The 57,671-nt window shown below is 68.8% G+C and carries 51 protein-coding genes, 2 tRNA genes and 4 pseudogenes (1 of these 57 running past the window's edge); 27 read left to right on the top strand and 30 right to left on the bottom strand.

The annotated features are described in order from the left end of the window. Positions 1 to 452 carry the 5' portion of a dienelactone hydrolase family protein gene (locus AL2_RS00990; RefSeq protein WP_067628162.1) on the bottom strand. The gene continues 121 nt to the left of window position 1, outside the view, so only the first 452 of its 573 coding nucleotides appear in the window; its start codon is at positions 450 to 452; its stop codon lies off the left edge, out of view. Between the two features lie 140 nt (positions 453 to 592). Between AL2_RS00990 and trxB the strand changes: the two genes are divergently transcribed. Together trxB and trxA are read left to right on the top strand one after the other, a co-directional pair. Beyond that, on the top strand, positions 593 to 1,546 hold the full coding sequence (gene trxB / locus AL2_RS00985) for a thioredoxin-disulfide reductase (RefSeq protein ID WP_067628159.1): 954 nt from the start codon (positions 593 to 595) through the stop codon (positions 1,544 to 1,546). Positions 1,547 to 2,352: 806 nt separating this feature from the next. After that, entirely contained in the window at positions 2,353 to 2,667 is a 315-nt protein-coding gene (gene trxA, locus AL2_RS00980; protein ID WP_067628157.1) for a thioredoxin, read from the top strand. A 93-nt stretch (positions 2,668 to 2,760) separates the two neighbouring features. On the opposite strand, the gene AL2_RS00975 is transcribed toward trxA, so the two are convergent. Continuing rightward, positions 2,761 to 3,378 (bottom strand): GCN5 family acetyltransferase, encoded by a 618-nt coding sequence (locus AL2_RS00975; protein ID WP_067628154.1) that lies wholly within the window; start codon positions 3,376 to 3,378, stop codon positions 2,761 to 2,763. A gap of 261 nt (positions 3,379 to 3,639) precedes the next feature. Between AL2_RS00975 and AL2_RS00970 the strand changes: the two genes are divergently transcribed. Then, positions 3,640 to 4,872 (top strand): aminotransferase-like domain-containing protein, encoded by a 1,233-nt coding sequence (locus AL2_RS00970; protein ID WP_083945969.1) that lies wholly within the window; start codon positions 3,640 to 3,642, stop codon positions 4,870 to 4,872. Between the two features lie 75 nt (positions 4,873 to 4,947). Next, the gene (locus AL2_RS00965; RefSeq protein WP_067628148.1) at positions 4,948 to 5,889 is read left to right on the top strand and encodes a D-alanine--D-alanine ligase family protein; all 942 of its coding nucleotides are present in this window, start codon (positions 4,948 to 4,950) and stop codon (positions 5,887 to 5,889) included. 486 nt (positions 5,890 to 6,375) lie between these two features. Here the strand turns inward: AL2_RS00965 and AL2_RS40230 are convergent. Beyond that, positions 6,376 to 6,632: pseudogene (locus AL2_RS40230) on the bottom strand (IS982 family transposase); the annotation flags it as partial. Positions 6,633 to 7,133: 501 nt separating this feature from the next. Here AL2_RS40230 and AL2_RS40225 point away from each other — a divergent pair. Further along, complete coding sequence (locus AL2_RS40225; protein ID WP_376741319.1) at positions 7,134 to 7,469, top strand: ATP-binding cassette domain-containing protein; 336 nt, start codon at positions 7,134 to 7,136, stop codon at positions 7,467 to 7,469. A 596-nt stretch (positions 7,470 to 8,065) separates the two neighbouring features. Here the strand turns inward: AL2_RS40225 and AL2_RS00955 are convergent. The 3 genes from AL2_RS00955 to rsmG form a co-directional block, all read right to left on the bottom strand. Then, the gene (locus AL2_RS00955) at positions 8,066 to 9,055 is read right to left on the bottom strand and encodes a ParB/RepB/Spo0J family partition protein (RefSeq protein ID WP_067628142.1); all 990 of its coding nucleotides are present in this window, start codon (positions 9,053 to 9,055) and stop codon (positions 8,066 to 8,068) included. Next, the gene (locus AL2_RS00950; protein WP_083945814.1) at positions 9,052 to 9,930 is read right to left on the bottom strand and encodes a ParA family protein; all 879 of its coding nucleotides are present in this window, start codon (positions 9,928 to 9,930) and stop codon (positions 9,052 to 9,054) included. The genes AL2_RS00955 and AL2_RS00950 overlap by 4 nt, the downstream gene beginning before the upstream one ends. Before the next feature lie 275 nt (positions 9,931 to 10,205). After that, positions 10,206 to 10,883, bottom strand: a complete 678-nt coding sequence (gene rsmG / locus AL2_RS00945; RefSeq protein ID WP_067628139.1) for a 16S rRNA (guanine(527)-N(7))-methyltransferase RsmG — start codon at positions 10,881 to 10,883, stop codon at positions 10,206 to 10,208. Positions 10,884 to 11,068: 185 nt separating this feature from the next. On the opposite strand from rsmG, the gene AL2_RS38285 reads away from it, so the two are divergent. Beyond that, positions 11,069 to 11,533: a DUF6458 family protein gene (locus AL2_RS38285; RefSeq protein ID WP_067628136.1), complete on the top strand. Its 465-nt coding sequence runs from the start codon at positions 11,069 to 11,071 to the stop codon at positions 11,531 to 11,533. Positions 11,534 to 12,553: 1,020 nt separating this feature from the next. Here AL2_RS38285 and AL2_RS00935 read toward each other — a convergent pair. The 5 genes and pseudogenes from AL2_RS00935 to rpmH form a co-directional block, all read right to left on the bottom strand. Next, on the bottom strand, positions 12,554 to 13,039 hold the full coding sequence (locus tag AL2_RS00935; protein ID WP_067628133.1) for a Jag family protein: 486 nt from the start codon (positions 13,037 to 13,039) through the stop codon (positions 12,554 to 12,556). A gap of 37 nt (positions 13,040 to 13,076) precedes the next feature. Then, positions 13,077 to 14,129: a membrane protein insertase YidC gene (gene yidC / locus AL2_RS00930; protein WP_067628131.1), complete on the bottom strand. Its 1,053-nt coding sequence runs from the start codon at positions 14,127 to 14,129 to the stop codon at positions 13,077 to 13,079. 169 nt (positions 14,130 to 14,298) lie between these two features. Beyond that, positions 14,299 to 14,586: pseudogene (gene yidD / locus AL2_RS38930) on the bottom strand (membrane protein insertion efficiency factor YidD); the annotation flags it as partial. Continuing rightward, positions 14,583 to 14,951 carry a ribonuclease P protein component gene (gene rnpA / locus AL2_RS00925; protein ID WP_067628128.1) on the bottom strand — a complete coding sequence of 123 codons (369 nt, stop codon included), beginning with the start codon at positions 14,949 to 14,951 and terminating at the stop codon, positions 14,583 to 14,585. The pseudogene yidD and the gene rnpA, both read right to left, overlap by 4 nt. A 12-nt stretch (positions 14,952 to 14,963) precedes the next feature. Continuing rightward, complete coding sequence (gene rpmH / locus AL2_RS00920; RefSeq protein WP_067628126.1) at positions 14,964 to 15,101, bottom strand: 50S ribosomal protein L34; 138 nt, start codon at positions 15,099 to 15,101, stop codon at positions 14,964 to 14,966. 665 nt (positions 15,102 to 15,766) lie between these two features. On the opposite strand from rpmH, the gene dnaA reads away from it, so the two are divergent. From dnaA to AL2_RS00870, 10 genes are all read left to right on the top strand, one after another. Then, positions 15,767 to 17,761 (top strand): chromosomal replication initiator protein DnaA, encoded by a 1,995-nt coding sequence (gene dnaA, locus AL2_RS00915; RefSeq protein ID WP_067628123.1) that lies wholly within the window; start codon positions 15,767 to 15,769, stop codon positions 17,759 to 17,761. Positions 17,762 to 18,424: 663 nt separating this feature from the next. Then, the gene (gene dnaN / locus AL2_RS00910) at positions 18,425 to 19,567 is read left to right on the top strand and encodes a DNA polymerase III subunit beta (protein ID WP_067628120.1); all 1,143 of its coding nucleotides are present in this window, start codon (positions 18,425 to 18,427) and stop codon (positions 19,565 to 19,567) included. Between the two features lie 159 nt (positions 19,568 to 19,726). Beyond that, complete coding sequence (gene gnd / locus AL2_RS00905) at positions 19,727 to 20,647, top strand: phosphogluconate dehydrogenase (NAD(+)-dependent, decarboxylating) (protein WP_067628118.1); 921 nt, start codon at positions 19,727 to 19,729, stop codon at positions 20,645 to 20,647. Between the two features lie 46 nt (positions 20,648 to 20,693). Further along, positions 20,694 to 21,818 (top strand): DNA replication/repair protein RecF, encoded by a 1,125-nt coding sequence (gene recF / locus AL2_RS00900; RefSeq protein ID WP_067628115.1) that lies wholly within the window; start codon positions 20,694 to 20,696, stop codon positions 21,816 to 21,818. 142 nt (positions 21,819 to 21,960) lie between these two features. After that, complete coding sequence (locus AL2_RS00895) at positions 21,961 to 22,515, top strand: DciA family protein (RefSeq protein ID WP_067628112.1); 555 nt, start codon at positions 21,961 to 21,963, stop codon at positions 22,513 to 22,515. A 368-nt stretch (positions 22,516 to 22,883) separates the two neighbouring features. After that, positions 22,884 to 24,821 carry a DNA topoisomerase (ATP-hydrolyzing) subunit B gene (gene gyrB, locus AL2_RS00890; protein WP_083945812.1) on the top strand — a complete coding sequence of 646 codons (1,938 nt, stop codon included), beginning with the start codon at positions 22,884 to 22,886 and terminating at the stop codon, positions 24,819 to 24,821. Between the two features lie 109 nt (positions 24,822 to 24,930). Beyond that, complete coding sequence (gene gyrA, locus AL2_RS00885) at positions 24,931 to 27,453, top strand: DNA gyrase subunit A (protein WP_067628106.1); 2,523 nt, start codon at positions 24,931 to 24,933, stop codon at positions 27,451 to 27,453. Between the two features lie 42 nt (positions 27,454 to 27,495). Beyond that, complete coding sequence (locus AL2_RS38925) at positions 27,496 to 28,527, top strand: DUF3566 domain-containing protein (RefSeq protein ID WP_245666242.1); 1,032 nt, start codon at positions 27,496 to 27,498, stop codon at positions 28,525 to 28,527. A 92-nt stretch (positions 28,528 to 28,619) separates the two neighbouring features. Further along, positions 28,620 to 28,693: transfer RNA gene (locus AL2_RS00875), tRNA-Ile, on the top strand. 454 nt (positions 28,694 to 29,147) lie between these two features. Further along, positions 29,148 to 29,480 carry a hypothetical protein gene (locus AL2_RS00870; protein WP_067628103.1) on the top strand — a complete coding sequence of 111 codons (333 nt, stop codon included), beginning with the start codon at positions 29,148 to 29,150 and terminating at the stop codon, positions 29,478 to 29,480. Positions 29,481 to 29,517: 37 nt separating this feature from the next. Here the strand turns inward: AL2_RS00870 and AL2_RS00865 are convergent, their stop codons facing one another. From AL2_RS00865 to AL2_RS00850, 3 genes are all read right to left on the bottom strand, one after another. Continuing rightward, the gene (locus tag AL2_RS00865; protein ID WP_067628100.1) at positions 29,518 to 30,165 is read right to left on the bottom strand and encodes an NYN domain-containing protein; all 648 of its coding nucleotides are present in this window, start codon (positions 30,163 to 30,165) and stop codon (positions 29,518 to 29,520) included. 156 nt (positions 30,166 to 30,321) lie between these two features. Then, positions 30,322 to 30,900, bottom strand: coding sequence for a tyrosine-type recombinase/integrase (locus tag AL2_RS40220; RefSeq protein WP_067628097.1), 579 nt, complete (start codon positions 30,898 to 30,900; stop codon positions 30,322 to 30,324). 1,032 nt (positions 30,901 to 31,932) lie between these two features. Continuing rightward, positions 31,933 to 32,811, bottom strand: coding sequence for a dioxygenase family protein (locus AL2_RS00850; protein WP_174550799.1), 879 nt, complete (start codon positions 32,809 to 32,811; stop codon positions 31,933 to 31,935). Positions 32,812 to 32,982: 171 nt separating this feature from the next. Between AL2_RS00850 and AL2_RS37110 the strand changes: the two genes are divergently transcribed. From AL2_RS37110 to AL2_RS00830, 5 genes are all read left to right on the top strand, one after another. Further along, entirely contained in the window at positions 32,983 to 33,141 is a 159-nt protein-coding gene (locus tag AL2_RS37110; protein ID WP_157437942.1) for a DUF8817 family protein, read from the top strand. Next, positions 33,072 to 33,479, top strand: coding sequence for a DUF8817 family protein (locus AL2_RS00845; protein ID WP_501162027.1), 408 nt, complete (start codon positions 33,072 to 33,074; stop codon positions 33,477 to 33,479). Before AL2_RS37110 ends, AL2_RS00845 begins: the two co-directional genes overlap by 70 nt. Before the next feature lie 814 nt (positions 33,480 to 34,293). Beyond that, a complete protein-coding gene (locus AL2_RS00840; protein ID WP_067628086.1) occupies positions 34,294 to 34,527 on the top strand; it encodes a hypothetical protein in 234 nt (77 codons plus the stop codon). Beyond that, a complete protein-coding gene (locus tag AL2_RS00835; RefSeq protein ID WP_083945809.1) occupies positions 34,484 to 35,416 on the top strand; it encodes a helix-turn-helix transcriptional regulator in 933 nt (310 codons plus the stop codon). Before AL2_RS00840 ends, AL2_RS00835 begins: the two co-directional genes overlap by 44 nt. A gap of 302 nt (positions 35,417 to 35,718) precedes the next feature. Beyond that, complete coding sequence (locus AL2_RS00830) at positions 35,719 to 36,648, top strand: DMT family transporter (RefSeq protein ID WP_067628084.1); 930 nt, start codon at positions 35,719 to 35,721, stop codon at positions 36,646 to 36,648. Between the two features lie 41 nt (positions 36,649 to 36,689). Here the strand turns inward: AL2_RS00830 and AL2_RS00825 are convergent, their stop codons facing one another. The 3 genes from AL2_RS00825 to AL2_RS00815 all read right to left on the bottom strand — a co-directional run bounded on the left by AL2_RS00825 (position 36,690) and on the right by AL2_RS00815 (position 39,625). Continuing rightward, entirely contained in the window at positions 36,690 to 38,483 is a 1,794-nt protein-coding gene (locus tag AL2_RS00825) for a M64 family metallopeptidase (protein WP_067628081.1), read from the bottom strand. Between the two features lie 123 nt (positions 38,484 to 38,606). Continuing rightward, the gene (locus AL2_RS00820) at positions 38,607 to 39,398 is read right to left on the bottom strand and encodes an SDR family NAD(P)-dependent oxidoreductase (protein WP_067629988.1); all 792 of its coding nucleotides are present in this window, start codon (positions 39,396 to 39,398) and stop codon (positions 38,607 to 38,609) included. Positions 39,399 to 39,415: 17 nt separating this feature from the next. Beyond that, entirely contained in the window at positions 39,416 to 39,625 is a 210-nt protein-coding gene (locus AL2_RS00815) for a hypothetical protein (protein ID WP_067628078.1), read from the bottom strand. Positions 39,626 to 39,832: 207 nt separating this feature from the next. Here AL2_RS00815 and AL2_RS38400 point away from each other — a divergent pair, with 207 nt between their 5' ends. Further along, on the top strand, positions 39,833 to 39,952 hold the full coding sequence (locus AL2_RS38400; RefSeq protein WP_217999819.1) for a DLW-39 family protein: 120 nt from the start codon (positions 39,833 to 39,835) through the stop codon (positions 39,950 to 39,952). Between the two features lie 468 nt (positions 39,953 to 40,420). Continuing rightward, positions 40,421 to 40,493 (top strand) — tRNA-Ala (locus AL2_RS00810). A gap of 276 nt (positions 40,494 to 40,769) precedes the next feature. Here AL2_RS00810 and AL2_RS00800 read toward each other — a convergent pair. Further along, on the bottom strand, positions 40,770 to 41,072 hold the full coding sequence (locus tag AL2_RS00800; RefSeq protein ID WP_157437940.1) for a hypothetical protein: 303 nt from the start codon (positions 41,070 to 41,072) through the stop codon (positions 40,770 to 40,772). Positions 41,073 to 41,249: 177 nt separating this feature from the next. Beyond that, a complete protein-coding gene (locus AL2_RS00795) occupies positions 41,250 to 41,543 on the bottom strand; it encodes a hypothetical protein (protein ID WP_067628069.1) in 294 nt (97 codons plus the stop codon). Between the two features lie 349 nt (positions 41,544 to 41,892). On the opposite strand from AL2_RS00795, the gene AL2_RS00790 reads away from it, so the two are divergent. Beyond that, a complete protein-coding gene (locus AL2_RS00790) occupies positions 41,893 to 42,747 on the top strand; it encodes a DUF5919 domain-containing protein (RefSeq protein WP_157437939.1) in 855 nt (284 codons plus the stop codon). Further along, on the top strand, positions 42,744 to 43,556 hold the full coding sequence (locus tag AL2_RS00785) for an inositol monophosphatase family protein (protein WP_067628063.1): 813 nt from the start codon (positions 42,744 to 42,746) through the stop codon (positions 43,554 to 43,556). Before AL2_RS00790 ends, AL2_RS00785 begins: the two co-directional genes overlap by 4 nt. A gap of 460 nt (positions 43,557 to 44,016) precedes the next feature. Here the strand turns inward: AL2_RS00785 and AL2_RS37105 are convergent, their stop codons facing one another. Next, on the bottom strand, positions 44,017 to 44,739 hold the full coding sequence (locus tag AL2_RS37105) for a site-specific integrase (RefSeq protein ID WP_157437938.1): 723 nt from the start codon (positions 44,737 to 44,739) through the stop codon (positions 44,017 to 44,019). Positions 44,740 to 45,001: 262 nt separating this feature from the next. On the opposite strand from AL2_RS37105, the gene AL2_RS00770 reads away from it, so the two are divergent. After that, positions 45,002 to 45,400, top strand: coding sequence for an HflX-like GTP-binding protein (locus AL2_RS00770; protein WP_245666240.1), 399 nt, complete (start codon positions 45,002 to 45,004; stop codon positions 45,398 to 45,400). 1,128 nt (positions 45,401 to 46,528) lie between these two features. Here the strand turns inward: AL2_RS00770 and AL2_RS00765 are convergent. After that, positions 46,529 to 46,885, bottom strand: coding sequence for a hypothetical protein (locus AL2_RS00765; RefSeq protein WP_067628057.1), 357 nt, complete (start codon positions 46,883 to 46,885; stop codon positions 46,529 to 46,531). Positions 46,886 to 47,508: 623 nt separating this feature from the next. Between AL2_RS00765 and AL2_RS35900 the strand changes: the two are divergent. Continuing rightward, positions 47,509 to 47,891: pseudogene (locus tag AL2_RS35900) on the top strand (transposase); the annotation flags it as partial. Positions 47,892 to 47,907: 16 nt separating this feature from the next. Here the strand turns inward: AL2_RS35900 and AL2_RS38915 are convergent. The 9 genes and pseudogenes from AL2_RS38915 to AL2_RS00735 form a co-directional block, all read right to left on the bottom strand. Beyond that, a pseudogene (locus AL2_RS38915) lies at positions 47,908 to 48,156 on the bottom strand (replication initiator); the annotation flags it as partial. Between the two features lie 38 nt (positions 48,157 to 48,194). Next, positions 48,195 to 48,617 carry a GNAT family N-acetyltransferase gene (locus tag AL2_RS00760; RefSeq protein WP_067629984.1) on the bottom strand — a complete coding sequence of 141 codons (423 nt, stop codon included), beginning with the start codon at positions 48,615 to 48,617 and terminating at the stop codon, positions 48,195 to 48,197. 92 nt (positions 48,618 to 48,709) lie between these two features. Further along, entirely contained in the window at positions 48,710 to 49,048 is a 339-nt protein-coding gene (locus AL2_RS35890; RefSeq protein ID WP_210748098.1) for a hypothetical protein, read from the bottom strand. Positions 49,049 to 49,097: 49 nt separating this feature from the next. Then, positions 49,098 to 50,453, bottom strand: coding sequence for a cellulase family glycosylhydrolase (locus AL2_RS00755; RefSeq protein WP_083945808.1), 1,356 nt, complete (start codon positions 50,451 to 50,453; stop codon positions 49,098 to 49,100). An 80-nt stretch (positions 50,454 to 50,533) separates the two neighbouring features. Further along, entirely contained in the window at positions 50,534 to 52,375 is a 1,842-nt protein-coding gene (gene cydC / locus AL2_RS38395; RefSeq protein WP_210748099.1) for a thiol reductant ABC exporter subunit CydC, read from the bottom strand. Positions 52,376 to 52,474: 99 nt separating this feature from the next. Continuing rightward, positions 52,475 to 54,124 (bottom strand): thiol reductant ABC exporter subunit CydD, encoded by a 1,650-nt coding sequence (gene cydD / locus AL2_RS38390; protein WP_218003623.1) that lies wholly within the window; start codon positions 54,122 to 54,124, stop codon positions 52,475 to 52,477. Further along, positions 54,121 to 55,140 carry a cytochrome d ubiquinol oxidase subunit II gene (cydB, locus tag AL2_RS00745; RefSeq protein ID WP_067628054.1) on the bottom strand — a complete coding sequence of 340 codons (1,020 nt, stop codon included), beginning with the start codon at positions 55,138 to 55,140 and terminating at the stop codon, positions 54,121 to 54,123. Before cydB ends, cydD begins: the two co-directional genes overlap by 4 nt. Before the next feature lie 11 nt (positions 55,141 to 55,151). Then, positions 55,152 to 56,567: a cytochrome ubiquinol oxidase subunit I gene (locus tag AL2_RS00740; protein WP_067628051.1), complete on the bottom strand. Its 1,416-nt coding sequence runs from the start codon at positions 56,565 to 56,567 to the stop codon at positions 55,152 to 55,154. 178 nt (positions 56,568 to 56,745) lie between these two features. Continuing rightward, complete coding sequence (locus AL2_RS00735) at positions 56,746 to 57,594, bottom strand: trypsin-like peptidase domain-containing protein (RefSeq protein WP_067628048.1); 849 nt, start codon at positions 57,592 to 57,594, stop codon at positions 56,746 to 56,748. Positions 57,595 to 57,671: the final 77 nt, after the last annotated feature.

Genomic DNA, 57,671 nt, shown 5'->3' with positions numbered 1-57,671 from the left:
ACGTCCGCGCCCGCTTTGCGCATCTGCAGGTACCAGGTGTTCAGCCAGTCGACGGGCTCCCAGGTGTCGGGGTCGGCGACGTGCAGTTGCACCGGGACCTCGGTGGACGCGTCCTCCGCGATGTCGGACGTACCGTGCATCAGCAGCAGGCCGCCGGCCTTGTCGTCCGCGAAGGCGAGGTTCTGCGCGATGGAACCGCCGAGCGAGAAGCCTGCGTAGACGAGGCCGCCGTCGCCCATAAGAGGCGCGGCCGCCCGGACGGCGCGCCGCAGCAACTCGTCCCGGCCGATCTCCTCCTTGATCTCGATGCCGGCCTCGGGGTCGTCGACGACCCGCCCGTCGTACAGGTCGGGAACGTGGACGTCATGCCCCGCCGCACGGAGCCGGTCCGCCGCCTGATGCACCGCCGGACGCAGCCCGTACATCGAGTGGAGAAGCAGAATGCGTGCCATGCACAACACCCTAGAGGGGATAGAGCCTGGTGGACGGCTGGTCGAGGGGTCCCGGGAATCCTCGGGGCCTAGGATCGGTTGATGCGACTGGCAGGCCGGGCCGTGCGGCACCGACGGCCAACGAGGAGAGGCGCAGAACAGTGAGCGACGTCCGTAACGTCATCGTCATCGGGTCCGGCCCCGCGGGCTACACGGCCGCCGTCTACGCGGCGCGCGGTGACCTGAAGCCGCTGGTGTTCGAGGGGTCTGTGACGGCGGGTGGTGCGCTGATGAACACCACTGACGTCGAGAACTTCCCTGGCTTCCCCGACGGCATTATGGGCCCGGACCTCATGGACAACCTGCGCAAGCAGGCCGAGCGGTTCGGCGCCGAGCTGATCACCGACGACGTCACCGAGGTCGACCTGACCGCGGACCCCAAGGTCGTGAAGGTCGGGGACGAGACCTACCTGGCCAAGTCGGTCATCGTGGCGACCGGGTCGGGCTACCGGGAACTGGGCCTGCCGGACGAGAAGCGGCTGTCGGGCCGGGGCGTGTCGTGGTGCGCGACCTGTGACGGGTTCTTCTTCCGCGAGCAGGACATCGCCGTCGTGGGCGGCGGCGACACCGCGATGGAGGAGGCGATCTTCCTGACCAAGTTCGCCAGGTCGGTCACCGTGATCCACCGGCGGGACGAGCTGCGCGCGTCCAAGATCATGCAGGATCGGGCGTTCGCCAACGACAAGATCCGGTTCCTCTGGGACAGCGAGGTCGCCTCCATTCAGGGCGACGACCGGGTGACCGGTGTGACCGTGCGGAACATCAAGACGGGAGCCGAGTCTTCGCTGGAGATCACCGGGCTCTTCATTGCGATCGGCCACGATCCGCGCAGTGAGCTGTTCGCCGGTCAGCTGGAGACCGACACCGACGGCTACCTGCTGGTGGACGCCCCGACGACGCGGACGAAGATCCCGGGGGTGTTCGCGTGCGGTGACGTGGTGGACCACATCTACCGGCAGGCGATCACCGCGGCGGGCAGCGGCTGCTCGGCCGCCATCGACGCCGAACGCTGGCTCCAGGACCAGGACGCCGCCGAAACCGTCCCGCAGGCCTGATCCGATCCATCGCCTCTTCGCCTAACCGGCTCTCCTGCTTGTCCGCGTTGATTGGGCCGGTCGGCGCTTTCGATGGGCTGGACGATCTCGGCGAGGCGGACGTTTCGCCCGGCCGGCCGGGCGAATCTGCTGACGCACCGGTCGGACCGGTCCGGTCCGACCGGACGAGTGCACCACCAACCGTCTGTCCCTTTAAGGCAATGGATCAGCGCGACCCGCTCGCTCGACCGGCAGACCGACCAGGCCATGGTTCCCTCGTCCGGCATTGATCGGGTCGGCCGGCGGTATCGACGGACCGGGAGGCGAAAGGGTGACGCTGCCGACCAGCCGACCTACGCGCTCGGCCGTTCGAGAGCGACCGGCAAGCTGGTATCGACCCCAGCGAACAAGCCATGACGACGAACCAGCCAATACGGCGGCTCAGCCGGGCAGCGGGTCAGCGGCGCGGTCCGGCAGCGGGCCGCGCAGTGCTCGACCGTGCGAAGGCTCGGCCCGATGGCGGACTGACCGTGGGCGCAGAGTCTCAGCCGCGCGACGGTTGGGCCGCGACGGTTGGGCCGGACAAAGGCTCGGCCGGTGGTGGAGTGATCCAGAGATCTGGAGTAGCCCGGGGGTGCGGAGTAGTGGGGTGCGGAGTGGGCCCGGGGCGCGAAGTGGCCCGGAGACGCCGGATGACTGCGGGCACGGGGGCGGGCCGGGCGAGGATTGGGCCGTGATCAGTCACGGTCGGCCGGTGGGAACGTACGAATGAACGGCGGGCGTCACCGGGTGAGGGCCCGCCGCGTGAGAGCAGCAGAAGGAGAACCATGAAAGCCGTGACGGACGCCGACTTCGCGACCGAGGTGCTCGACAGCGACAAGCCCGTCCTCGTCGACTTCTGGGCCGAGTGGTGCGGCCCGTGCCGGATGGTGGCGCCGATCCTGGAGGAGATCTCCAAGGAGCACGGCGACAAGATCGACATCGTGAAGATGAACATCGATGAGAACCCGCAGGTGCCGCAGAAGTACGACATCATGCGGATCCCGACGATGAACATCTACAAGGACGGCGAGGTCGTGAAGCAGATCATGGGCGCCAAGCCGAAGGCCGCCCTGCTGCGGGATCTGGCCGAGTTCATCTGAGCCGCCTCCCGCCTTCCGCGCCGAGCGCGAAATCGTGCGGCCCGCACTCCGCCTGGAGTGCGGGCCGCACGCGTCAAAGCCCCTCAGATCCCCTCAGACCGGTCGTAGCGCCCCCTCCGGGGTCATGGAGCCCAGCAGCCGCTCTAGGGCCACCTCGACGTCCTCACGCCACGACAGGGCAGACTTCAACTCCAGCCGCAGTCGCGGATACCGGTGGTGCGGCCGGACGGTCTTGAACCCGACCGACAGCAGATAGTCGGCGGGCACCATGCACCCGCCGTCCTCGCCCTTCAGGTCCCCGAAGGCCTCGATCGCCTTCACTGCGCGCCGGGTGAGGTCCTTGGCGACGCCCTGGACGAGCATCCGGCCGAGGCCGCCGCCCGCGAACTCCGGCAGGATGTGCGCGGTCATCAGCAGCACCGCGTCCGCGCTGACCGGACTCGTCGGAAACGCCACCGAGCGCGGCACGTACAGCGGCGGCGCGTACATCACGAAGCCCGCCGGAACGTTGTCCACGTACGCGATCTTGCCGCAGCTGCCCCACTCCAGCAGCGTCGAGGAGATCCACGCCTCCTTCTCCAACCCCGAGTCGCCGCTCTCCAGGGCGCGGTCCCGGCTGACCGGGTCCAGTTCCCAGAACACGCAGCCGCGGCAGCGGCGCGGCAGATCATCGAGATTGTCCAGCGTGATGTTGACGAGACGACGCGACACCGGGTCGGCACCCCCTGTTGCGATCCTCGCCCGCCGGCCTGGAACCCGTGGCGGCGGAACTTCCCGGCAACCAACCGGGACCCGCGGGCATCGTATCGGACAGGAGTCTCCCCAACTGGGCGCCGCGCCACACCCGAAACAGTCCTGCGCGGCGGCCATGCCGTAGTTTGCAGGGAAGCCATCACACCTCGGAGGTGCCTCGTGGAACAGCATTCGCGTACGGACGTCTACGCCGATCGCTACGCCGCCCGCGCCGCCGGCATGGTGCCGTCCGAGATCCGGGCTCTGTTCGCGATGGTCGCCCGCCCGGAGATCGTCTCGCTCGCGGGCGGTGCGCCGTACGTTTCGGCGCTTCCCCTCGACGCCGTCGGGCAGATGATCGGCGACCTGGTCGCCGGCAAGGGCGCCGAGGTGCTGCAGTACGGTTCCGCGCAGGGGGACGAACTGCTCCGCGAGCACATCTGCGAGGTCATGTCCCTGGAAGGCGTTCACGCGTCGCCGGACGACGTGGTCGTCACAGTCGGCGCGCAGCAGGCCCTCGACCTCATCACCAAGATCTTCGTGGACCCAGGCGACGTCGTCCTCGCCGAGGCCCCGTCCTACGTCGGCGCGCTCGGCACGTTCGCGTCCTACCAGGCCGACGTCGTGCACGTGCCGCTGGACGAGGGCGGGCTCATCCCGTCCGCGCTCCGCGAGACCCTCTCGTCGCTCCGCGCGCAGGGGCGCAGCGTCAAGTTCCTCTACACGGTGCCGACGTTCCAGAACCCAGCGGGCGTCACGCTCACCACGGCACGCCGCGCCCAGATCCTCGAAATCTGCGCCGAGTATGACGTCCTGATCGTCGAGGACAATCCGTACGGGCTGCTCGGCTTCGACGGCGAGCCCATGCGTGCCCTGCGCGCGGACGACTCGGAACGCGTCCTCTACCTCGGCTCGTTCTCCAAGACGATCGCGTCCGGCCTCCGCGTCGGCTGGGTGCTCGCGCCGCACGCGGTGCGGGCCAAGCTCGTCCTGGCCGCCGAGTCCGCGATCCTGTGCCCGTCGAACTTCTCGCAACTCGCCGTCCGTGAATACCTCGCCACTCAGCCGTGGCGGGAGCAGATCAAGGGTTTCCGCGAGCTGTACCGGGCGCGCCGTGACGCGATGCTGGAGTCCCTTGACCAGCTCATGCCGGAAGGTTGTACGTGGACGCGTCCCGCCGGCGGTTTCTTCGTCTGGCTGACACTTCCCGAGGGCCTCGACGCCAAAGCGATGGCTCCGCGCGCGATCGCCGAACGGGTCGCCTACGTCCCCGGCACGGGCTTCTACGCGGACGGCACCGGGCATCGACACATGCGGCTGTCGTACTGCTTCCCCGAACCGCACCGGATCCGGGAGGGCATCCGGCGGCTCGCGACGGTGGTCGAGAAGGAGATCGGCCTCCGCGACATGTTCGGCGGCTCCGTCGGCGGCGGGTCCACCGGTATCCAGGCGCCGGGGCCGGACGTCGTCTGAAGGTTTCACGTGAAACGCGCGCCCGCCGGTGCTCGTTGGCGGGCGCGCACGACATCATCCAAGGGGGGCAGCGCGGTGGAACTCGGACATGTCGTCGTCCTTGCCGGGGGGCTGTCGTATGAGCGCGAGGTGTCGCTCCGGTCCGGCCGACGCGTCACCGACGCGCTGCGCGCCCGCGACATCCCGGTCGAACTACGCGACGCCGACGCGACGCTCCTGGACTCGCTGACGGACGACCCGCCGGACATCGTCTTCCCCGTCCTGCACGGCGCCGCGGGTGAGGACGGCTCGATCCGCGACGTCCTTGAACTCCTCGACGTGCCCTATCTCGGCGCCCGCCCGGACGCCTGTCGTGTCGCGTGGGACAAGCCGACCGCGAAGTCCGTCATCCGCCGCGCAGGCCTTCACACGCCCGAGTCGGTCGCCCTCCCGAAGGAGGTCTTCCACGATCTCGGCGCCGCTTCCGTCCTCGACCGCATCGTGAGCGCCCTGGGCCTCCCTCTGTTCGTCAAGCCGACCCGGGGCGGCTCAGCCCTCGGTGCCTCTGTCGTTCGCGAACCGTCCGAACTTTCGGCCGCCATGGTCGGCTGCTTCGCCTATGGCGACGCGGCCCTCATCGAGCGCTACATCTCCGGCACCGAAGTCTCCGTCAGCGTCATCGACCGGGACGGCACTCCCACCGCCCTTCCTGCCGTCGAGATCGTCGCCCCCGGCGGCCTCTACGACTACACGGCCCGCTACGACGCCGGCGACACGGAGTTCGTCACCCCGGCACGACTCACCCCTGACGCCGCCGCCCGCGCCACGTCCGCCGCCGTGACCGCCCACCGCGCCCTGGGCCTCCGCGACATCTCCCGGACCGACCTCATCGTCTCCCCCGACGGCGACGTCCACTTCCTGGAAGTCAACGTCGCGCCCGGCATGACGGAGACGAGTCTCCTCCCCCGCGCCATCAGCGTCGCCGGCCTGGACCTCGGCGAAGTCTGCGAGTCCCTGCTCCTCGCCCGCCTAGCCTGAAGCGGCCCTCGCAACACAAAGCCACCGATGGCCCGCCTCAGCGACGTTCACCTGTCGTCTAATGACGATGAGCCGGCGAATCACGCCATCTGGCAGAGGCGCTCGCGCTCGAGTGGCGCGCGCGGCCCCCGCGTGGGAACGAGTTGCACGCCTGAGGCTCTGAGCACAGGTGGAACCGCCCGCCATCTACCGAACACTGACGCCAGAGATCTGCGACGGCTCCTCGGCCAACCTGTCAGCGAGGAGATGCTCCCCTGGGTTGGCTACCGGACGCCCATCCGGCACTCGAGGACCGCAGCGTGGCAACCGACATCCATTGACGGCCTCATGAGTCTGGGAGAACCCCCGGCGCCGCGCCCCAGCCGCATCGCCAAAGTGTTCGCGGCGGCCCACGAGCAACTGGGATCCAACTGTCAACAACGGACCGGTCTACTGCAAGTGGCCTCCGGCCCCTAGATCGTTGAAGGGGGTTGTTGAGTGCTCTGGTTAGTGGTCGTAGGCGACCAGTGACCGTTTGAGCGGGTCGTAGATGAGCCAGTTGTGCCAGATAGCGGGCGTTGAGCGCGCAGATGCGCTGGCACAGGCGTGTCCCAGGCCCTCGGTGGTGCGTGCGGCGTGGCGTTCCAGCCCGAGCTGGTTCTTCAAGGTCCAGATCACCGCTTCGATGCGCTGGCGCAGCCAGCCAGGGAAGGTCTCACGACGGGTTCGGGCTCGTCCTCGCGGACGGGGCGGACCAGCAGATGCAATGTTGCCTGCCTGACTCGGTCTGGCCCTGCCTGCGTGGTGTGTCTCTAGCGGATGAGCACGGCCCCGTGCCGCAACCACCGACCCTTCGCTGTGCAGGAAGCCCGTTGCCCAGCAACCGGTCTCCGGTGCCCCGGCCGCGGACGAACACGTGCGGGGTGCCGGGCGATTCGTCGACCGAGGCGCCTACGCAGGGCTCCTTAGTGAGGGGTGCTGCACGCGGTCGCCCACGCTCGGGCCGGGCTGGTCGGGCCGACTTGAGGTAGTCGCACCCCGGGACGAGGCAGGGCGGGAAGCAATCCCGGCAACTCACCTGGGCGCTGCGGATGTGGTGCGGATCGCTTGCAGAGGCGATGCTCCCAACGTCGCGGCGATGAGACTATGAGGACTGCCTGCATGCAATGCAGGCTGAGATCCTGCCTTGTGAGTCGCCCAACGGCCCATCGCCCTCGGCGACGGGGCCCGAACTGCGGATCGCCCAGCACCGGCTCGCATAAGGCGTGGGTCCGTCCGTACGTGTTCCTCAGCCGACGGCCAGGGGGTGCCGGTCCGATGGCGCCGGGAAGTCGACGTCGATGAAGATGCTGACTGCGCAGACGATCGCGGACGAGGCAAGCATCCGCACGCTCGGCGCTTCGACGTCACATGAGTCCAAGCGCGCGCCGGCCGTGATGGGTGTCGTCCCGCAACACGACAATCTCGACGAGGAGTTGACCGCGCGGGAGAACCTGGAGGTGTTCGCGCACCTGTACCGGGTGCCGCGTGAGTGTGTGCAGCACCTCTGGCGGAGGACAGTGACGTTTCACGTGAAACAGCACCGCTTCAGGACTCCCTAGGGAAACAGCCCGTGGCCGGTGCCGGCGGATACGTGGTAGTTGGCGGCGAGGGTGTTTGGTGCCGGGGGTGAGCCCGTTTTCCATGACGACGGCCTTGGCGCGCAGGTGTTGAGCCGGCTCCTGGTTTAGCCCGTCGATGAGGGACTCCCCGTCACGGACTCGATGTCGGTAGCACCGGACACCTGCGCGTTAATCCACGTCCCCTCGGCCGCTGGTGAGGTTGAGCGACTGGGCGTTGGTTGCCATGCTGGCCGCGACGACGCCATCGTCGAAACCGTCTGTGGCGTCCTCCTTGGCACCCCTCCGACAGTGCCCGCCATCGCCACCGCCTGGGGCCCCGATACAGGTACAGGACGTCCATTGCTCTTCTTGAGCGGACTCCAGAGATGAGGAAGGCGCCTCTGCTCTCCTGACTCGCTTCGACGGAGGGGCTGTTGTTGAGGACGCCGCGGGCCGTGGGGAAAGGACGGTGTCGTGCTCGGGCGGTGGCCAGGGCGGGACGCGGTGGATGTTTCACGGGAAACATCGGGGGAGCGGTCGCGATGAGAAGCGCCCCGGAGCCACAGGCTTCCGGGGCGCATCGTGCATGGTGGGCGTCAGGCGTCTTCCACGCCACCGTCTTCCGGGGCCATCGACTTGATGATGCGGTCGAGATCCTCCAGTGTGGCGAACTCGACCACGATCTTGCCCTTGTTGCGGCCCATGTCGACGCGGACCTTGGTCTCGTAACGATCGGAGAGCCGGTCCGCCAGCTCCTTCAGTCCGGGGGCGACCGGCTTCTTCCGGCGACCCTGCCGAGCTGCCTTCGGCTCGTCCTCCACCTCGCGGAGGGCGATCATCTCCTCCAGCGCGCGGACTGAGAGGCCCTCCTGGACGATCCGCTGTGCCAGATGCTCCTGAGCCTCGATGCTGTCGAGGGAGAGCAGGGCGCGGGCGTGACCGGCGGACAGGACGCCTGCGGCCACCCGGCGCTGGACGGCGGGCGGCAGGTTCAGCAGTCGGAGCGTGTTGGTGATGTGCGGACGCGACCGGCCGATACGCCCGGCGAGCTGCTCGTGAGTGGCACCGAAGTCCTGCAGCAACTGCTGGTACGCGGCGGCCTCCTCCAGCGGATTGAGCTGCTGGCGGTGGAGGTTCTCCATCAGCGCGTCACGGAGCAGATCGTTGTCGCCGGTGTCACGAACGATCGCCGGGATGACGTCCAGACCGGCCATCTTGGAGGCCCGCCACCGGCGTTCACCCATGATGAGCTCATAGTCGTGCTCGTCCGACGCGGTCTTGCGGACGACGATCGGCTGCAGCAGCCCGACGATGCTGATCGACTCGGCGAGCTCCTGCAGTGCCTGCTCGTCGAAATGCTCGCGCGGCTGGCGGGGGTTGACCGTGATGGACCCGACGGGCAGCTCCGCGAAATGGGCGCCGGCGACCGGTTCGAGAGCCGGTCCGGGGGCGGCACCGTTCCCGACGGGCCCACCAGGGAACCCGGGCTCGCCCGAGCTGCCCGGTTCGTCCGACGTCGGCGGGGGCGGGGCGGTGGGGATAAGGGCGCCGAGCCCCTTGCCCAGACCGCGTCGCTGCTGGCTCACTGGACAGCTCCTCCGTGGGCCATCTCCGAGGCGGCCTCGCTATAGGCGAGCGCGCCGCTCGAACCGGGGTCGTAGGTCATGACGGACTGTCCGTAGCTCGGAGCTTCCGAAACACGGACGCTGCGGGGGATCACCGTGTTGAGGACGACGTTCCCGAAGTGGTTCCGGACGTCCTCGGCGACCTGCGCGGCAAGGCGCGTCCGGGCGTCGTACATCGTGAGCAGGATCGTCGACACCTTCAGCTTCGGGTTGAGATGGGCTTTGACGAGGTCAACGGTGCGGATCAGCTGCCCAAGGCCTTCCAGCGCGTAGTACTCGCACTGGATGGGGATGAGCAGTTCGTCTCCGCCGACAAGCGCGTTCACGGTGAGCAGGCCGAGTGAAGGCGGACAGTCGATCAGCACGTAATCGAACTTTTCGGTCTCGTACGCATCCAGCGCCCGCCGAAGCCGTGCTTCGCGGGCCACCTTCGAGACGAGTTCGATCTCGGCGCCCGCAAGGTTGAGGGTCGCGGGTGCGCAGTACAGGTTGGGGATCTCCGGTGCCTTGACGACGATGTCGGCCAGCGCCATGTCCTCGATCAGCACGTCGTAGATCGACGGGATCTCCGCGTGGTGCTCGACTCCGAGCGCGGTGGACGCGTTGCCCTGCGGGTCGAGGTCGACCACGAGCACCTGCGCACCGTGCATGGCGAGGGAGGCGGCGAGGTTCACCGAACTCGTGGTCTTGCCCACGCCGCCCTTCTGGTTGGCGATGGTGATGATGCGGCATCTGTCCGGCCGCGGCCACTCCCGCTCCCTGCGGCCCGACATGGCCTTGAGCGCGGTCACCGCTGTTTCATGTGAAACCTTGGCGTCCTTGAGCGCCTCGCGCACGAGTTCTGACTCCCCCTGATTCGGTCCCTTGCGCGGACCCGGCGGATGCGCGCCGGCATTCGTCGGAACATATCCGACGTTCTCCGCGGTCCCGGACGTCGTGTTACCCCACATCGCGTGTCCGGAGGGTGTGGTCCCCGGGCCCGGAACTCCCTGCGTCCCACCCGTGGACGGCGCCTGAGCGTCCTCGTCCACGCCGGGTCCCCCCAGGCCGGACGGCTGCTCATCGGGGGATTCGTCGGCGCGGTCAGGCCGGCCCAGTCCTGGTCCCGTGCTCATGAAGACCTCTTCCTCGACCCTTTGGCACGCCGGGGGGCGCGCTGTCGTCGCCCGACAACCTCTCCACGGCCGGCGACCACACGGACGAGTGTTGTCGGCGGGTCGACCATACCGCGCCCGACTTGCAGGAGTTCCGTTGAGCGCGCTCCCAGCCGCTTCAGGACGGGCTCCGCCTCATCCAACTCGGCCTGGGCTCGTTCGCCCTTCAACGCGAGGAGTTCCCCATCCGGACGCAGCAGCGGAAGGGCCCATTTCGCGAGGCGTTCGAGCGGCGCGACGGCCCGCGCGGTGGCCACGTCCACGGAGAACTCCTTTGCCACCTCCTCCGCCCGGGCCCGCCGCACCTCGATGTTCCGCAGGCCGAGCATCTGGACGCACTCTTCCAGGAAGGTGGTCCGGCGCAGCAGCGGCTCCAGCAGGGTGATCCGCAGGTCCGGCCGGACGATCGCGAGCACGATGCCGGGCAGCCCGGCCCCCGAACCGATGTCCACCACGTGCGCGTCCGCCGGGACGACCTCGGACACCACCGCGCAGTTGATCAGGTGTCGTTCCCAGAGCCGGTCGACCTCGCGTGGTCCGATGAGCCCGCGTTCGACCCCGGCCTCCGCGAGGAACGCCGCATACCGCTCCGCGACCGGTAGCGCGTCCCCGAATACCTCCCGTGCTATCCCCACCAGACGAATCGTTCCACATGACGGGGCGGCCGCGTACACGTGCAACGTCCCTGTGGATAAGTTTGGGCGCCGGACCGGGTGGACCCTTGCGTTATGGCAAGAACCACATGACCCCCGGCATATTCGAGACCCTCCGGGTAGGGGTGGTGTGTCGCCCGCCGTCCCCCCGGAAGGAGCTCCGACAAATGGGAATCGGAGTCAGTCTCGCATTCATCGCCGTGGGCGCGATCCTCGCGTTCGCCCTGCGCGTCGACCTCAGTGGCGTCGACATCCACATGGTCGGCTGGATCCTGATTCTGGTGGGGCTCGTCAGCATGGCCTTCACCCTCAAGTACACGCGGCCGCGGCGCCGCGCCGGCCGGGTCGTCGGCGTCGACCCCGCTTACGGCGACGAACCCGGCACGATCGTCCGCGAGGAGCACATCATCGAGGATCCCGCCCCCATGGGCCGTCCGGCCGAGCGAGTCGAACGGGTGATCGAACATCCGGCGGACGAAGGGGTCACACACGGCCACGTCGGGCAGGATCCGGCGTTCGCCCAGGACCCGGCGCACGCACAGGACCCGGCAGAGGAGAACAATCCGTCCGTCGTGGACTCTGGTGACCGCATCCCGGAACGCCGCAGGTGGCGGCGTACCGCTCGCCGGTAACGCGGACTGGGGTACCCGCTCGGTGTGCTTGGGCGGCGGTGCACACCGAGCTCCAGGGGCCCCGCGCCGGCCAGGGCGCGGGGCCCTCCCCGTGCCTCTGGCCGCTCAACCACTGCCTACTCCTGGCCGGCCCCTTCCTCACGTGTGCCCGCGTCGCGGCGCGCCCCAAAGTTATCCACAGTTCAGCGTTCGCCTTCCACGGACCTGGGGGGAGCTTGACCATGGGACTAGCGGGTCCCCCCAGGCGCCCGTTGGCGTCCTCGCACCTGGGGGGACCTGACGCCCTCGCACGCTGACGCCCTGATGACGTCCTAGCGCCCTTGCGCCCTGGCGCCTGGCGCCTTGGCCCCCCTGACGTCCTCGCACCTGCCGTCCTCGCACCCTTCCGGCCGCACACCGACTGTCTGCTTCATCCTGGCTCTCGTCCTTCGCCTGGTGCGGGAGAATCCGAGCCGGGGCAACCGGCGGGTGCACGGCGAGTTGCGGTGCTCGGCGTCAAGGTCGCTGCCTCCACGGCATGGGAGATCCTCAAGGACGCTGGCATCGATTCGGCGCCCGAGCGTTGCGCCACCGCCTAGGGGCCAGCTTCCTGCGGTCGCAGGCCGAGGGGCCTGCCGGCGTGTGACTTCCTGGAGACCGCTACCCTCACCGGCGCCCGCATGTACGTGCTCGCCGTCATTGAGCACCAAATCCGCCGCGTCCGTGTCCTGGGCGTCACTAACGTCCTCGCACTGGACGTCCCCGCACTGGACGTCCCCGCTGGACGTCCAGATGTCCTGGCACCGGACGTCCTGGCATCCTGACGACCAGACGCTGGTCTCCTCCGCGCTGGTCTCCTCCGCGCGTGGCGTCGTCGCGCGCGGCGTTCTCGCGCACGGCGTTCTCGCGCACGGCGTTCTCGCGCGCGGCGTCGCGGTCGGCGGGTGGTGGGGCGGTGTGAAATGCGAACGGCCCCGGTGCTGGTGGGCAGCGGGGCCGTTCGGAGGTCCGGCCGCCCGGGCTTGGGCGGCAAGTCGGAGGTCAGGCGGGGTAGACGACGATGTAGCGGTCGGGCTCCTCGCCCTCGGACTCGCTGCGCAGGCCCGCCGCCGCGACCGCGTCGTGGACGATCTTGCGCTCGAACGGGGTCATCGGGGCGAGCGGCTTCGACTCGCCGGCCTGCTTGACCTCGTCCGCGACGTCCGTGCCGAGCTTGGTGAGCTCGGCGCGGCGGCGCTCCCGGTAGCCGCCGATGTCGAGCATGAGGCGGGTGCGGTTGCCGGTCTGGCGGTGGACGGCCAGCCGGGTCAGCTCCTGCAGCGCCTCCAGGACCTCGCCGCGCTTGCCGACCAGCTCGTCCAGGGCGGCACCGACGACGGCGACCATCGCGCGTTCGCCCTCGACGTCCATGTCGATGTCGCCGTCGTAGTCACCGATGTCCAGCAGGCCCTCGATGTAGTCGGCGGCGATCTCGCCTTCCTGTTCGAGCGCCTGGACGTCGACCTCGGTGGTGTCGGTCTGGCTCAACGGGGTCTCCTTCTCCGGCACATGCTCGGGGATCAAACTAGCGCTTCTGGGTGCCGCTGCGCTTGCTGCGCGGCTTGCGGGTCGGCTGGTTGCGCACGGCCTTCGGCTTGTCCTCTGGCTCGGGTTCCGGCTCGGGCTCCTTCTTCAGCCTGGCCTTGGCCCTGGTGCCGGACGGGCTCTGACCGTTCTTGGACGACGCGGCCTTCGCACCCGACGCCTTGGCACCCGTCGCCTTCGCTCCGCCCGTCTTCGAACCAGCCGTCTTCGAACCCGCCGTCTTGGTGCCGGTCTTCGCGGTGGTGGTCGTCGTCGCGGCCTCGCCGTCGGTGCCGGGCGGTGGGTACCTCTTGTAGATGTAGTGCTGCTGCGCCAGCGTCCACGTGTTGGACGTGACCCAGTACATGAGGACGCCCAGCGGGAAGCCGAGGCCGAACAGGCCGAACAGCGGCGCGAAGAAGACCATCATCTTCTGCGCCTGCATCATCGGGTTGGCCTCGTCGGCGACGGGCTGCCGCTTCATGCTGGCCCGGACGGTGAAGAACGTCGTGACGGAGCTGATCACCACGGCGATGCCGGTGACGACGATCGCCGTCCAGCTCTTCGGGTCGGCGCCCCACGCGTTCAGGAACGTGTCGGGGATGTGCGCACCGAAGATGTTGGCGTTCTGCGCGCTCGCGACCAGATCGGACGAGACGGCGAAGACGCTCTCACCGGGCTTGGCGTCCGAGATCCGCTTCAGCGTCTGGAACAGCCCGATGAAGATCGGCATCTGCACCAGGAGCGGCAGGCAGCCCGACAGCGGGTTGGCGCCGTTCTCCTGGTAGAGCTTCATGACCTCCTGGTTGAGGCGCTGCTTGTCGTTCTTGTACTTCTTGCGCAGCGCCTGAACTTTGGGGTTGAGCTCCTGCATCTTCCGCGAGGCGTGGATCTGCTTCACGAAGAGCGGGACGAGGACGAGCCGCAGCAGGACGGTGAGCAGGATGATCGAACCGCCCCACGCCCATCCGCTGTCCTTGGGGACGACCGTGCTGAGCCCCGTGTGAATCCACACGATGAGCTGAGAGACGATCTCGTACAACCAATCAAGCACCGGGCAGCTCCTTGGGCTCTGCTAGGGCGTGGCCGCTCTCCTCGCGGCCGGAGTTCGAGGAGGCCGCCGCGGATCGCAGGGGAGGGGTCGTCCCCTCGGAATCCCCGGAGAAGACGGACGGTCCCTCAGTGAACGAGTCACCGGACTTTCCGGATTCCCCGGAGGGGGCCGTTCCAGCCGTCTTCTTCGGCGGCACCGGGTCGTGACCCCCAGGGTTGAAGGGATGGCACCGCCCGATTCGGCGGGCCGTCAGCCATGTGCCGCGCAGCGCCCCGTGCACCTGGAGAGCCTCCAGGCCGTACGCACTGCAGGTGGGATGGAAACGGCACTGCTGCCCGAGCAGGGGACTCAAGAAGCGGCGATAAGCGCGGACGAGAAGGATCAGCACGGTCGCGACGGGACCCGGGCGGCCCGTCTCGTGCTGTGCGGAGGACGCGGTCCCCTGCCGACTCCTCATTTTCGCCCCTTGGACGCGGGCCGCAGCAGCCGGCCGAGTGCCGACTCCAGATCCGCGGCCAGTTCGTCTGGACGCGCCTCACCCGCGCGGGGGTTGGCGCGCACTACGAGCAGGCTACCCGCTGGAAGCCGGTCGAGGTGCGGGCGCATCAGGTGGCGGAGCCGGCGCCGCGTCCTGTTGCGGACGACGGCGTTGCCGACGGTGCGCGCCACGATGAACCCGACCAGCGGCGGGGCGTCCGCCGCCGGCGCCTCGTCCGGGCGGAGCAGATGTACGACGACATTCGGCCGTCCGGCGCGGCGTCCGCGCCGGACGGCCAGCGTGAAGTCGTCCCGCCGCCGCATCCGGTTTCCGGACGGCAGCACGGTGCAGGTGGCTCAGACCGCGACGCGGGCGCGGCCCTTGCCGCGGCGGCCGGACAGGATCGCGCGGCCGGCGCGCGTGCGCATCCGCAGCCGGAAGCCGTGCTTCTTGTGGCGGCGACGGTTGTTCGGCTGGAAAGTACGCTTGCTCACTTGGGGCTCCAGGGCTGCGGTCGTTCGGCTAAGGGTCGTCAGTCTCGATGCGTCGAGGGCCGCGTCCGGTCCCCCGCAGCGGGGGCCCACCCGGACTCGCCTGAGAGGCTGCCGGCGGGCACGCGGCATCTCCGTCGATGCGACTCGACCTCAGCACGTTACGGGCTGCCCGGGCACCCGGTCAAACGGAGCATCTCTCCACCCCACCCTGATACGGCTCTCCCACCCGGCTCTTCGCGCTGCCCACACGCTCGTCGCGCCGCCCACGGACGGACGGGGCGCGCTCCGCGGACGGGGGAGGTTCATGTTGCGGGTGGTGGCGGCAGCGGTTAAGGTCATCCGGGCGAACCGACGCTCCTTCGACTTCGACGAATTCGACGACCTGATGTCGGTCTTCTGCCCCTCAAGCCCCCGTTCGAGAACCGCCCCGTACCGGCCGTGCAAAGGCCGGAGCCTTCCCGACCCCGCTTTCAGAGACCCGTCCCACGGGTTTTACACAGGTGCCGCATGCCTATGCACAGCATGTGGACAACTCTGTGGACAACTCGTGAGAGAGTAAGGCTTCCGCGTCGCGGAGGTGCCCTGTGAGGCGCACCGTGTCCCGTGGGAGAGCCGGGTAGTCAGGTACTCCGTACGGCGGAGTCGGTGGGAGGGGGACCTTGCGCATGGACGGTCAGGATCTCGGATCGGTCTGGGCCCGCACTCTCACCGCACTGTCCGAGAGCGATCTGTCTCCGAGCTATCGCGCATGGCTGCCGATGGTCCGCCCGCTGGCGCTCGTCGAGGGGACGGCGCTGCTGGCCGCGCCCAACGAGTTCGCCAAGGACGCGTTGGAGACGCGCCTCCGGAACCTCATCACGCAGGCGCTTTCCCGCGAACTGGGCAGGGAGATCCGTGTCGCGGTGACGGTCCAGCCGGAGCCGCCGGGGGCGCCTTCCGCCGGCCCCGCGCCCGGCGCCGGTACACGGTCTGGCGAGCCTCTCTCGGCCCCCGTTCCCGGGCCCGGCATGCACGACTCTCCTCCTTCTTATGGGGAGCCCTTCGGTGAACGGCCGCAGGACGACCGTGACCGGGACCGCTCCTACAACAACGGCGACCCGTCCTATGGGGAGCGGCCCGACCGCCCTTACCCGGAGCAGCCCTACAAGGACCAGCCCTATGGCGACCAGGGGTACCGGCAGCAGTCGGGAGTTACCCACAGCCCCGGTCCGCCCGTAGGTTATCCACAGGCTGCGGATGACGATCGCGGCGGTTATCCCCCCGCCCAGCGCTCACCCTCTTATGGGACGGGCCCAGGCGGGCGAGACCCGTACGAAGGTCGCGCCTTTCCCGGCTATGGGGGGCAGGAGGGTTTCGGTGGCGAGCCCTCGTCAGGACGTCCACCGCGTTCTCATCTGAACGACCGCACGCTGGGCCCGCTAAGGGGCCGCGCAGAGCAGCAGGGCCTCGAACCCAAGCGCGGTGGGAACGAGCCACCGCCCGGACACTCGGACGACTTCCAATCCGGAGAGTTCGCCGGCGGCGAGCAGCAGTACCGCGGCGACGAGCCCTACCGGGCCGAGTTCAGGGACGACGACGGCCCCGGAGCCTCCGCCCCGGCGCAGGGAGCGGGCGCCTCCGAGCACGCCCGCCTGAACCCCAAGTACACGTTCGAGACGTTCGTCATCGGCTCGTCCAACCGGTTCGCGCACGCCGCGGCCGTCGCGGTCGCCGAGCAGCCGGCCAAGGCGTACAACCCGCTGTTCGTCTACGGCGACTCCGGTCTCGGCAAGACGCACCTGCTCCACGCGATCGGGCATTACGCGCAGAGCCTCTTCAATGGGGCCCGTGTGCGCTACGTGAGTTCCGAGGAGTTCACGAACGACTTCATCAACTCGATCCGCGACGGAAAGGCGGACGGGTTCCGCCGCCGCTACCGGGATGTGGACATCCTCCTCGTCGACGACATCCAGTTCCTGGAGGGCAAGGAGCAGACGCAGGAGGAGTTCTTCCACACCTTCAACACCCTGCACAACGCCAGCAAGCAGATCGTGATCTCCAGCGACCGTCCGCCGAAGGAACTGGTCACGCTGGAGGACCGGCTGCGCAACCGGTTCGAGTGGGGTCTCACGACCGACGTCCAGCCGCCCGAGCTGGAGACGCGGATCGCGATCCTGCAGAAGAAGGCCCGCCAGGAGGGCCTCGCCGCGCCGCCGGACGTGCTGGAGTTCATCGCCTCGCAGATCGCGACGAACATCCGCGAGCTGGAGGGCGCGCTGATCCGGGTGACGGCGTTCGCGAGCCTGAACCGGCAGTCGGTGGACATGAAGCTCGCCGAGATCGTCCTCAAGGACCTGATCCCCAACGACTCCGGCCCCGAGATCACCGCCGCGATGATCATGGCGCAGACGGTCGAGTACTTCGGCACGACGATCGAGGATCTGTGCGGGCCGTCCCGGTCCCGGATGCTCGTCACCGCCCGGCAGATCGCGATGTACCTGTGCCGCGAGCTGACCGAGCTGTCCCTCCCCAAGATCGGGCAGCAGTTCGGGGGACGCGACCACACCACGGTCATGCACGCCGAGCGCAAGATCCGGTCGCTGATGGCCGAGCGCCGTGCCATATACAACCAGGTCACGGAACTGACCGGGCGTATCAAGCACCAGGCCCGCAAGCGCTGACGAGCCGCTTCGTACACACTGTGGACAGACCCCTGCCATCCCTGTGGACGAGACGCCGCCGGGTTGTCCACACCCATCCGAAGGCAAAGAACCGACAATATGCGCGCTTCCCCAGAGAACCGGAGCGGCTACTCACAGGTTGTGGAAAACCCTGGGGATTTTCGTGGATAACCCGGTGGGCAACCACTGGAAAAGCTGAGGATGAAGCGTGGACAGATGTGGACCGGCTGTGCACCCGCGCCGCCGCCCTGGGGAAAACCGGTGGACGACCTGGGGACACCTTGGGGACGGGCCTGTGGGCGAACTCCGCGACCACGCTCTCCCTGTCCACAGGCCGCCGAACACGATGGCATACCCGTGGAGAACTCGTGGAAAACCGGGGGATGACGTGGGGATGACGTGTGGGGACAGATTCGCCGTCCCCAGGCCGTCCCGCGCCGTCCACCGTCCATGCACAGCCCCGGTGGACAGAAAAACGAGGTCTGACCTGCGGAAACAGCCTCTGTCCACACTATCCACCGCCCCTATTACTAGTACTGCTCTACTTCTCTATCCAAGAAAAGATCCATCTCAAGTCAGGGCCTGGGGACAACGTGCCGCGAGCGCCCGGACCCGGCAGAGATCACCGCACCCTTGTCCGACACCTGCAGGAGGCTGGTCCCGTTGAAGTTCCGCATCGACAGAGATGCCTTGGCCGACGCCGTCGCCTGGACCGCGCGCACGCTGCCCGTCCGTCCCCCGGTGCCCGTCCTCGCGGGCATGCACCTCGTCGCGGGGGGCGAGGGCAACGACGACCGGCTGAAGCTGTCCGCGTTCGACTACGAGGTCTCCGCCCAGGTGTCCACGGAGATCGATGTGGAGGAGGCGGGGACGGCCCTGGTGTCCGGGCGTCTCCTCGCTGAGATCTCGCGCAGCCTTCCTCCCCACCCTGTGGAGGTCACGACCGACGGCGCGAAGGTGATGCTCCGCTGCGGCAGCGCGAAGTTCACACTCCTCACCATGCCTGTGGAGGACTACCCGACGCTGCCGGAGATGCCGCCGGCCGCCGGGTCGGTGGGCAGCGACGAGTTCGCCGCCGCCGTCTCCCAGGTCGCGATCGCCGCGGGCAAGGACGACACGATTCCGATGCTGACCGGTGTCCGGGTGGAGATCGAGGGTGAGACGGTCACGCTGGCGTCCACCGACCGGTACCGGCTGGCCGTCCGCGAACTGCACTGGAAACCCGAGCGTCCCGACTTCTCCGCCGTCGCGCTCGTCCCGGCGCGGACGCTCGCCGACACCGCCAAGTCGCTGACCGCCGGCGCCGAGGTGTCGATCGCGCTCGCCGGGACGGGCGGCGCCGGCGAGGGCATGATCGGCTTCGAGGGCGGCGGCCGCCGCACCACGTCCCGCCTGCTGGACGGCGACTTCGTCAAGTACCGGTCGCTGCTGCCGAGCGAGTACGCGGGGCTCGCCGAGATCCAGACCGCGCCGTTCATCGAGGCGGTCAAGCGCGTCTCGCTGGTCGCGGAGCGGAACACGCCCGTCCGGCTGTCGTTCAGCCAGGGCGAGGTCGTCCTGGAGGCGGGCACGGGGGACGAGGCTCAGGCCGTAGAGGCCCTGGAGGCGTCCCTGGAGGGCGAGGACATCGACATCGCGTTCAATCCCGCGTTCCTCCTCGACGGCCTCTCAGCGATCGGCTCGGACGTGGCGCGGCTGTCGTTCACGACGCCGACGAAGCCGGCCGTCCTCACCGGGAAGCCGCCGCAGGACGGGGAGAACCCGAACTACCGTTACCTGATCATGCCCGTCCGGCTGTCCGGATGAGGACCATGCCCTGGGGCATGCCCCGGGGCACCCCGGGGACGACCGCGGGGAGCCGCCTCCGCGGCAGGCAGCGCGCGTCAGGCATTGCGCGTCGGGCAGTGCGGCGGGCAGTTGCGCACAGGCATACGCAGGGTTACACACAGGGGAGAGTGAGCTTTCATGGAGCTTGGGATCATCGGCCTGGGCAAGATGGGCGGCAACATGGCCGAGCGGCTGCGCCGCGGCGGCCACACGGTCGTCGGTTACGACCGTGACCCCCAGGTCAGCGACGTCGGGTCGGTGGAGGAGCTGGTCGAGCGGCTGTCCCCGCCGCGCGCGGTGTGGGTGATGGTGCCCGCCGGCGAGCCCACCGCTGAGACCATCCACAAGCTGGGGGAGGTCCTGCAGCCCGGCGACGTCGTGGTGGACGGCGGTAATTCACACTATGTGGACGACCAGAAGCACGGCGAGGAGCTCGCGGCCAAGGGCATCGGGTTCGTCGACTGCGGCGTGAGCGGCGGCGTGTGGGGCCTGCAGAACGGCTACGCGCTCATGGTCGGCGGCGACGACGACAACGTGAAGCGGCTGATGCCGGTCTTCGAGACGCTGAAGCCGGAGGGGGAATTCGGCTTCGTCCACGCCGGCAAGGTCGGCGCGGGCCACTACGTGAAGATGGTCCACAACGGCATCGAGTACGCGATGATGCAGGCGTTCGGCGAGGGCTACGAGCTGATCGAGGCCTGCGACCTGGTGACGCGGGTGCCGGAGACGTTCCTGAGCTGGCAGGAGGGCACGGTCATCCGGTCCTGGCTGCTGGACCTGCTGAACCGCGCGCTCGCCGAGGACCCGGAGCTGGACGACCTGCGCGGCTACGCCAACGACTCGGGCGAGGGCCGCTGGACGGTGCAGGCCGCGGTCCAGTACGCCGTCCCGCTGCCCGCCATCAGCGCCTCCCTGTTCGCGCGGTTCGCCTCCCGGCAGGACGACTCCCCCGCGATGCGCGTCGTCGCCGCCCTCCGCAAGGAGTTCGGCGGTCACGCCATCACGTCCGCCGGTGACGGCGACTCCCCCGGCGCCGACGTCGCGCCTCCCAAGCTCTGAGGGCTGCGGCTCGACCGGCGCCGGTGAGGCTCTACGCTCGTGTCTCGTGCACGTCGCCCACCTTTCGCTGCAGGACTTCCGGTCCTATCCGGCCGCCGAGGTCGCGCTGGAACCCGGGGTCACGGCGTTCGTGGGGCCCAACGGGCAGGGCAAGACGAACCTTGTCGAAGCCATCGGATACGTCGCCTCGCACACCAGCCACAGGGCGGCCACGGACGCGCCGCTCGTCCGGCATGGTGCGCCGCGCGCCATCGTCCGGGCCGGAGTGGTGAAGGACGACCGCAAGGCGCTGATCGAGCTCGAGATCAACCCCGGCAAGGCGAACCGGGCGCGGCTCAACCGGTCCCCCGTCCCCAGGCCGAGGGAGATCCTGGGGATGTTGCGGACCGTGCTGTTCGCCCCGGAGGACCTCGCGCTCGTGAAGGGCGACCCGGGGGAGCGGCGCCGGCTCATGGACGAACTGCTCACCGCGCGGGCTCCCCGCTTCGCCGGCGTGCGTTCCGACTATGACCGCGTCCTCAAGCAACGCAACGCACTGTTGAAATCGGCGGCCGCGCACAGGCGCTCCCCCGGCGCGGAGGTGCTCGCGACCCTGGACGTGTGGGATTCGCATCTGGCACGCACTGGGTCGGAGCTACTGGCGGCACGGTTGCAACTGGTCGACGCACTGCGTCCGCTTGTTGCTCGCGCCTATGCCGCCCTTGCGCCGCACAGCGGCGCGGCCGACCTCGCCTACAAGAGTTCGCTCGGGGACACTGAGTTGTCCACAGACCGTGGACAACTCGCGGAGCAGCTCATGGCGGCCGTGGGGGAGTCCCGCAAGCAGGAGTTGGAGCGGGGCGTGAGTCTCGTCGGCCCGCATCGAGACGAGCTCGTCCTGCGCCTGGGGGAGCTTCCGGCGCGCGGCTACGCGAGCCATGGCGAGTCGTGGTCGTTTGCGCTCGGCCTGCGGTTGGCGGCGTACGAACTGCTGCGGGCGGACGGCGACGACCCCGTTCTCATCCTGGACGACGTGTTCGCCGAGCTGGACACGGGCCGCCGCAGCCGGCTGGCCGGCATGGTCGCGCCGGCCGAGCAGGTCCTCATCACGGCTGCCGTCCCCGCGGACGTGCCCGCCGAACTGACAGGGGGCTCGTATACCGTCTCCGACGGCAAGGTCGTCCGGGACTGACGGATGAGAGGCCCGGCGACTCTGCGCGATTGATGGTGACCGGCGGCGCAGATGGCGGCGGGTCCGCTGCTAGCGACGGGGCCGGTCCGCGGCCGGCTGGGCGGGGGGACGTCCCCCGGGCGGAACGGGGAGGGGCGAGCGCGTGACCGACGATCCACAGGATGTGGACAACTCCCCCGGCGAACCCCCCGCATCCCCCGGCGAATCCCCCGAGGCCGGCGCTGCTCCGGCCAAGTCGGGGATCGAGCTGGCGCGCGAGGCGCTCGCCCAGGCGAAGGCCGACGCCCTGAAGCGCGGCACGCTCCCCGGCCAGAACGGCAGGCGCAAGGGCAGCGGACGTGTCGTCCGGGTCAGGGATCCCGGGCGCGGCGGTGACCCCAAGCTGTTCAGCGCGGCGATCCGCGAGCTGATGGCGTCCCGCGGCTGGGAGCAGCGGGCGGCCGTCGGCGGCGTGTTCGGCAACTGGGCGGGCATCGTCGGCGCCGACCTGGCCGAGCACACCCGCCCCGATCACTTCGAGGACGGCGTGCTGACCGTCGCCGCCGACTCCACGACGTGGGCGACGCAGCTGCGCCTGCTGTCGTCCACCCTCGTCCGGCGGCTGAACGAGGAACTCGGGCACGGAACCGTCCGCCGGGTGAAGGTCGTGGGGCCGTCGTCCGGCCCGCGCCGGACCGGCGCCTGGCGCGTGCGCTGAGGCGCCCGCCCCGCCCCCGCCGGGCGGGCCGGCGGCCCCGGCGAGCCGGTGGGAACATCCGTTCGGAAGGCGGGGCGCCCAGTTCAGCGGCCAGCGCCACGTAGGCCAGAGAACCCCCGGGGACCTATGGGGGGATGTGGCTCCAGCCCCAATCGGCCGCCACACGCGCATACAGCGCTCGCGAGTGCCACTTTTCGCCGCGTGACCCGGTAGAATGTATGCGGTTCAGGATGCTGCGCCGCCATGGGGTGCCCGGGCCTCTGACCAAGACGAACAGAGCACGACCGGGCGCCCCCATGTGTGTTACGGGGCACACCGCGCCTCCCTCGGGCGCGGAGCGGCGGACATCCCCGGCAGGAGGATCTCCTTTGGCGTACGACGCTAGTTCGATCACTGTCCTTGAAGGGCTTGAGGCGGTTCGCAAGCGCCCGGGCATGTACATCGGCTCGACCGGTGAGCGCGGCCTGCACCACCTCGTCTACGAGATCGTGGACAACGGGGTCGACGAGGCCCTGGCCGGCCATGCCGACAACATCGTGGTGACGCTGCTGGCCGACGGCGGCATAAGCGTGGACGACAACGGCCGCGGCATCCCCGTCGGCGAGCACCCGGTGGAGAAACGTCCGGCCATCGAGCTGGTGTTCACCACGCTGCACGCGGGCGGCAAGTTCGACGGCAAGTCCTACGCCGTCTCCGGTGGTCTGCACGGCGTCGGCTCGTCCGTGGTCAACGCGCTGTCCACCCGGCTGGAGGCCGAGGTCCGCCGGAACGGCCACGTGTGGCGCCAGTCGTACACGTGGCGCGGGCCCGAGAGCGAGCTTCGCCAGGGCGAGGAGACCGACGGCACCGGCACCCTCATCAGGTTCTGGCCCGACCCCGACATCTTCGAGACCACCGAGTGGAACTTCGAGACGCTCTCCCGCCGCATGCAGGAGATGGCGTTCCTCAACCGCGGCCTCGCCATCACCCTGCGGGACGAGCGGCCCGACCACTCCAACGGTGAGCCGCACGTCGTCCGGTACCACTACGAGGGCGGCATCGAGGACTTCGTCCGCTACATCAACGCGCGCAAGGACGCCGTCCACGAGTCGGTCGTGTACTTCGACGACCACACCGAGGGCATGTCGGTCGAGATCGCCATGCAGTGGAACTCGTCCTACGCCGAGTCCGTCCACACGTTCGCCAACACCATCAACACGGCGGAGGGCGGCACCCACGAGGAGGGCTTCCGGGCGGCGCTGACCACGATCGTCAACCGGTACGCCCGCGACAAGGGCCTGCTGCGCGACAAGGACGACAACCTCACCGGTGAGGACGTCCGCGAGGGCCTCACCGCGATCATCTCCATCAAGCTGGCCGACCCGCAGTTCGAGGGCCAGACCAAGACCAAGCTCGGCAACACCGAGGCCAAGTCGTTCGTGCAGAAGGCGTGCAACGAGCACCTGCGCGACTGGTTCGAGGAGAACCCCGGCGAGGCCAAGGAGATCATCAACAAGGCGTCGCAGGCGGCGCGCGCGCGCGTCGCGGCACGGCAGGCGCGCGACCTGACCCGCCGCAAGAGCCTGCTGGAGTCGACGTCGCTGCCCGGCAAGCTGTCGGACTGCCAGTCCACCGACCCGGCCAAGTCCGAGCTGTACATCGTCGAGGGCGACTCGGCGGGCGGCTCCGCGAAGGGCGGCCGCAACCCGCACTTCCAGGCGATCCTCCCGATCCGCGGCAAGATCCTCAACGTGGAGAAGGCCAGGATCGACAAGATCCTGAAGAACAACGAGGTGCAGGCGATCATCACGGCGCTCGGCACCGGCGTGCACGACGAGTTCGACATCGGCAAGCTCCGCTATCACAAGATCATCCTGATGTCGGACGCCGATGTCGACGGCCACCACATCAACACCCTGCTGATGACGCTGCTGTTCCGGTTCATGAAACCGCTGATCGAGGCCGGGCACGTGTACCTGTCGCAGCCCCCGCTCTACAAGATCAAGTGGGACGCGCGGGGCAACGAGGCCGACTACGCGTTCTCCGACGCCGAACGCGACGCCGTCATCGAGGCCGGCATCGCCGCCGGCAGGCGCGACCCCCGTCCCCGCGACCAGGTGCAGCGGTTCAAGGGCCTCGGCGAGATGAACGCCAACGAGCTGTGGGACACCACCATGGACCCCGACAACCGGGTCCTGCTGCAGGTCCAGCTGGACGACGCCGCCCAGGCGGACGAGCTGTTCAGCGTGCTCATGGGCGAGGAGGTCGAGCCCCGCCGGGAGTTCATCCAGCGCAACGCCAAGGACGTGCGCTTCCTCGACATCTGAGGTACGCGCCCGCGCCGGGCTCCCGCCGGCCTGACTCCCGCGGCTCCCGCAGGTCCGGTTCCCGCAGGCAGGCGTACTTCCTTCCCACCGAGCAGAAGAGGTCTTGAGAGTGACGGACGTGACCGCAGAGAGCGGCTACCCCGGCGAACGGATCGAGCCGGTCGACATCCAGGTCGAGATGCAGAAGAGCTACCTCGACTACGCGATGTCGGTCATCGTCGCGCGCGCGCTGCCCGAGGTACGCGACGGCCTCAAGCCCGTCCACCGCCGCGTCCTGTACGCGATGTACGACGGCGGGTACAGGCCCGACCGCGGCTACTTCAAGTGCGCCCGCGTCGTCGGCGACGTCATGGGCAACTACCACCCGCACGGCGACTCCGCCATCTACGACGCGCTCGTCCGGCTGGCGCAGCCCTGGTCGATGCGGTACCCGCTGGTCGACGGCAATGGCAACTTCGGCTCGCGCGGCAACGACCCCGCCGCGGCCATGCGGTACACCGAGTGCCGCATGGCGCCCCTCGCGATGGAGCTCCTGCGCGACATCGACAAGGAGACCGTCGACTTCTCCCCCAACTACGACGGCCGCTCGCAGGAACCGGACGTCCTGCCGTCCCGGTACCCGAACCTGCTGGTCAACGGGTCCGCCGGCATCGCGGTCGGGATGGCGACGAACATCCCGCCGCACAATCTGCGCGAGGTCGCCGACGGCGTCCGCTGGTACCTCGACAACTACGGCGCGTCTGACGAAGAGCTGCTCGAGGCGCTGATCGAGCGGATCAAGGGCCCCGACTTCCCGACCGCCGGCCTCATCGTCGGCCGCAAGGGCATCGAGGAGGCCTACCGGACCGGCCGCGGCTCCATCACCATGCGGGCCGTCGTCGAGGTCGAGGAGATCCAGGGCCGCACCTGCCTCGTCGTCACCCAGCTTCCGTACCAGGTCAACCCCGACAACCTGGCCCTCAAGATCGCGGACGGCGTCAAGGACGGCAAGCTCGACGGCATCGCCGACGTCCGCGACGAGACGTCCGGCCGGACCGGGCAGCGCCTCGTCATCGTCCTCAAGCGGGACGCCGTCGCCAAGGTCGTCCTCAACAACCTCTACAAGCACACCCAGCTGCAGGAGACCTTCGGCGCGAACATGCTCGCGCTGGTGGACGGCGTGCCGCGCACCCTGCGCGTCGACCAGTTCGTCCGGCACTGGGTCGCGCACCAGATCGACGTCATCGTCCGCCGCACCCGGTTCCTGCTCCGCAAGGCCGAGGAGCGCGCCCACATCCTGCGCGCGCTGCTGAAGGCACTCGACCGGATCGACGAGGTCATCGCCCTCATCCGGCGCTCGCCGTCCGCCTCGCAGGCGCAGCAGGGCCTGATGGATCTGCTGGAGATCGACGAGATCCAGGCGCAGGCCATCCTCGACATGCAGCTGCGCAAGCTCGCCGCCCTGGAGCGCCAGCAGATCACCGACGAGTACGACAAGCTCATGGCGGAGATCGACGACTACAACGACATCCTCGCCTCGCCCGATCGGCAGCGGCGGATCGTCGGCGACGAGCTCGCCCCCATCGTCGAGAAGTTCGGCGACGACCGGCGCACCGAGATCATCCCCTTCGACGGGGACGTGTCGTACGAGGACCTCATCGCCGAAGAGGACGTCGTCGTCACCATCACCCGCGGCGGCTACGCCAAGCGCACCAAGACCGACCTGTACCGGGCGCAGCGGCGCGGCGGCAAGGGCGTCCGCGGCGCGCAGCTGAAGCAGGACGACATCGTCGACCAGTTCTTCGTCACCTCGACGCACAATTGGATCCTGTTCTTCACCAACAAGGGCCGCGTCTACCGGGCGAAGGCGTACGAACTGCCCGACTCCGGCCGTGACTCGCGCGGGCAGCACGTCGCGAACCTGCTGGCCTTCCAGCCGGACGAGCGCATCGCCCAGGTCATGACCCTCCGCGACTACGACGTGGCCCCCTACCTCGTCCTCGGGACGCAGAAGGGCCGCGTCAAGAAGACCGCGCTGCGCGACTTCGACTCGCCCCGCACCGGCGGCATCATCGCCATCAACCTGGTCGACGCCGACGAGGTGATCGCCGCCCGGCTCGTGTCCAACGAGGACCAGCTGCTGATGGTCTCGACCGGCGCGCAGGCGATCAAGTTCCGGGCCGACGACGAGTCGCTGCGGCCGATGGGACGCGCCACCTCCGGCGTCATCGGCATGCGATTCGACGAGGACCAGGAAGTTCTCAACATGCTCGTCGTCCACAACGGCTCGGACGACGTCCTGGTGGCCACCCGGGGCGGCTACGCCAAGCGCACTCCCGTGGACCAGTATCCGCTCCAAGGACGTGGGGGTAAGGGCGTCCTCACCGCTAAGATCGTTGAATCGCGCGGGATGTTGGTAGGGGCGCTGATGGTCGGCCCCGACGACGAGGTGTTCGCGATGACGTCGAACGGCGGCGTGATCCGCACGACCGCCGCGGAGATCAAGCAGTCCGGCAGGCAGACCATGGGCGTCCGCCTGATGAACCTCGCGGACGGGGACAGCGTGGTGGCGATCGCGAGGAACGTAGAGTCCATCGAGGACTCAGAGTCCATCGCGGACTCGGACGAGGGCGAAGGGGGCGACGGTGAGTGACGTATCCTGCATCGTCACCGAGCCGCTAGGCCAGGAGGACACGTGAGCACCGAGCCCGGCAAGAACAAGGGCGGTCCGCCCGGCGCGGCCGCCCCGGGGACGGGCGGCGCGGGCGACGCCGGCAAGAAGCCCGGCGCCAAGACCGGGCCGTCCAAGTCCGGGACGAAGCCGTCCAAGACCGTGGCCGCCGCGTCCGCCAAGTCCGGGCGGGACGAGACGACCGTCGACATCGACTCCGCCAAGCCCGCGGCCGACTCCGGCGCCGCGAAGCCCTCCGAGACCTCGAAGGACTCCGCCGATACGACCAGGATCGACCTGGCGAAGATCGAGGACAAGCCGGCGAAGGACGCCGAGACGCCCGAGATCGCCCCGGTCAAGGACACCGCCGAGGACTCCGCGAAGCCCTCTTCCTCCGCGTCCTCCCCCGGCCCGGCGGGATGGGCCAAACCCGCCGAGCCGTCCGGTTCGGTCTCGGCAGGACGTACGGAATCCGCGGCGAAGCCGTTCAACTCGTCGTCCGGTGGCTCCTCCTCCGCCGCGTCGTCCGGCAACTCCTCGTCGGCCGCGTCGTCGGGCGGCTTCCCCTCCGGCGGCTCCTCCGGTGGCTCCGGCCGCGGCTTCGCCGGCACCGTCCTCAAGGACCGCCCGTCCACGTCCGTCACCCCGGCGAACTCCGCCAAGCCCGCGAACGGCAAGCCGGCCCGCAAGGCCCAGCTCCAGCTCGCCCGGCTCGAGCCGTGGTCGGTGATGAAGTTCAGCTTCGTCATGTCGCTGGTCTGCTTTGTCGTCCTGCTCGTCGCCGTCATCGTCCTCTACGTGATCCTGTCCGGCCTCGGCGTGTTCGACGCCATCAGCGACACGATCAACAGCCTCACCAAGGAACAGGGCGAGACGACCGGCAGCGTCGACGCCGGAAACTGGTTCTCCTTCTTCCGCGTCTTCGGCTACACCGTCCTCGTGGGCGCCCTGAACGTCATGCTCATCACCGCCCTCTCCACGGTCGGCTCCGTCATCTACAACCTCGCCGCCGACCTCGTGGGCGGCGTCGAGGTCACCCTCAAGGAGGCCGAGTAGCCCCACCCCGCCGCCGCCCGACAACCGATTTCCGGTTGTCCGCCCAGATGGGGTAACCTCTCGTTGCGCCGCCAGGGGCGGCGGCACATTCCGGGCCTATAGCTCAGTCGGTTAGAGCGCATCCCTGATAAGGATGAGGCCGGAGGTTCAAGTCCTCCTAGGCCCACCCAGTAATCCCAGCTCAGAGGCCGGTTCCGCGTCCAGCGGACCCGGCCTCAAGATCTTTTGGCACTCCGATGGCACTGGGACCTCGCACCATCAGGACACACCAGCCGACAGTTCGTGTCCCCCCCGTGTGTTGGCCTGTCCCCCCGTCGTGATGCTGCGAGGCCTTCTGACCAGGCGGCTTCAAGCCGAGGTTCGGAGGCTTGTCCCGGACTCTCAGAGCCGGCGGTGTAGGGGCCTCGGCTGGACGCCGTTCCAAGGACCTCTGCTGGCGCAGGGCAAGAAATGGAAATCGTGCACATAAGGCGGCCTGGACCGAGCGCGGTCCAGGCGGTGGACGAGGATCGAGCGCGATCCGGGAGGTGGCGGCAGTAGCCGGGCATGGTGAAGCGAGGCCGACGGGCGCACCGAGCGTGAACCGGCGAGCACATCGGACTCCCCGGCGAAAACGGTCGGTGAGGTTCTCCCTGTCGGACGAAGAGCACGCGCTGGTGGCTTCGGCGGCAGCGGAAGAGCGACTGGCGCTCGGCGCGTATGCGGCACAGGCAGTGCTTGCTGCCGCGCGCGGCAGCGCCCAGCCACAATACGGCCTGCTGAGGGAGGCACTGAAGACGGTGATGCACGCGGCCGGGCAGGCCAGGCGTATCGGCGTGAACCTCAATCAGGCGGTCGCCGCCGTGCACTCGGGCGGACCGCCGCCTGAGCTGCGCTGGTACATGGATACGGCGGCGCGTACCGTGCGGCATCTCGATGACCTTGCCGAAGAGATCCGTGGGCACCTGCCCTGACGCCGAACTCAGGCGGCTCTGCCCCCGGTGAGGGCGATTATGCCCACTTGTCGGGACGTTGGCGAGCGAGGCCGTTGTCCGGGACGGAGTCGGGCAGCAGTGACGTCATCAGATGCTCCTCCCTGATCGGGAAGGAGGTCACCATGCCGTCGAACCGGTTGGGCCGGCCTCGTCCAGGAGGACAGGCGACCAGTATTGGGCGAGTGGGCGCCAACTCCAGTGACGCCTTGATCGCGGGTAGGAAGTCGGTGTCCGTAGAGATCAGCAACGACAGGTCGCCGTTCCCCAGTGCGGCGTCCCGGACCATCTCGGTGGCCAGCGCGACGTCGGTCAGCTTCTCCTCGTAGGTGCGGTAGCGCTGCTGGGGCGGCTCGCACCGGCACTGCCACTGTGCACCGCACGCCCGGCAGCCGATGCGCATGTTCTTCACCTTGAAGTGGCCTCGGATCACCTGTACCTGTGTCCGGTGCGCCGTCAGCGCGGCCAGATACGTCTCCTGGCGGCGGGCGGCGTCCGGCTCCCCTTTGACGATGGCGGTGAAGTACTTCACCGCTTGCACCGTGTCGTCGCGCCGCATCTGCTGGACCAGTTCGACGATGTCAAGCCACAGGTAGGCGCGGCCGTACTTGGACTTCAAGCCGTGGTAGAGGTTGAACCCGTCGACGTACGCGATCGTATCCGGCACGTGACAGAACGTTAGACGTCGGTGGAAGTGGCGCGTGTGGGAAGTAGCAACTATCCTCGGTCTCAGACGAAGTCGGTTACGACCGACAGGGCGGCCCCGTTCAGGGGCCGCATTTTTTTTGGGTGGGCGGAATGCCCCTCGATGCGGGGCCTGCCGTCAGGCCGTGCTCAGGTGGGGGCGGGAGTCAGGGCGGAGGGCCAGAGCCACGTCGGCGATGGCGGCTCGGAGACGTTCGTTCTCGGCTTTGAGAGTGTCCAGCTCGGAGGTTTCTGGGGCTTCGGTGATCTGGAGTCCGCGGATCTTGTCAAGGGCGGCGAGCGCGGTCTCATCGGCGTTGGGCAGGGTGTGGAGGTACTGCTCGGTCGTGGCGATCGAGGCATGGCCCAGGCGTTCCTTGACGACCTGGAGGTCTGCGCCGCCGGCCAGGAGCCAGGAAGCGTGGGCGTGGCGCAGGTGGTGCGGGGTGACGTGGTCCAGCCCGGCGGCCTTGCGGGCGGGGTTCCAGATCTGCTTGCGGAACCAGTCGGCGGGGATGTGGCCGTCGGACTGGCGTACGCGCGGCGAGCGCGGGCTGTCCTTGCCGGTGACACGACGCCGGGCGCGGTAGAGGCGGTAGGCCTCTCTGCAGTACTCGCAGCGGCACTTTCCAGTGGTGTAGGCCGTGAGCGAGCCGTGGTCGTAGCTCTTCCCCTGTTCGTTGGGGGTGGTCTTGCCATGGGCACCAGGCACCGGCACGGGCCGTAGCTTCCTGGGCCTGGGCTGGTGCACAGGCAGGTAAGTGAAGAAGAGGTCGTCCTCCCCAAGGCCCCGGTCGCCAACGTGTGCCTTGAGTTTGCGGACGATCTGAGGGCTGAGTTTGAAGCGGCGGTACTCCTTGCCCTTGGGATAGGGCTTGACGAGGAAGCGGCCTTGGGTCGGATGGAACTTCGGGTTGAGTTCGAGTTTCGCCCCAGCGCAGCCCGCTTTCGATGACCGTCTCGACGAGCAGGCGGCTGCCGGCGTCGGGCAGCGCTCGGTAGAGGCTGTCGAATTGCCTGGTCGTTGAGGGCCGTGGTGAAGATCGAGTTGAGGATCCCCCGCTTGCACTTCTGGATCGTGGCCGCGGATGCCCCCTTGCGCTGCGCGGCCTCGTCGTAGCGGTAGTCATGGATGCGGTGGGCGGTCGCGGCCACGGTGATCGTGTTCAAGCCTCGGAGTGCGGCCCGCCCTCGGGGTGAAAGATCGGGAGTCAGCGATACCCGGGTACCGGGCGGAAGCGTGGCCAACTGACCAAGGTGGTGTGGAATCTGTTCGAGTGGCAGGCGCGGCGCATCCGGGCGGCCGGTCATGGGCCGTTGTCCGGGGGGCGGCGGTCCTTTGCGCGGCCGATCGCTGCGGCCACGGCGCCTGCCATGATGCCGACGACGGCTCCCATGAGGCCCGTGCCGATCGCGCTGTCGGACGACTCGTAGCCTCCGCTTCCGTAGTAGCCCCAGAGGGCTCCCGCCGATGTACCGATGACCATTCCGGCCAGTGTTCTGCGAAACGACCGCATGGGACGACTACAGCACCGAGTCGGGTCCTGGGGAAGGGGCTGATCGGAGTCCGCCGGGGCGGCATTCGTCCGTGCCGGTCGCGCACGGTTATCCAGAGGATGAGGGGGTTTCTCCACAGGTTGTGGATAACTGGGGTTGCAGTACTGGGCGTGTATTGGGTTGCGCGAGCTTGTGGACTTGGCCGGCCGCCGGTATGCCGGGCCTGGGAGCGGCCTGCGGACGTTCGCACAGGTCAAGCTGGTTCTCTGGTCAGGACGAGGTCGAACTCAGCGTGGCGGAAAGGGGGCCGGACGCGGTTGAGCGCGGCGGACTCCTCGTCGTCCGACTCGGTGAAGTCGACGATGAGGCCGTGCTTGACCGCGAAGACGGCGTCCGAGTCCAGATAGGGGCTGCCGGCTACGAAGATGTGGGTGGTCAGCGGTGTGTGCCCGGGTGCCTGGACGATGAAATGAATGTGCGCGGGCCGGTAGGGGTGCCGCCGGGTCGCCTTGAGGAGCCGCCCGACCGGGCCGTCTGTGGGGATCGGGTAATGGCTGGGCACGATCGTGCGGAAACGGAACCGGCCCTGGTCGTCGGCGCGGAAAAGTCCGCGGCCGTTGCCGGACGGTTGCGAACCCGGCTGCTGGACGTCGTAGAACCCCTTTTCGTCGCACTGCCAAACGTCGATCTCCGCGTGCGGCAGCGGTGATCCGTCGATGCTCAGGACGCGACCTGACACCACGCACGGTTCGGCTTCGCCCACCAGGTCGATGCTGTCGCCGAGTGCGCGCGGTGGCGACTCGACCATGTGGAAGGGGCCCAGGACGGTGCTCTCCGTTCCGCCTTCCTGTTCGTTCAGGGTCTCCACGAGCATTGAGACGCCCAGAACGTCCGACAGCAGGACGAACTCCTGCCGCGTGTCAGTGCACGTCTGGCCCACCGCGGTGAGAAACTTGATCGCTCGTTCCCACTCCCGGACTGACGGCCTGGCCTCGCGGACGAACGCGTGCAAGTGGCGGGTGAGCGTGGTCAGCAGTTCCCGGAGGCGCGCATCTGGAGTCTCGCTGAAGCTGTTCTGAACGGCCTCCGTGGCGCTGTGCTCGTTGAAGTCCACGATGCCTCCCGGCCTCATTGTCCACAGTCTGTGGAAAACCCTCGCGGCTGGCGTCTCAGATGCGGCCGAGATCCGGCCGTGACGACGAAACCTCATCATCCACCGCGGCGGGCCCGTTCAGGGAAAGGCACGACTGCCGAGTCGGTATTCAAGTTTGACTATAGGTCTTGATCGACGTACGCTCCGAGCATGGGTGAGAAGGCGTTTCCGATCTATCCATGCCGTTCGATCGAGGCGACCTGGGAGTTCTATCGGGTCCTCGGCCTCGAGCGGACGTCCTGGCAGACGCGTCCCAACCCATACCTCGCCGTTCGGCGCGGCAAGGTCGAGTTGCAGTTCTTCGGGTAGCGCAGGTCTCGGAGGAACTGGGGCACGCGCCGGCTCCGGCAGGGAAGGCGGCCAAGGCCCTCCACATGGCGGCGCTGCTGGGCGGCGACTCGAAAGGGGACCATCAGGCCGCCGCCCGCGTCCTCGACCGCCTGCTGGCCTCCGATGACCCTCTGACCTCGTCCGAGCGGTTCACGGCCCTGGTGCTGCGGGCCGACGCCGCCGTCCACATGGAGGAATGGGCCAGCGCTCGTGACTTCATCGCCGAGGCCCGCAGTATCCCCCCTGTGAGCCCGTCCGCCCATGTGGACGACCTTCGGCGGCTGGACGACCTGGAGGGTTTCCTGCCCACCGACTGAAATGATCATCGTGCAGTGTGGTGCGACGGCGGTCGGGTTGGGGATGCGTCTGGGGATTGCCGGTGGGTAGCGTTGTCCACTGCTTCCGGCTGGCTGTGGAGGGGATTTGCCCACAGGCTGTGAACAGGGTGTGGGCGACGGTGATCCAAAGTGACCCTCGCCGCAGGTCAGCGGCTTTTCCACGAGGTGGACAACTACGCGAGCCGGTTGGGGACAGCCTGGGGAAGAATGGTGGACGGGGAGTCGGCCGGTTGTGCCCAGGGTGTGCACAGAAGTTATCCACAGGTTGTGGATGTGTGGACGGCGGCTGGGGGCGCGTGAATGATGGAGGGGTCGGCGTCCGATGCGCCGCATAGACCGTGGAAAACCCGGCTGTTCTGGGGATCTGCCTGTGGACGCGACCTCCGGATCGCCTGCTGTCAGGGGAGGGAAGGTGTGCGCGAGAGTTGTCCACAACCTGTGGATTATCGCGTCCGAGACGACCCATCGCGGCAGACTATTCACCCCAGGGCGTCCCCCGGCGACGGATGTCTCCCGCTGCCCAGTGACCGACGGGACAGGGGAGGCGACTGTGATGTCGACCCTGTGGGGCGCTTGTGCGTCCTTGGGGGCGGCAGAAGCGGGATGAGACTCGGGAGGTTCTCCGTTGTCGTGTCCATGGCCGGCATGTTCAGAGCGGACGCCGCACGTGAGCCGAGTGCCGCGCCACGCCCGGCGCGGCGGGTGCCCGGATGCGTACGATGGCCTGGTCCAGCGGCCGTGACACCTCGTCCGACCTGCGAACACCAGTTCGAAGGCGTGCTACGCTCCCGCCATGGGGCAGTTGCTGAACGAGCCGGTCCAGACGGAGCACGACCCGGCGGGACGGCTCACCGCGTACGAGTGGCGGGGGTCGCGCTACGCGGTGGACGCGGTGCTGAAGACCTACGGGACGGCCCGCGAGGGAAGGGTCTACCGGGTGCGCGTCACCGGTGCCGAGGGCGTGGCCGTCGCGGAGCTCGGCCGTGACGAGGACCGCTGGCGGCTCCGGCACGTCTTCTCGGCCTGATCCCCAGCCCGGTCACGGTGGTGCGCCGGCCGCCGACCGGACCCTCTGGACACGCGTCGGCGGGATCCAGGGCGCGCCGCTCGATCTGCTGACGGCCAGGATCGGGCGTCGGCACTACGCGCCGCACATCCACGACGAGTACGCCATCGGGGTGACGGTCGACGGCCTGGAGACGATGCACTACCGGGGCGAGAGGATCTACTCGGCGGCCGGCAGCGTCGTCGTGGTCGAGCCCGGGGAGGCGCACACGGGCGGTCCGGCACGTCCGGAAGGGTTCGCCTACCTGTGTCTTTACCCGGGCGCCGAACTGCTGGGCGCCGCGACGGCGATCGAGCCCGGCCTCGTTCCGGCGGAGCCGCACTTTCGCGACCCGATCATCGACGACGTCCGGCTCGGGCAGGAACTGCGGCTGGCCCACCGTGCCCTCCGGCTCGGCGAAGACCCCTTGGAGGGCGAGTCCCGGCTGCTCGGGGTCCTCGGCACGCTCATCCGGCGGCATGCGGTGCACGGACCGAGAGCGGTGCCGCAGCGCCGGCGATCCGACGCTGGACGCGTCGCGCGCCAGGTCGCGACCCGACTCTCGGACGAGCTGGCCGCCCCGCCGACGCTCGCCGAGCTGGCCGCCGACCTTGGACTCTCCCGCTACCAGCTGCTGCGCGCCTTCCGCGACTCGATGGGCATGCCGCCGTACGCGTGGCTCGCCCAGCACCGGGTGACGCGGGCCCGCCTGCTGCTGGAAACGGGGCATCGTCCCGCCGAGGCGGCGACGCTCGTCGGGTTCGCCGACCAGGCGCATCTCACCCGCTGGTTCCGCCGCGTGCTCGGCGTCACACCGGGCGCGTACCGCAACAGCGTTCAAGACAGCGCCGTCCGCCGCGACGCATCCTGAGTACGTCCGCCCCGACGGGGCCGGCCGAACTGATCACGCCGGGGTCTTCCTGGAGCCGATCACGGCCGGGGCCGGAGGTCGCCACGCCGGACTCGCCTCACGGCGGGGTCCTTCCGGCGCCGCTCATGGCCCGGTTTGGACGGGGCCGCGCTGGACTCGCCCACGGTCGGGTCCTCCTGGCGCTCATCATGGCCCGGATCGGATGTCGCCGTGCGGGACTCGCCGTCCCGTACCGGCATTGTGGACGGCCCGGCGGCCGGGCGCGGGGGTGCTCGGCCGGGCGGGCGGGAACGGAGGTCCTGGTGAGTCGTCGTGGCTGGCTGCTGTTCGCGCTGATGAGCGTGCTGTGGGGCATCCCCTACCTGATGATCAAGGTGGCGGTCGAGAGCGTCTCGGTGCCCATGGTGGTGTTCGCGCGGACCGCGCTCGGCGCCCTCATCCTGCTGCCGCTGGTGCTGCGGTCCGGGCAGCTGGACGTGGTCCGCCGGCACTGGCGTCCGCTGCTGCTGTTCACCGCGGTAGAGATCCTCGGCCCGTGGGCGCTGCTGTCCGACGCCGAGAACCGGCTGACCAGCTCCATGACCGGGCTGCTGATAGCCGCCGTGCCGATCGTCGGGGTGGTGCTGGCGAGGCTCACCGGCGATGCCGAGCGGCTCGGCCCGGTGCGGTGGGCGGGGCTGCTGGTCGGGCTGACCGGCGTCGGCGTGCTCGCCGGGCCGCACCTCGGCGGCGGCAGCGCATGGTCGATCGGCGAGGTCATGCTGGTCGCGCTCGGCTACGCGATCGCCCCGATCATCGCCACCCGGCGCCTCCAGGACCTGCCGAGCCTGCACATGGCCGCGTTCGCGCTGGCCATCGCCGCGGTGATCTACGCCGGCCCCGCGATCGCGACCTGGCCCGACGCGATGCCGAGCGGACGCGTCCTGGCCGCCCTCATCGGCCTTGGCCTGATCTGCACGGCGCTGGCGTTCATCGTGTTCTTCGAGCTGATCCGCGAGGTCGGCACGTCCCGCGGGATGGTGTTCACCTACGTCAACCCGGCCGTGGCGGTCGTCGCCGGCGTCGCGTTCCTCGGCGAGCCACTGACCGGAACGATCATCGCCTCGTTCGCGCTGATCCTGGCCGGCTCCGTCCTCGCCACGGCCCACCGCTCCCCGGCCCCCACCCCCCCGGCTGATACGGCACAGGCCGAGGACGCGAACGTGGCCTCAGAGCCGGCCTATGAGCCCTAGCAGGGGACGGCTGCACCGGGCGGCCGGTGAGGTCGGGGGCCTCAGCGGAGCGTGACGATGAGGCGTTGGGGCTTGCCGGTGTTGCCGGACGGGTCGGTCGCGCGGTACTCGACCGTGTGGCGGCCCTTGCCGAGCCTGCCGTAGGTGAGGCTGTCGATGACGGTGCCGTCCGCGGTGAAAAGCCAGGGCGCGGACGAGTCGGTCGGCCAGCCGAAGTAGTTGAACCAGCCGTCGCCGTCCACGCGGAACTCCGAGACGACCACGCCCGGACGGTCGTCGGCTCCGGTCAGCCGCATGGTGAACGGGCCGTCGAAGACGAACTCGGACGTGTGCCCGGCGCGAACCCGGCTCTGCGCAGCCTTGGACAAGGCGTACGTCACCCTCGGGCGTTCCGCGTCGATCGTCCACGCACGGCTGTTGGAACCGACGCGTGCGACCAGCGTGTGCGTGCCCGTGGCCAAGCGGAACCGTCCGAGATCGATGTCCCGGTCGCCGCCGCGTACACGCCGGCCGTCGAGCTCCCAGCGCACCTTGGGCGCGAACCGTCCCGGATGGGTCGTCTCCACGTACACGACAGATTCGGCGCCGACAGGTTTGTCGGTAGGGGTAGAGGAGCTGAAGTCGACCGGCACTGTCGCCGGCGGCGTTTTCAGGTCCGTGTCCACTGTCCATGTGCGCACCTGCGTGAGCGCGGCCGACGACCGTATGGCCGTGTCCCGGACGAAGCCGGTGGGGTCTGTGACCGTCACCCTCACCGTGTGCGTGCCCTTCTTGCGGTGCAGCCTGGACAGGTCGAGGTTGGCTCCCTTACCCACGCTCTTCCCATCGACCGTCCATGTCACGGACAGGCGGTGACTGGCCGGGTGCATCGTTTCGATCCACAGAACACGGTCGTCACCCACTGGTGGATCCGTAGGCGTGTGCGCTTGGACGAGGTTGACCTTGCCTGAGATCCGCTCCGTCATCCGCTCACGCGCGACCTGGTCGTAGTAGTAGCCGAGCGTCTTCATCATCGAGTGCTGGCTCGGCCTCCACACGCCCTTACTGAAGTAGAGGCCACCCTCATAACGTCCGATGGTGCCTCCGGACTCGCTTCGTTCACCGAGCCACCGCCACCACTTCCTCTTCTGGGCCTTTATCTCGTGCTCGGTCAGCAGCGTGTGGTGCATGGAGTCGGGCTCAGGACCGGTGTACGTCCCGCCAGGTACGCCCCGCTGGTAGTAGTCGTACTCGTCGTCCAGCCCACCCAGCGAGTGCCCGAGTTCGTGCGGCGCTATGAGAGCCGACATCGCGTTGCCGCCGGACGCCGTCGCATACGTCCCGCCAGCACCGCCGTAGGTGTCGCTGTTGGCGAGCGCGAGAATCTGCCGGTTCTGCTGTGTCGCCCCTGGGACGAGATCCGCGTACGTCTTGGCGGCTGCAGAGTCCATGACGAGAAGACGCTGAATACCGTCTACGCGGCATCCGCTCCAGAAAGCCATGCGCAGCGGTGTCGTACGGCGCGGCGATGACAGCGCAGGGTCACAGCTGACCCCAGACTCACCGGACGGAATCTCCACCGCGTACACGTTGATGTAGCTGCGGTACGACTTGAACGGCTCGAGCGTCCACAGGTCGTTCAGATGCTTAGCGAGATCCGTCCGGAACTTCGGCATGTCCGCCGGCGTGTAGCCGTCCCCCAGGACCACGAGGTTGAAGCGCTTGGCGGGGTCACCGGTGACCTGGATGGGCACGACCGTCGCATCCGTGGGCTCCGCCGCCCGCGCGGGCGCCGCCATGAGCGGCAGGACGGTCGCGGCCGCCGCCCCGATCACGATCTTCTTGCCCGTCCACATTGCGCAGACCTCCTCGCGAGGGGGCGCACGCGGCGGGCGGGATGCGGCCGGACACGGCGCCTGGCCGTCCCGCTGATCAAGCGGGACACGCCCGGATTATCGCCGGAGTCTCCGGATTTGTCGCTACCGCTTGTCGCGCTGCCCGTCCGCGAGCCCCTCCGCGATGCGGTGCCCGCCCGTGCGCCGCTGCACGGCGGCCGACAGGACCGGCGCGATCCCGCCGATCCGGGCGCCGAGCCGCAGCCCCAGCGGCGCGACGTCGATCTCCGCGATGTTGCGTTCGATGGCCCGCACGGTCGCGCGGGCCACGTCCTGCGGCGTCCGCGTCCCGATCCCCTTCGGCAGGGTCACCCCGGCCTCCGCGAACATCCCCGCGTCCCGGATGAACCCCGGGAACACGGTCGACACGCCGATACCGGACGGGCGCAGATCCTCCCGCAACGCCAGGGCGAACCCCCGCATACCGAACTTTGTCGCGTTGTAGAGGGACGCGTGGCCGGACGCCGCCTTCCCGGACAGCGACGACACGAACACCAGGTGACCGCGGCCACGATCGGCCATCCGCGCGGCGGCGAGCTTCGCCATCACGATCGGCGCGCGCAGGTTGACGTCCAGCGTCCGGTCGATCTCCGTGATCGAGTACTCGCTGAGCAGCCCGGACGCCGGCAGCGCCGCGTTCGCGACCAGCACGTCGACCCGTCCGGCCTCGTCCAGAAGCTTTTCGACGGCGTCGCGATCGGCCAGGTCCGCGACGATGGCGTGGCCGCCGAGCCGGTCGGCCAGCGGCTCCAGGACGTCCGCCCGCCGGCCCGTCAGCACGACCCGGCCACCTCGCGCGGCCAGCGCCTTCGCCAGCGCCTGGCCGATCCCGCCGGTCGCACCGGTCACCAGGACGTTCGCTCCGCGCAGATCCATGCCGAGATCATGGCGGATCACATGCCGATGCGCCACAGCAGCAGGACGATCGACGACAGCACCAGCCCGGCCGCGCCCAGCGGGACGTCCCCCGTCACGATCAACGCGGCGCACGCGGTCGCGGTGATCCCCGCGACCAGCACCAGTGCCCGGCCCCCGGCCCTGCCCTCGTCCGCCGCGCCCGGATCGAACTCGCGTTCCCAGCGCCGGAAGTCGTCCTCTGCCATCGGCACTCCCGAAGGTCGTCCCCTCGGATTATGCGACCGCCCGGCCGTCCCGGCGAGGGACCGTTCATCGGACTCACCGTCCGATAACGGCGAGCGGGTGCGGACCGCCCGGCTACGGTTGCTAGGCTTCGGAGAACCTGGGGAAGCAGATACTGATCCGCACCTCCCCGGGTTTTGACTTCATAGTCGAGGTGAAGGGGTCCCACCGTGAAGAAGCTGCTTATTCTCGCCGTTGTCGCACTCGGCGGATTCGCCGTCTGGCGCCGGATGCAGCAGGACCGCGCCGAGCTGGACCTGTGGACCGAGGCCACGTCGTCCGACAACTGACACGCCGACGACAGGGTCCGGCGTGACCGAAGCAGTCGCCTGCATCGATCTCGCCGGGACCACCGTCGCGGACGCCGGCACCGCCGAACCGCCCTAGCCGAGGCGATCGCCACTTTGGGGATCGCCTCCGGCACGGCGGCAGTCGAGCGCGCCGTCGCCCTCTCCTATAACGCGCGCGGCCTCCGCTAGCTCTACGCCGAGCCACGCGCCCAGAACGCGCGCCCGCCGCACGGGCTGGGCCTCTGGCACGCCCTGAAAGTCGTGGATCGCCTCAGCGTGGCGTCCAAGTGCTCCCACGACCAGCGCGCACTTACCCATGCCCGGAACCAACCCCCCCCTGAACTGCCTCGGCCACCCGCGCCCGCCGCCAGCGGCACCACGGCCCCCATCCCGCAACCGCCTCCCCGACCCCTCCACACCGATGCCACGCCCGCCCGCGACCACGGGTAAGCTTTGACCCGCCCACACGGGGCCTTAGCTCAGTTGGTAGAGCACCGGCTTTGCAAGCCGGGTGTCAGGGGTTCGAATCCCCTAGGCTCCACCCACCGAAAAGCCCAGGTCAGAAGCCACGCTCCGACCTGGGCTCTCGTGTCTCACGACCTCATCTTCCGTGCTGCGTGCCCGCGCGCCTCGGCCATCCGGCCCGCCAGAGCCATAGGCGTCGCCGCTTCGAGGAGCACCCAGCGCCCCGCCCGCGGCATCATTGCCCACCAACGGAACGTGTGGTTCCCGAACCAGACCGACGAGCCTGGGAACCGGCGTTGCAGGGTGATGATTGCCGCGGTGACATCGTCCGGTGCGCCCCCGGTCCAAGACGTCACGGCCGCGACCTCAGCAGGTCTGGTGCGGTCGGCTCGTTTATGAACGCGGTGATCCGTTCGGCCGCGCCGTCCAGGTCCCTGACCGGGTGCACGTTGTCGACTCGCCACCAGGACACCTCACCCTTGCGGCGGTTCACCGTCACGTAGCCGATGACGTCGAGGGACGTCCCGCCCGGCCGGGTGATTGTCAGACCGGGGATGGCGTCGCGTAACTGGACGTACAGGCCGCGCCTGACCAGAGCCCGGCACAGATCACCGAGCACCCGAAGTTCAGCGTTGCGGGAGAGAGAAGGGCCCATCACCTGTCTCGCTTTCGTTGGAAGCAGAGCCGGAGGCGCGGGGCCCCGGCCCGTCCCTCCCACACACGTGATCAATGGGGGAACTGGGGGGCGATCACGCGACGGACCGTCCTCGCCGCGCCGCCGGCTCTGCCGTTCAAAGCGCCAGGGCCAGCCCATGAGGCCAGCCCTACAGCGCTAGTCGAAGTGGTCGTTCGCCGACCCGTTGAGCTGTCCAGCTTGCGCGGTGACGAAGCGAGCGACCTTGCCCGCCGCGCCCGGCACATCGTCGACCGGGTGCTTGCTGTCGTCGCGTCGCCAGGTGAACGTACGGCCGGAGGCCCCGACGAACACCCATACGAACAGCCCCGGATTCCCGGTACTCACCAGCAGCCCCGGCATTCCCTCATCGAGCCGAACGGCCAGGCCCAGACCGAGAAGGGAGGTTCGCAGATCAGCCAGAAGCCGCAACTCGACGTCCCGCGCGTTCACGACTCCTCCCCACCCTGCCGCTCGGACTCGCGACCCGTCCCCAGGCAGTCAGGGCAAGAGTCCTGACGACTGTCAGCAGGAACGCCCGCTACGTGCCCCGGCGTCAACGTCCGCCGTGCAACACGCCGCTTGACCCCGCGTCCCCTGCAAGAGGTGCAATCGCTCGCCATGACCACACCGTGCCAACAAGTCACGTTGCGTCACGACATCATGATCATCTCGTCTCGCCCGTCAACGTCCTGCAACCGTCTCGACTTTGTCTCGTCTTCGATCTCACGACGCGTCTAGCCTGAGAAACGCCCAGCAGAGAGGACGGCCGGTGTCTCCCCAACCGATCCTGTTGCAAGTCGTGATCCGTCAGCGCCGCCTACAGCGGTACGGCATGTTCCAGGCCGCTTACAACGAGGCCGCCAAGAAGATCTCGCCCGAACTCACCGGCACCGCGCCGAGCCGCGCCCAGCTCCACCGCTGGACCTCCGGCGAACTCAAACGCCTGCCCTACACAGATCACTGCCGGGTCTTAGAGGCGATGTTCCCCGAGTGGACGGCCGATGAGCTGTTCGGCCCCTGCCCGCCTCACGTCCTGGCGGACGAACCCGCCGCCTACGCGCCCAGCGACGAGCGGGCCGACCTTGAGTCGACCGCCGACCGGGTAGGCCCGAACCCCTACGCCGACGTCACCGCAGTCTTCGCCACCCGCGCCGAGTTCTCTTACGCCCACCCGCCACACGCACTACTCGACGGCGCGAGCAGCATCCGGGCCGCCGGCCTTTCCCTCAACATGCTCTGCCAGCAGTACCCCGACCAACGTCTTTACCGGCTCATCGAGGACGGCACCACCCTGCAAGCCCTGTTCTTGGACCCCGAGGGCGCGGCCATCCGAGCCCGCGAACAGGAAGAGGGCTACACGGACAACCACCTCACCACGCTCACGCGCCTGAACATCGAGGTCCTGACGCGCCTACGCAAACGCCTATCGCCCGAGGCCCAAGACCGCCTGTCCGTCGCCGTCTACGACGAGACGATCCGGTTCAACATCACGCTTCTCAACAACCAGCTCTGCGTGATGCAGCCCTACCTACCGAACGCCCGCGGAGTCGACTCGCCCACCTTCCTCGCCGAACGCAACCCGACCGGGGCAGGCTTGTACGGGACGTTCGAAGAGATCTTCAACGCGCTATGGGAACGAGGCCGCACCGTATGACCGACGCACCAGCCGCACTACTACCCGTCGCCCTCCAGGCAGCCGAGATAGCCAGCGACCTAGTGCGCACCCGCGTCCCCGGCCTGCTCACCGCCAAGGGCGACCGCGACATGGCCAGCGAAGTGGATTACGCCGTAGAACGCGCCGTCCGTGACTACCTCAAAGAGCGAACCCCCGACATCCCTGTACTCGGCGAAGAAGAAGGCATCACCGGCGACACCACCGGCGAACTCCTCTGGGCCATCGATCCAGTAGACGGCACCGCCAACTTCGTTCGCAGCATCCCACTCTGCGGTATCTCCATCGGCCTCATCCAACGAGGCCGCCCCGTCGTCGGCGTCATCGACCTACCGTTCCTGGGCACCCGCTACCACGCAGCCCAGCACACCGGCGCCTACCTCGGAGACCGCCGCATCCAAGCAAGCATGACCACCGACCTCAAAGACGCAATCGTCGCCATAGGCGACTATGCCGTAGGCGAGGGAGCCGAGGCCAAGAACCGCCAACGCATCGCCCTCGCCGAACGCCTAGCCGCCAACGTCCAACGCGTCCGCATGCTCGGCTCGGCCGCCGTTGATCTCGCATGGGTTGCGGAAGGCAAGATAGATGCCAGCATCACACTCTCAAACAAACCATGGGACACAGCCGCCGGCGTCATCATCGCCCGCGAAGCCGGAGCCAAGGTCACCGACGAGGACGGCACCGACCACACCTTTGCATCGGCCGCCACTATCGCCACAAGTCACACACTGGCCGACGACATCGCATCCCTGGTGAAGGCCGCCAACGAAGCGCAGCCCCGCAGTTAGCCAGGGCAAGCACGATGCGTTGCCGAATTCAGCTGTTTTAGATCAAGGGGCGGCGGCGCTCAGGCCGCTGCGCGGCCCCGCGCCAGGCCGCCCGGAGCGTGCGGCGTGGGCGCCGGTCACCGGACGGCCGCGCCGGGCCGCGCATCCTGCGTCCGCCGCTCTGTCCGCCAGTCACCGGCGGTCACGGGGTCCGCGCCGCCGCTAGGTCGTAGGCCCCCACGTGGCCGAGGTCTTCTCTGCCTCCGGCGGGGGCACTCCGACTCTGGGAAGCCCATCCCGCGCCCGTCACGGTCGTCGGCTGGTTGGGGATGCCTGAGCTTCCCGTCTGCCGACGTCCCGATCGGAGATCTACCAGACCAGGGTCAGGGGGCCAAGGTCGTTCGTCCGGTGGGGCGCTCCACCTTGGCCCCCTGACCCTGGCCCGGCAGCGCGGAGCGCGGGACGACGGCAGACGGGAAGCTCAGGTGGCATGCCCCTCTATGGCGAGGTTCCACAGCACGCGTTCGGCCGCCTGGCGGTCCGGGAAGTACTGCGGGAAGGCCCGCGTGCCGCCCTCCACCAGCCGGTATCGGAGCTGGAACTCCCCAGAGGGCATCTTGCGGATGTTGCCGACCGGGTGACGGCCGAGCAACTCGGCCAGCTCGAAGATTTGCGCCAGCGTGAGTACGGGGCGTTCCTCCGGTGACTCGTCCCCCGCGCCCTTGATCCGGCATGGGTTCCGCGCGAGCATGCCGTCTTCCTCGGTCGCGGTCATGAGGACCGCCCGCAGCAGCCGATACGCCTTGGCGGTCACGCTTGCCGAAACGCCGGAGTCCAGAAGAGTCGTCCGCCATTCCCGCACCATGCTCGTCTTGATGTCGCCGACTGAGACGGCGCCCAGGTGCGGAGGCGAGTGGGTGAGTCTGACGGAACTGCGTGCGTCGGCGAGGCACCGTCGACCAAGACCGGAAAGCTTGGCTTGGCCCGTCTCATTGATTACGACGCCGACCCGTTCGAGGCCGAGTTGTACGAATTGGCGGCCGATCCGCGCGTGTTGCTCATCGACCGTGCCCAGCGATGCCGCGCCGACAGCACGTGCGGCGTGTACGACGGTTGAAGACCCGAAGTCAACGCCCCCGACAGTGACAGCAACGGTGACAGCAACAGCGGCAAACGACCCCGACCACCGGCACACCTCACCCACCTTCCGGCCTTAGTCGGGCTCTCGCCCGGCAGGGGTGCTGCTATAGCTGAAAGGCAGGCGGTCGGTGGGCAGCCGATCCCTAGCGCGCTTGGTGGGGGACCGCCTCGCTTCGGGCCGCTGGTAGCAGCGTTGGGCGCACGCGGTCACCATGTCTAGTGTGTTGTTCATGAGGTATATGCGGCGGCGTTCGCAGCAGAGAGGCCGGTCAGAGCCACCGCCTCGAATTGGTCGCTTCCAGGGTCATGCGCCAGGACCACGAGATGTGATCGACGGAGGCGGCGTTCTCGTCGCCGGCCTCTTCTCGGCGAAGCAGAAGGACTTTGCCGAGATCATGAGTGTTCTGGTCAGCGAGGTTGAGCGGCTGGGTGGTCATGTCGTGGGGCGGTTCGTACAGCGTCGAGGGGTCTCGGGCAACAAGAAAGGTCATGCGCCTGGCGGCAAGGTGAACATGGATCGGCCCTACTCGTCGCGGACGCTGATGAGCACGGGGAAGGTGCGGGAGATAGTGGCCGCGCGGGTCCAGACAGAGGCCAAGGCAGTGGTGTTCACCAACGAGTTGACCGCCAGACAGCGGACTGTCCTGGCGGAGCTGCTCGGCTGCCCGGTGTTCAGCCCTGGGGACCTTCGAGCACCGGAGACAGCGGACTCCGGCCAAGGCTGATCTGGTCGGAGCAGCTGAGGACCAGGACGCCATCCGAGCGGATGCTGCTAACGCACCTGCTAACACCCCGTCTGGGTGATCTTGGATGGATGTGGACGCCGCAGAGGACGGGGCGCAGGTCAAGAGACCTGTGGGGACTTCCCTGGACACCGCTGATTTTGCTTGTAAACAGATGCCGCGCGTGCGTAATTGGCTTGGGCGATGGCCTCCGGCCAGGTACTGTGCGCTCCTGTGTGGCCCTCCCGGAGGTCGTAGGAGAAGGCAGGCAGTCTGTGAAGAGCAGGAGCCCCCAGGAGAAGAAGCAGTTCAGTTACGCCAAGGACCGTCGCAACGCGTACGCGGAGAACGATAAGAGTTCCAGGAACGCGGTACGCCTGAACAAACGGTTCCCTAATCGCGCCAACCGCCATCGCCTTCACCAGCTTCTTCAGGAAGCCGCGGGCAGTCCCGATGTGGGGAGGGCAGTCGAGGTCGAGGAGCGTGTAGCGCGCCGACGGCCGAAGACCTGGCGCAAAGAGCCTGGGCTGCCGTTGGGGGACTGGGTGGAGAGCAGATTGCAGCGGCGTCTCCGACTGGAGGACGACGGCCGGGCCGATGAGCGACGGCTTGCCCGGGTTCGACGGCGTGGCCGGCGGGCCAAGCTCCGCACTCTGCCCAAGGCACGAGTCGCGACCGAGGGCACCGTCGAGCGGCGCTGGTAGCGCGTGTTGCTCCTGGCAAGGGTGGCTCGGCAGAGGCCTCCGTTCGCGGCGGGCGAGGAAGCTCGGCGTGCCGAATGCGGGTCGAAGTTCGCGGGCAGAGTTGCGTAGGTGCAGGTCAGGAGAGTTTGGCGGTGGGACTGTAAATCTGTCTGCCAGTCGGGCGAAGCTCGCCCCATCATGCTGACGAGACCGACCTTAGAGACCGCCAGGGGCCGCGAGTGGCGGGTGCAGTACAGCAGAGAAGTACCGCAACAGGGGCTTACGGCGGCTTACGGAATCACACGTGGGCGCACGTTGTAGCTGGGGTGGGCGGTCGTGAGGTGCGGGGTGCCGGTGGTTCGCATCGAGGTGGTGCCGCACGATCGCGATGCAGGCGGGGACGGTCGGATTGTTGCAGCACGGTGGGTGAGCGTCGGGCCGGTAGGGGTCATTGATCGGGCGCGTCAGGTTCAAGGGGGTTGCAGATGTCGTGGAGGTCGCCTGTGGCGACCAGGTTCCGTACGACTTCTACGATGGCGGGTAGGCCAGGTGTACGGATGATGATCAGGTCTGAGCACCAGAAGTACTCGCCGTTGAGGCATTCGCCGGTGGTTCGCCAGCGGTCCATGATGGCTGCGATGGTTCGCACGGTCATGAAGGTTGGGGCGTAGTGTGTGCCATCCGGGAGGTAGATGTGGCCGTCCGCCTCTTCTAGCGTCGCGGGATCATGGCCTTCCCATCGAACGACCGTGAGGTCGAAGGCGGGATCGCTGACACGGTAGAACGGGCCGTCGATGCGGATCATAGTCCGTGACTCCTCCCATCGAGGCATCCCGCGATGCTAACGCCCTTGCTAACAACGCCTCTGGATGACGTCGGACGGGTGCGGAGCCAGGAGCCGTTTTAAGGGTGCTCGCGGGCAGGTCAGGGGACGGCTCTGGACGGGTGTGGATCTTGTTCGTGAGACTCGTAATGATTCGCTCTCGCGGGGTGGGGCGGGAACTGTGCCCGGTGGGCCCGCAACCAGCCCGGAGTCTCTCGGATGTGCAGACCGGGCACCGTGCGATTAGGGGCGGTCGCCAGAGGGCAGGAGCGGTCACTCAAGGGCCATAGGTTCCCCAGGTCAGAGCCTTGATCCGGGGTGATCTCGCAGATTTGCAAGCCGGGTGTCAGGGGTTCGAATCCCCTAGGCTCCACCCACAGAAAAGCCCAGGTCAGAAGCCATGCTTCGACCTGGGCTCTCGTGTCTCACGATCTCTTCTTCCGCGCTGCGCGCTCGATCGCTGGAATTGAAAGCGTCCGGACGACTGGGTTGCGTCCACGGAGATGGTGTATGAGCTTGACCTGGTCAGAGGACGTGGCGTCGTGACGTGAGACGGCCATCGCGTGATCCTTCGAATCGACCAAGATCAGAAGGAGAGGAACGCGATGGCCGTGGACAACAGTGTGGACCCCGGGGGCTGGCTGGCTGAGCAGATCGGGGCGTGTGAGCCCGATGTGTTGCGGTCGATGGTCAAGACGATGGCCGAGGCACTGATGAGCGCGGAGGCCGACGCGGTGTGCGGGGCCGGCTACGGGACCCGCTCGGACGAGCGGGTCAACCGTCGCAACGGCTACCGGGTCCGGGACTGGGCACCCGCGCCGGCACCGTCGAGCCGGCGATCCCGAAACTGCGTAGCGGGTCCTACTTCCCCGAGTGGCTGCTGGAGCGGCGCCGCCGGGCCGAGCAGGCCCTGGTCAGCGTGGTCGCCGCCTCCTATCTGCTGGGGGTGTCGACGCGGCGGGTGGACAGGCTGGTCGAGCAGATGGGTAGCCACAGCCGTCCTGGCCCGCGATCTCGTCCCAGACCGGCAGATATTCGCCGTCGAAGACGACGTGATCGGTCGAGGGCCACCACACCTGTTGATAGGTGGCCGCCACCACCTGCCGCAGGTTCTGCACGAACCGGTCAACCAGCTTGGAGAAGTGCAACGCGTCCCGCGCGTAGTCGTAGGACTCGGGGTCGACCGGCGTACCGTCACCCCGGACCCGCCCGTAGAAGTCCAGGGTGAGCGAGAGGAACGACGAGGGCCGGAAGTCAGGCCAGTTGCCCTAATGTCGCCGCTTCGTCGACTTCAGCCCAGCGGCTTCACCCAGCGACTCCACTGCGGTTGCCGGTGGTAACCCGCAGCGCTCCAAGCGTGATGAGCCAACGTGTTCTCATCCAGAACCATAGCGTCGGCTCGAAAGGCCCCGAGCTCGCGAAAGCGCAGCTCGGCTCGCTCAGTCAGCTTCCGTGCGATGCCTTGCCGTCGATACTCAGGATGCACCGCTAGCCGGTAGAGGTGCGCTCGCCAGCCGTCCCAGCCCGCGATAAGCGTCCCGACCATCCGTCCGTCGATCTCCGCAACCAGCAGAGCCTGCGGGTCCCGGTCAATCAGCGCCAAGAATCCCTGGGAGGAGTCGTGCCGATCCGTCCCTTCGCCCGCGAGCTTCCAGAAGTCCAGGACGGTTTGCATCTCGTCATTGCGCCCGTACCGGATCGCTATTTCCACCATGGAGAGCCACACTAGGTAATGAACCGACCTGTGCCCATCGCCCCCTACAGCGAGTGTCCGTGCAGGCGTGCCGGAGGTCGGTTGCGCGTGCGCTACTGGGGAACCCCGTGGTTCCCCAGACCCCTCCTGGAGCCGGAGGGCACTCCTGCGCGAATCGGTCTGTCAGGGGTTGAGCGCCGTTCGCGCGGGAGGCTTTCGAGGTAGACGTGGTTGTGGTCGGACGCGTTTCCGTACATGCGGGCGCTGCCGTTGTGGTCCGAGCCCCATGGGTAGCGGTAGTTCCACGCCGATTCGAGAGTGGCGTAGTTCGTGAAGGAGCCGTCGATCACCGTTTCCCAGGTTGCGGCGGCCGCTGGTCGAAGTCCGCCCAGCGCGGCGGCTACGCCGGTTCCGCCGGCGAGGAGGAACGTGCGGCGGGTGTGCGAGGTCATCGTGAGTCTCCTTGAGGCGACTGCCGGCGGTAGAGCGGCCTAGATGTCGTCAAGCGAGGGTGATCAGGTTCTTGATGCCGCGGGCGGCCAGGTAGGCGGCGTCTGCGGTCCGACTCTGGAGGACGACGGCGGGACGGGTTCCCTCGTCGATGAGCTTCATGAACGGGTCGAAGAGGTCGCTGAAGTCCTTCACCGGGATCATGTCGTCCGGTAGCACGAGGGCCGTGGTTCGCCGGAGCGGTTCTGGCGGGTGCCTGCCGAACTCGGCGATGAGTTCGCGGATGGTCTTGCCGATCGGCTTGAGTTTCCGGTCGTTGGTGAAGAGGCCGAGGTCGTATTCGAGGTCGACGTATCCGCTGAGCTTGGGGTTCAGGTCGTGGGAGTCCCACCAGGTGATGCCGAAGAGGTCGGTGCAGGACGCCATCGCGCGGATTGAGCGTTCCGTCCACGGTGGGATGTCGGCCGCGTCCATCCAGACGGTGGAGACGCCGGTTTCCTCGATCCAGACCTTGCGCTCCAGGTCGGTGTGGAACGCCTTGATGAGTTCGATGAAGAACTCGGAGTAGTGCGTGGACGAAGTGGAGAGGGAGCCGTAGCGCTGGATGACCTGCGTCCATCCGGCCCAGGTGTGGTTGGCGGTCATCGTGCCGGATGTGGCGAGGCCTTGCCGGGTCCAGTAGGCGTTGTTCTGCCAGGGCCAATGGTCGATTCCCGACACGTGAATCTTGCCTGGTGCGGTCTTTTCGCAGGTGTCGAACAGGGCGGTGTGCCAGGCGTCGCCCTCGGCCTGGGTGGCCTGCATGCCCAGCGGGATGGCGAACCAGTGGATCTCGTTGGAGAGGTCGAAGCCCAGGAATCTGCGGTGCCGTCCGATCCGTTCGGCGACCTGGGTGAGGAGCCATTGCTCTCGTTCGATCGCCATCGGGTCGGTGAGGATGTTGCGTATTTCGCCGTTGCCGTTGCTGATGAGGTACGGCGGGACGAACAGGACGCCGCTGACCGCGCCGTTGAGGACGGTCACCTCTACGTCCAGGTCGCGCCGGTCGGCGAGGTCGAGCAGTTCCTCAAGGCGGTCGAGGAGTTCGCCGCGCACGTAGGTTGCGTTCGGTTGCAGCTCCGACCAGATCAGCATGATGCGGATGTGGTCCATGCCCAGGGATGCGATGTCGTCGAGGTCGGCCGCGATCGACCTGCGGTCCCAGTCCGACCAGGAGAACCACCAGTTCTTGCTCGGGACGTAGTTCACGCCGAACCGGACCCGGCGGCGACGGCGGTGCTGTGCGTGGGCTTCGGCGCGGGCCGGGGCGGGATCGAGGAGGGTGGACGCCGCGGCGGCGCCGGCGGTCACGCCGATGAACTGTCTCCGGTTGATGGCCGTCCGGTCGTGGGGGGTGGACGGAGGCATGGGCGGCCCTTCGGGGTTTCGGCTCCGGGCCCGGAGCCTACGAAGGTTCGCCGAGGAACGGCCAGGGGGCTTTCAGGGTTTCATCCCTCGCTGCCGCTGAGGAGTTGTGGTGCGGGGGCGGATGAGCGTTCCCGCTCCCAGAGGGAGCGGTAGAGGCCGGGACGGGAGACGAGGTCGGCGTGGGTTCCGCGGTCGGCGACGCGGCCCTCGTCCAGGACGATGATCTCGTCGACGGCGTCCAGACCGGCGAGGCGGTGGGTGACGAGGAGGGTCGTCCGGCCCTCGGTGGCGGTCAGGAGGTCGGCGGTGAGCTCGTCGGCGGTCGCGATGTCGAGGTGCTCGGCGGGCTCGTCCAGCAGCAGGATCGGGAAGTCGGCGAGGAGGGCGCGGGCCAGGGCGATGCGCTGGCGCTGGCCGCCGGAGACCTGCGCGCCGTGCTCGCCGACGCGGGTGTCGAGGCCCTTCGGCAGGGAGTCGACCCAGTCGAGGATGCGGGCGCGGTGCAGGGCGTCGCGGATGTCGTCGTCGGTCGCGGAGGGGCGGGCCAGGCGGATGTTCGCCCCGATCGTCGAGTCGAACAGGTGCGCGTCCTGGGCGCACAGGCCGATGACCTTGCGGACGTCGTCCCCTGCCAAGGCTTCCAGCCCGGTCCCGTTCAGGGACACCGCACCGGAGGCCGGATCCAGGAAGCGCAGCAGGACCGAGGTCAGGGTCGTCTTGCCCGAACCGGACGGGCCGACGATCGCGCAGCGGCGGCCCGGCAGAAGCTCCAGGGAGACGCCGTCGAGCGCGTAGGGGGCGGCCGGCGTCCACCGGGCTCGCAGGTTCTCGACCTTGAGCGTGTACGGGGACGCGGGGAGTGGGGCCGGCGTGGCCGGGTCCTGGACGGGCGGCGGCGCGTCGAGGACGGCGAAGATTCGCGTTGCCGAGCGCCGGACGCGCTGCAGGTACTGGGCGGCGAGCGGCAGTCCGGCGACGACCTCGAATGCGGCCAGCGGGAGCAGGACGATCACCGCGAGCAGCACCCCGTCGAGCGCGCCCGAGCGGACGGCCGGGACGCCGACGGAGAGGCTGCCCCACACGGCCAGGCCGCCGGCGAGGGCGGAGATGGCCGCGCCGAGGCCGGCGGTGGCGGCGGAGCGGGCCGTCGCCCGGGTGAACTCGCGGTCGAGGCGGGTGGCTTCGGCGAGCTGGGTGGGGGCGGCGCCGTAGGCGATGAGTTCCGGTGCGCCCTGGAGGGTGTCGACGACGTGGGAGGTCAGTTCACCGCGCAGGTCGGTTGTCCGGCGTTCTGCTCGGCGCGCCAGCACGGACGACAGCCAGGGTGCGACGACACCGGCCAGGAGCAAGGCGAGCAGGAGGACGACCCCCGCCGAGGGGAGGAGCGCCCACGCGACCCCTACCGAGGCGCCGCCGACGACGGCGGCGACAGTGCAGGGCAGCAGGACGCGGAGGAAGAGGTCCTGGACGGCGTCGACGTCCGCGACGAGCCGGTTCAGGAGGTCGCCGCCACGGAAAGCGGGGAGTCCGCCGGGCGCGAGCCGTTCCAGCCGCTCGTACACACGCGCGCGCAGGTCAGCGAGGATGCGGAAGGTGGCGTCATGCCCGACGAGGCGCTCGATGTAGCGGAACACGCCGCGGCCGAGCCCGAACGCGCGGACGGCCACGATCGCGACCATCAGCATAAGGACGGGTGGATGTTGCGCTGCCCGGGAGATAAGCCACGCAGAGGTCGCCATGAGCCCGACCCCGCTGCCAAGCGCCAAAGCCCCGAACAGGACAGCGAGCAGGAACCGCCCCCGAGCCGGCCGGGCGAACTTGATGAGCCGCAGAATCACGTCAACACCCCCACGACAAGAGCAAGCCCTCCGAGGGCGGCAGAGCGTTGGTGCGAACCGGCTCACGCGGCTGGACGGGAACATGCGCCCGGCTTGTGACGAATGAGGCAGTTGAAGCCTCTGGAGGATCGGAGGTTTCACGTGAATCAATGAGGTCAGCGGGCGCGATGCTGCCGTAGGGAGTCATGTCGTCACCGTCGCGGGTTCGACCTTGATCACGCGGTCGGCCAGGGTGGCCAGGGCCGGGCGGTGGGCGACGAGGATGACGGTGCGGCCGGCCTTCAGGCGCCGCACGGCGTCGATGACCGCGGCTTCGCTCTCCACGTCCAGGTTCGAGGTCGGCTCGTCCAGGAGGAGGAGCGGCGCGTCGCGGAGGAAGGCGCGGGCCAGGGCGAGCCGCTGCCGCTGCCCGGCGGACAGGCCGGCGCCGCGGTCGCCGAGCGGAGTGTCGAAGCCGGCGGGCAGCGCCTCGATGAACGGCAGTGCGTTGGCGGCCTCGGCGGCGGCGCGCACCGACTCCCGAGACGCGGACGGGTCGCCCAGGCGGATGTTCTCGGCGACCGTCCCGGCGAAGAGGTGGGGACGCTGCGGTACCCAGGCGATCTGGGCGCGCCAGGCGTCCGGCGAGAAGCCGGAGAGGTCGTCCCAGTCGACCAGGACGCGTCCCGCGTCGGGCTGGACGAATCCGAGAAGCACCGACAGCACGGTCGACTTCCCGGCGCCGCTCGGGCCCATCAGGGCGACGGTCTCCCCGGGATGGACGGTCAGCGAGAAGGCGGACAGCGCCGGCCCCCGGTCGTAGGCGACCGTCACCCCGTCCAGGCGGAGGGTCGCGTGGGAGAGGTCCGGAAGGTCGGAGCGGGTCCCGGCGGCGGGCAGCGGCGTTTCGAGGACCTCGAAGATCCGCGACGCGGCGGTGAGGCCCTCGACGCTCGCGTGGTACTGCGCGCCGACCTGCCGCAGCGGAAGGTAGGCCTCGGGCGCGAGGATCAGGACGAGCAGCGCCGTCTCAAGCCCCAGCCCGCCTTCGACCAGCCGCAGCCCGATGGACACGGCGACCAGTGCGACCGACAGCGTCGACAGCAGTTCGAGGACGAGGGCGGACAGGAACGCGATCCGCAGGGTCGACATCGTCGCGCGCCGGTGCCGGTCGGTGACCTCCCGGATCCGGTCCGCCTGCGCGCGGGCACGGCCGAAGATCTTCAGCGTGGGCAGCCCCGCGACGACGTCCAGGAAGTGCGCGGCGAGGACGGAGAGCGTCCGCCACTGCCGGTCCATCTTCCGCTGCGTGGTGAGCCCGACGAGGATCGCGAAGACCGGGATGAGCGGCACCGTCGCCGCGATCGTCACGGCGGACAGCCAGTCGCCGAGCAGGATCCGGAACCCGACGGCCGCCGGGACGATCACCGCGAGGACGAGCTGCGGCAGGTACCGGGAGAAGTAGTCGTCCAGGGCGTCGATGCCGCGGGTGGCGAGGGTGGCGAGTTCGCCGCTGCGTTCGCCGGACAGCCAGCGCGGGCCGAGCCCCAGCGCGCGGGCGAGCAGCCGGCCGCGCAGCTGGGACTTCACCGCGGCGGACGAGCGGTGGGCGGCGACCTCCTGCAGCCAGGCGACCAGCGTCCGCGCCAGGACGACGGCCAGCAGCAGCGCGAGGGGGGTGCGCAGGCCGGCGAGGGAGGCGCCACCCAGGAACGCGCGGGTGAGCATGTCGGCGAGCAGTGTCGCCTGCGCGATGATCAGCCCGGCGGTGGCGGTGCCGAGCGCCACGGACGACAGCAGGAAGATCCGTGTCGTCCGGGCGTACTTCAGCAGCCGCGGGTCGAGGGGTTTCACGGCACCGGCTCGGGCTTCTTCGCGGCGGCCGGGATGTGGGACGTGCCGATCCGCTTCCGGAAGATCCAGTACGTCCACCCCTGGTAGATCAGCACGATCGGGGTGAACACGACGGCGACCCACGTCATGATCGTGAGGGTGTAGCCGGTCGATGCGGCGTTCTCGGTGGTCAGGCCGCCGGAGCCGAGCGTGGACGGCATGACGTCCGGGAACAGCGCGGTGAACAGGGTGGCGACGGCGAGCACGATGGCGGCGCCGGTGCCGACGAACGCCCAGCCCTCGCGTCCGCGCCGGTTGGCGGCGGCGGCGAGCAGCAGCCCGGCGGCGGCGCCGAGCGCGGTCAGCCAGGTCACCGGCTTGCCGTGCTGCAGCTGCGTGATGAGCAGGAAGCTGCCGCCGGCGGCGATGGCCGCCACCGCGGCGACGGTCGCGACGCGCCGCGCCTGCACCCGGATGGCGCCGGACGTCTTCAGCGCCAGGAACACGGCGCCGTGCAGGACGAACAGGATCGTCGTGGTCAGCCCGCCGAGCAGCGCGTACGGGTTGAGCAGGTCGAAGAACGTCCCCGCGTACTCGTGCGAAGTGTCCAGCGGCACGCCCCGGACGATGTTCGCGAACGCGACGCCCCACAGGAACGCGGGGAGCAGGCTCCCCCAGAAGATGGCCTTGTCCCAGCGGGACCGCCACCGCGCGTCGTCCTTCTTGCCGCGGTACTCGAACGCGACGCCGCGGATGATCAGCGCGAGCAGGATCAGCAGCAGCGGCAGGTAGAAGCCGCTGAAGAGGGTGGCGTACCACTCGGGGAACGCGGCGAACGTGGCGGCGCCGGCGACGATGAACCACACCTCGTTGCCGTCCCAGACGGGTCCGATGGTGTTGATGACGACGCGGCGCTCGACGTCGTCGCGGCCGAGGACGGGAAGCAGGATCCCGACGCCGAAGTCGAATCCCTCCAGGAAGAAGTAGCTCGTCCACAGGAAGGCGATGATGATGAACCAGACGGTGGTGAGTTCCATGACCGGCCCCCTCAGTAGGCGAACGTGAGCGAGCGCTCAGTGTCGGAGTCGGAATCGGAGTCCGGGGGCGGCGGCAGTACCTCGTCCTCGGACGGCGGTCCGGCCTTGGCGTACCTGAGCATCAGCCCGGCCTCGATGACCATGAGGAAGCCGTACAGCGCGGTCAGCGAGATGACGGAGATGAGCATCGACGTCGGCGACACGCCGGGTGAGACGCTCGCGGACGTCTTCAGCACCCCGAACACCGACCAGGGCTGCCGTCCCATCTCGGTGAAGATCCATCCGGCGGAGTTGCCGATGAAGGGGAGTGCCAGTGACAGGACGCCGATCCGGTACACCCAGGGGCTGGACGGCAGCCGCCCGCGCCGCAGCAGCCACAGCCCGGCGAGCGAGACGAGGGCGGTCAGCATCCCGACCCCGACCATGATCCGGAAGTTCCAGTAGGCGATCGGGATGTTGGGCCGGTAGTCGCCGGGCCCGTAGCGCGCCTCCTCGGCGGCCTGGACGTCGTTGATGCCCTTGACCTCGCCGTCGAAGCTGCCGGTGGCGAGGAACGACAGGACGCGCGGCACCTTGATCCCGAAGACCTCCTCGCGGCCGTCCGGCGTTCCGACGGTGAAGATCGAGAACGACGCCGGCTGCTCGGTCTCGTAGAGGGCTTCGGCGGCGGCCATCTTCATCGGCTGCTGGTCGGTCATGACCTTGCCCTGGACGTCGCCGGTGATGGCGACGCCGATGGACGCGATCGCGGTGACGACGAGGGCGAGCTTCAGCGAGGGGCGGAAGACCTCGATGTTCTTGCGGCGGGCGAGGTGCCAGGCGCTGACCCCGGCCATGAACAGCCCGCCGGTGACGAACGCCGCCGTGATCGTGTGCGGGAACGAGACGAGCTGCGTCGAGTTGGTGAGGACGGCCCAGAAGTCGGTGAGGACGGCCCGTCCCGACTCGTGGTCGATGCGGTAGCCGACGGGGTGCTGCATCCAGGAGTTGGCGGCGAGGATGAAGTACGCCGACAGCAGCGTCCCGATGTGGACGAGCCAGATGCAGGCGTTGTGGAGCTTGCCGTTCAGCCGGTCCCAGCTGAAGATCCACAGGCCGAGGAAGGTCGACTCGACGAAGAACGCGAGGAGCCCCTCGATGGCGAGCGGCGCGCCGAAGATGTCGCCGACGAACCGGGAGTAGTCGCTCCAGTTCATCCCGAACTGGAACTCCTGCACGATGCCGGTGACGATCCCCATGGCGAAGTTGATCAGGAAGAGCTTGCCCCAGAACTTGGTGGCGCGGAGGTACTTCGTCTTGCCCGTCCGCAGCCACGCCGTCTCCAGGCCGGCGACGAGCGCGGAGAGCCCGATCGTCAGCGGGACGAAGAAGAAGTGGTAGACGGTGGTGATCCCGAACTGCCACCGTGCGATGTCGACCGAGTCCATGGCCCCAGATGCCTCTCCGGCTCAACTACTACAAGCTGTAGTACTACGTTCTGTGGGACATACTACGGCCTGTAGTACTACGGGCTGTCGTAACTTCCCTCACAGCGATGACCTGGGCCGGAGACGGCGGAACCCGCGGCCGGTCGTCCGGCCGCGGGTTCCGTGGGGGGTCAGCTCATCAACCGCGCGGCACGAGGCAGCCCGGACGGTTGAAGTCGATCACGCTGCCCGGCGCGATGCAGGCGCCCAGGATGTAGGTCTCCTGCGCGTACCCGATGTGCGGGCGCACCGTGATGTTGCCCGCCTCGTCCACCTCGCAGGGGTTGTTGAGCGTGCAGCGGCCGCCGTCCTCGTTGATGGTGTTGTTCACGGCGATGACCTTGCGGGACGCCGCGTCGATGACCGGCGACCCCGAGGTGCCGCCGATGACGTCGCACGAGGACGTGTAACGCACCGAGTCCTTCCACGTCCACTCGCCCTCGCGGAGGCGGTAGGCGAACCCGTCGAGATTGCAGGAGTACATGCGCCGCCAGTAACCGGAGACGACGCGCAGATCGGCGCCGGCGGCCGGGTGGTCGAGCGACAGCTCCAGCGCGCGGGTGCCGTAGTTCCGCTCGATGGCGGCGTAGCTCGTGTTGAGCCGGTACAGGGTCACGTCGGTGTCGGTCATGGTCGCGTAGAGCATCCTCGACGCGCGCAGCCTGCCGAGCGTTCCCTGGCCGCTGGAGTTCAGCAGCGTGAACGTGCGGCTGGACGGCCGGTTCGTGATGACCTGCCCGGCGGACGGCATGCCGCCCTCGTAGCAGTGCCCGTTGGTGAGCACGAGCGCCGGATCGCTGTCGGCGGCGGCCGGGGTGCGCACGAGCGAGCCGGAGCAGTTGCTGAGCGCGACGATCCCGGTGAAGTCGACGGCCACCGCGGGCGCCGCGGCCGGTGCGGGAGCGGCGGACGCGGTGGAGGCGGCGGCAGTCAGCGTCCCGGTTCCGAGGAGGGCGGCGACGAGCACGCCCAGGAGGCGTCTTGGCATGGCGGGGGGTCCTCTCCGTTTGAGGCGGAGCAGCGGGGGTGGGGTGGAGCGGCGGGATGGGGTGGAGCGGCGGGGTG

The organism is Actinomadura latina NBRC 106108, from assembly GCF_001552195.1.
Lineage (GTDB): Bacteria > Actinomycetota > Actinomycetes > Streptosporangiales > Streptosporangiaceae > Spirillospora > Spirillospora latina.
This window is presented reverse-complemented; position numbering and strand designations above follow the sequence as displayed.

What these genes read in the sequence shown, in the direction of transcription:
- trxA (WP_067628157.1), top strand. Translation starts at nt 2,353, where the DNA reads ATGAAAGCCGTGACGGACGCCGACTTCGCGACCGAGGTGCTCGACAGC.
- AL2_RS00970 (WP_083945969.1), top strand. Translation starts at nt 3,640, where the DNA reads ATGGTGCCGTCCGAGATCCGGGCTCTGTTCGCGATGGTCGCCCGCCCG.
- AL2_RS38285 (WP_067628136.1), top strand. Translation starts at nt 11,069, where the DNA reads ATGGGAATCGGAGTCAGTCTCGCATTCATCGCCGTGGGCGCGATCCTC.
- dnaA (WP_067628123.1), top strand. Translation starts at nt 15,767, where the DNA reads ATGGACGGTCAGGATCTCGGATCGGTCTGGGCCCGCACTCTCACCGCA.
- gnd (WP_067628118.1), top strand. Translation starts at nt 19,727, where the DNA reads ATGGAGCTTGGGATCATCGGCCTGGGCAAGATGGGCGGCAACATGGCC.
- AL2_RS00850 (WP_174550799.1), bottom strand. Translation starts at nt 32,811, where the DNA reads ATGAGGCCGGGAGGCATCGTGGACTTCAACGAGCACAGCGCCACGGAG.
- AL2_RS37110 (WP_157437942.1), top strand. Translation starts at nt 32,983, where the DNA reads ATGGGTGAGAAGGCGTTTCCGATCTATCCATGCCGTTCGATCGAGGCG.
- AL2_RS00840 (WP_067628086.1), top strand. Translation starts at nt 34,294, where the DNA reads ATGGGGCAGTTGCTGAACGAGCCGGTCCAGACGGAGCACGACCCGGCG.
- AL2_RS00825 (WP_067628081.1), bottom strand. Translation starts at nt 38,483, where the DNA reads ATGTGGACGGGCAAGAAGATCGTGATCGGGGCGGCGGCCGCGACCGTC.
- AL2_RS00820 (WP_067629988.1), bottom strand. Translation starts at nt 39,398, where the DNA reads ATGGATCTGCGCGGAGCGAACGTCCTGGTGACCGGTGCGACCGGCGGG.
- AL2_RS00815 (WP_067628078.1), bottom strand. Translation starts at nt 39,625, where the DNA reads ATGGCAGAGGACGACTTCCGGCGCTGGGAACGCGAGTTCGATCCGGGC.
- AL2_RS00800 (WP_157437940.1), bottom strand. Translation starts at nt 41,072, where the DNA reads ATGGGCCCTTCTCTCTCCCGCAACGCTGAACTTCGGGTGCTCGGTGAT.
- AL2_RS00785 (WP_067628063.1), top strand. Translation starts at nt 42,744, where the DNA reads ATGACCGACGCACCAGCCGCACTACTACCCGTCGCCCTCCAGGCAGCC.
- AL2_RS00765 (WP_067628057.1), bottom strand. Translation starts at nt 46,885, where the DNA reads ATGATCCGCATCGACGGCCCGTTCTACCGTGTCAGCGATCCCGCCTTC.
- AL2_RS00760 (WP_067629984.1), bottom strand. Translation starts at nt 48,617, where the DNA reads ATGGTGGAAATAGCGATCCGGTACGGGCGCAATGACGAGATGCAAACC.
- AL2_RS35890 (WP_210748098.1), bottom strand. Translation starts at nt 49,048, where the DNA reads ATGACCTCGCACACCCGCCGCACGTTCCTCCTCGCCGGCGGAACCGGC.
- AL2_RS00755 (WP_083945808.1), bottom strand. Translation starts at nt 50,453, where the DNA reads ATGCCTCCGTCCACCCCCCACGACCGGACGGCCATCAACCGGAGACAG.
- cydC (WP_210748099.1), bottom strand. Translation starts at nt 52,375, where the DNA reads ATGTTCCCGTCCAGCCGCGTGAGCCGGTTCGCACCAACGCTCTGCCGC.
- cydB (WP_067628054.1), bottom strand. Translation starts at nt 55,140, where the DNA reads ATGGAACTCACCACCGTCTGGTTCATCATCATCGCCTTCCTGTGGACG.
- AL2_RS00740 (WP_067628051.1), bottom strand. Translation starts at nt 56,567, where the DNA reads ATGGACTCGGTCGACATCGCACGGTGGCAGTTCGGGATCACCACCGTC.
- AL2_RS00735 (WP_067628048.1), bottom strand. Translation starts at nt 57,594, where the DNA reads ATGCCAAGACGCCTCCTGGGCGTGCTCGTCGCCGCCCTCCTCGGAACC.